The organism is Streptomyces kunmingensis (assembly GCF_039533535.1).
GTDB lineage: Bacteria > Actinomycetota > Actinomycetes > Streptomycetales > Streptomycetaceae > Streptomyces > Streptomyces kunmingensis.
On record NZ_BAAATS010000001.1, the window covers coordinates 216648 to 274318 of the forward strand.

General features: G+C 70.5%; 47 protein-coding genes and 1 pseudogene (2 of these 48 cut by a window edge). 21 read left to right on the top strand and 27 right to left on the bottom strand.

Features of this window, described 5'->3' with window-relative positions; all coding sequences use genetic code 11:
* Positions 1-1490: the 3' portion of a hypothetical protein gene (locus ABD366_RS00905; RefSeq protein ID WP_324775878.1), read on the top strand. It extends 724 nt beyond the left edge of the window; only the last 1490 of its 2214 coding nucleotides appear in the window; the start codon falls outside the window, past its left edge; the stop codon is at positions 1488-1490.
* Between the two features lie 33 nt (positions 1491-1523).
* Here ABD366_RS00905 and ABD366_RS00910 read toward each other — a convergent pair whose 3' ends face one another.
* The 4 genes from ABD366_RS00910 to ABD366_RS00925 all read right to left on the bottom strand — a co-directional run bounded on the left by ABD366_RS00910 (position 1524) and on the right by ABD366_RS00925 (position 4597).
* Positions 1524-2183, bottom strand: a complete 660-nt coding sequence (locus ABD366_RS00910) for a contact-dependent growth inhibition system immunity protein (RefSeq protein WP_324775880.1) — start codon at positions 2181-2183, stop codon at positions 1524-1526.
* A gap of 28 nt (positions 2184-2211) precedes the next feature.
* A complete protein-coding gene (locus ABD366_RS00915; protein WP_324775883.1) occupies positions 2212-3495 on the bottom strand; it encodes an RNase A-like domain-containing protein in 1284 nt (427 codons plus the stop codon).
* On the bottom strand, positions 3492-3860 hold the full coding sequence (locus ABD366_RS00920; protein WP_324775885.1) for a hypothetical protein: 369 nt from the start codon (positions 3858-3860) through the stop codon (positions 3492-3494). The genes ABD366_RS00915 and ABD366_RS00920 overlap by 4 nt, the downstream gene beginning before the upstream one ends.
* Before the next feature lie 242 nt (positions 3861-4102).
* Positions 4103-4597, bottom strand: a complete 495-nt coding sequence (locus ABD366_RS00925; RefSeq protein WP_411293877.1) for an ATP-binding protein — start codon at positions 4595-4597, stop codon at positions 4103-4105.
* Between the two features lie 312 nt (positions 4598-4909).
* Here ABD366_RS00925 and ABD366_RS00930 point away from each other — a divergent pair, with 312 nt between their 5' ends.
* Complete coding sequence (locus tag ABD366_RS00930) at positions 4910-5767, top strand: helix-turn-helix domain-containing protein (RefSeq protein ID WP_411293878.1); 858 nt, start codon at positions 4910-4912, stop codon at positions 5765-5767.
* Positions 5764-5970 (top strand): DUF397 domain-containing protein, encoded by a 207-nt coding sequence (locus tag ABD366_RS00935; protein ID WP_324775890.1) that lies wholly within the window; start codon positions 5764-5766, stop codon positions 5968-5970. Before ABD366_RS00930 ends, ABD366_RS00935 begins: the two co-directional genes overlap by 4 nt.
* A gap of 74 nt (positions 5971-6044) precedes the next feature.
* On the opposite strand, the gene ABD366_RS00940 is transcribed toward ABD366_RS00935, so the two are convergent.
* From ABD366_RS00940 to ABD366_RS00950, 3 genes are all read right to left on the bottom strand, one after another.
* Positions 6045-11093, bottom strand: coding sequence for a class I SAM-dependent DNA methyltransferase (locus ABD366_RS00940; RefSeq protein ID WP_324775892.1), 5049 nt, complete (start codon positions 11091-11093; stop codon positions 6045-6047).
* Between the two features lie 29 nt (positions 11094-11122).
* Complete coding sequence (locus ABD366_RS00945) at positions 11123-13966, bottom strand: DEAD/DEAH box helicase (RefSeq protein ID WP_324775894.1); 2844 nt, start codon at positions 13964-13966, stop codon at positions 11123-11125.
* 89 nt (positions 13967-14055) lie between these two features.
* Positions 14056-15231 (bottom strand): serine/threonine protein kinase, encoded by a 1176-nt coding sequence (locus tag ABD366_RS00950; protein WP_324775896.1) that lies wholly within the window; start codon positions 15229-15231, stop codon positions 14056-14058.
* 167 nt (positions 15232-15398) lie between these two features.
* On the opposite strand from ABD366_RS00950, the gene ABD366_RS00955 reads away from it, so the two are divergent.
* Positions 15399-16184, top strand: coding sequence for a nucleotidyltransferase domain-containing protein (locus ABD366_RS00955; RefSeq protein ID WP_324775898.1), 786 nt, complete (start codon positions 15399-15401; stop codon positions 16182-16184).
* Here the strand turns inward: ABD366_RS00955 and ABD366_RS00960 are convergent.
* Positions 16170-16694, bottom strand: a complete 525-nt coding sequence (locus ABD366_RS00960) for a 2'-5' RNA ligase family protein (protein WP_324775900.1) — start codon at positions 16692-16694, stop codon at positions 16170-16172. The genes ABD366_RS00955 and ABD366_RS00960 overlap by 15 nt on opposite strands.
* Positions 16695-16831: 137 nt before the next feature.
* Here ABD366_RS00960 and ABD366_RS00965 point away from each other — a divergent pair, with 137 nt between their 5' ends.
* Positions 16832-18607: an FUSC family protein gene (locus tag ABD366_RS00965; protein ID WP_344440863.1), complete on the top strand. Its 1776-nt coding sequence runs from the start codon at positions 16832-16834 to the stop codon at positions 18605-18607.
* 190 nt (positions 18608-18797) lie between these two features.
* On the opposite strand, the gene ABD366_RS00970 is transcribed toward ABD366_RS00965, so the two are convergent.
* Positions 18798-19640 (bottom strand): serine protease, encoded by an 843-nt coding sequence (locus ABD366_RS00970; RefSeq protein WP_324768980.1) that lies wholly within the window; start codon positions 19638-19640, stop codon positions 18798-18800.
* A gap of 134 nt (positions 19641-19774) precedes the next feature.
* Here ABD366_RS00970 and ABD366_RS00975 point away from each other — a divergent pair, with 134 nt between their 5' ends.
* Both ABD366_RS00975 and ABD366_RS00980 read left to right on the top strand, forming a co-directional pair.
* Positions 19775-21169 carry an amidohydrolase gene (locus ABD366_RS00975; RefSeq protein ID WP_324768981.1) on the top strand — a complete coding sequence of 465 codons (1395 nt, stop codon included), beginning with the start codon at positions 19775-19777 and terminating at the stop codon, positions 21167-21169.
* A 102-nt stretch (positions 21170-21271) separates the two neighbouring features.
* Positions 21272-21961: a DUF899 domain-containing protein gene (locus tag ABD366_RS00980; RefSeq protein ID WP_324768983.1), complete on the top strand. Its 690-nt coding sequence runs from the start codon at positions 21272-21274 to the stop codon at positions 21959-21961.
* Positions 21962-22238: 277 nt separating this feature from the next.
* Here ABD366_RS00980 and ABD366_RS00985 read toward each other — a convergent pair whose 3' ends face one another.
* The 3 genes from ABD366_RS00985 to ABD366_RS00995 form a co-directional block, all read right to left on the bottom strand.
* A complete protein-coding gene (locus tag ABD366_RS00985) occupies positions 22239-24401 on the bottom strand; it encodes an ABC transporter ATP-binding protein (RefSeq protein WP_324768984.1) in 2163 nt (720 codons plus the stop codon).
* Positions 24402-24514: 113 nt separating this feature from the next.
* Positions 24515-24955 carry a hypothetical protein gene (locus ABD366_RS00990; RefSeq protein ID WP_324768992.1) on the bottom strand — a complete coding sequence of 147 codons (441 nt, stop codon included), beginning with the start codon at positions 24953-24955 and terminating at the stop codon, positions 24515-24517.
* A 61-nt stretch (positions 24956-25016) separates the two neighbouring features.
* Positions 25017-25418, bottom strand: a complete 402-nt coding sequence (locus ABD366_RS00995; protein WP_411293702.1) for an ATP-binding protein — start codon at positions 25416-25418, stop codon at positions 25017-25019.
* A gap of 359 nt (positions 25419-25777) precedes the next feature.
* On the opposite strand from ABD366_RS00995, the gene ABD366_RS01000 reads away from it, so the two are divergent.
* The gene (locus tag ABD366_RS01000; protein ID WP_324768985.1) at positions 25778-26647 is read left to right on the top strand and encodes a helix-turn-helix domain-containing protein; all 870 of its coding nucleotides are present in this window, start codon (positions 25778-25780) and stop codon (positions 26645-26647) included.
* A gap of 2 nt (positions 26648-26649) precedes the next feature.
* A complete protein-coding gene (locus ABD366_RS01005; RefSeq protein WP_324768987.1) occupies positions 26650-26922 on the top strand; it encodes a DUF397 domain-containing protein in 273 nt (90 codons plus the stop codon).
* Between the two features lie 92 nt (positions 26923-27014).
* Here the strand turns inward: ABD366_RS01005 and ABD366_RS01010 are convergent, their stop codons facing one another.
* The 3 genes from ABD366_RS01010 to ABD366_RS01020 form a co-directional block, all read right to left on the bottom strand.
* Positions 27015-28505 (bottom strand): glutamate synthase subunit beta, encoded by a 1491-nt coding sequence (locus ABD366_RS01010; protein ID WP_324768988.1) that lies wholly within the window; start codon positions 28503-28505, stop codon positions 27015-27017.
* 142 nt (positions 28506-28647) lie between these two features.
* Complete coding sequence (locus tag ABD366_RS01015; protein WP_324768990.1) at positions 28648-29133, bottom strand: anthrone oxygenase family protein; 486 nt, start codon at positions 29131-29133, stop codon at positions 28648-28650.
* A gap of 112 nt (positions 29134-29245) precedes the next feature.
* Positions 29246-30058: a DUF2293 domain-containing protein gene (locus ABD366_RS01020; protein WP_425576940.1), complete on the bottom strand. Its 813-nt coding sequence runs from the start codon at positions 30056-30058 to the stop codon at positions 29246-29248.
* 57 nt (positions 30059-30115) lie between these two features.
* Here ABD366_RS01020 and ABD366_RS01025 point away from each other — a divergent pair, with 57 nt between their 5' ends.
* Positions 30116-30760, top strand: a complete 645-nt coding sequence (locus ABD366_RS01025; protein WP_324769019.1) for a nucleoside/nucleotide kinase family protein — start codon at positions 30116-30118, stop codon at positions 30758-30760.
* Positions 30761-30782: 22 nt separating this feature from the next.
* Here the strand turns inward: ABD366_RS01025 and ABD366_RS01030 are convergent, their stop codons facing one another.
* On the bottom strand, positions 30783-31910 hold the full coding sequence (locus tag ABD366_RS01030; RefSeq protein ID WP_324769020.1) for a magnesium and cobalt transport protein CorA: 1128 nt from the start codon (positions 31908-31910) through the stop codon (positions 30783-30785).
* A gap of 245 nt (positions 31911-32155) precedes the next feature.
* On the bottom strand, positions 32156-33382 hold the full coding sequence (gene fdhA, locus ABD366_RS01035) for a formaldehyde dehydrogenase, glutathione-independent (RefSeq protein WP_324769012.1): 1227 nt from the start codon (positions 33380-33382) through the stop codon (positions 32156-32158).
* 132 nt (positions 33383-33514) lie between these two features.
* Here fdhA and ABD366_RS01040 point away from each other — a divergent pair.
* Positions 33515-33727, top strand: a pseudogene (locus tag ABD366_RS01040) (cupin domain-containing protein); the annotation flags it as partial.
* Between the two features lie 89 nt (positions 33728-33816).
* Here ABD366_RS01040 and ABD366_RS01045 read toward each other — a convergent pair.
* The 3 genes from ABD366_RS01045 to ABD366_RS01055 form a co-directional block, all read right to left on the bottom strand.
* Entirely contained in the window at positions 33817-35028 is a 1212-nt protein-coding gene (locus tag ABD366_RS01045) for an MFS transporter (protein ID WP_324769021.1), read from the bottom strand.
* A gap of 206 nt (positions 35029-35234) precedes the next feature.
* Entirely contained in the window at positions 35235-35825 is a 591-nt protein-coding gene (locus ABD366_RS01050) for a methylated-DNA--[protein]-cysteine S-methyltransferase (RefSeq protein WP_324769013.1), read from the bottom strand.
* A gap of 45 nt (positions 35826-35870) precedes the next feature.
* On the bottom strand, positions 35871-36746 hold the full coding sequence (locus ABD366_RS01055) for a glycerophosphodiester phosphodiesterase (RefSeq protein ID WP_324769014.1): 876 nt from the start codon (positions 36744-36746) through the stop codon (positions 35871-35873).
* A gap of 272 nt (positions 36747-37018) precedes the next feature.
* Here ABD366_RS01055 and ABD366_RS01060 point away from each other — a divergent pair, with 272 nt between their 5' ends.
* The 7 genes from ABD366_RS01060 to aroQ all read left to right on the top strand — a co-directional run bounded on the left by ABD366_RS01060 (position 37019) and on the right by aroQ (position 45803).
* Positions 37019-37867: an MHYT domain-containing protein gene (locus tag ABD366_RS01060; protein ID WP_324769015.1), complete on the top strand. Its 849-nt coding sequence runs from the start codon at positions 37019-37021 to the stop codon at positions 37865-37867.
* Positions 37868-37930: 63 nt separating this feature from the next.
* The gene (gene uvrB / locus ABD366_RS01065; RefSeq protein WP_324769016.1) at positions 37931-40066 is read left to right on the top strand and encodes an excinuclease ABC subunit UvrB; all 2136 of its coding nucleotides are present in this window, start codon (positions 37931-37933) and stop codon (positions 40064-40066) included.
* Between the two features lie 195 nt (positions 40067-40261).
* Positions 40262-40837: a TerD family protein gene (locus tag ABD366_RS01070; protein WP_324769022.1), complete on the top strand. Its 576-nt coding sequence runs from the start codon at positions 40262-40264 to the stop codon at positions 40835-40837.
* Positions 40838-40848: 11 nt separating this feature from the next.
* Positions 40849-42771, top strand: a complete 1923-nt coding sequence (locus ABD366_RS01075) for a TerD family protein (RefSeq protein ID WP_344440872.1) — start codon at positions 40849-40851, stop codon at positions 42769-42771.
* Between the two features lie 243 nt (positions 42772-43014).
* On the top strand, positions 43015-43992 hold the full coding sequence (locus tag ABD366_RS01080) for a TerC family protein (RefSeq protein WP_324766269.1): 978 nt from the start codon (positions 43015-43017) through the stop codon (positions 43990-43992).
* Positions 43993-44119: 127 nt separating this feature from the next.
* Positions 44120-45220: a calcium:cation antiporter gene (locus tag ABD366_RS01085; RefSeq protein ID WP_324766268.1), complete on the top strand. Its 1101-nt coding sequence runs from the start codon at positions 44120-44122 to the stop codon at positions 45218-45220.
* A gap of 109 nt (positions 45221-45329) precedes the next feature.
* Positions 45330-45803 carry a type II 3-dehydroquinate dehydratase gene (aroQ, locus tag ABD366_RS01090; protein WP_324766267.1) on the top strand — a complete coding sequence of 158 codons (474 nt, stop codon included), beginning with the start codon at positions 45330-45332 and terminating at the stop codon, positions 45801-45803.
* Positions 45804-45811: 8 nt separating this feature from the next.
* Here aroQ and ABD366_RS01095 read toward each other — a convergent pair whose 3' ends face one another.
* The 5 genes from ABD366_RS01095 to ABD366_RS01115 all read right to left on the bottom strand — a co-directional run bounded on the left by ABD366_RS01095 (position 45812) and on the right by ABD366_RS01115 (position 49833).
* The gene (locus ABD366_RS01095) at positions 45812-46561 is read right to left on the bottom strand and encodes an amino acid ABC transporter ATP-binding protein (protein WP_324766266.1); all 750 of its coding nucleotides are present in this window, start codon (positions 46559-46561) and stop codon (positions 45812-45814) included.
* Positions 46558-47439: an amino acid ABC transporter permease gene (locus tag ABD366_RS01100; RefSeq protein ID WP_324766265.1), complete on the bottom strand. Its 882-nt coding sequence runs from the start codon at positions 47437-47439 to the stop codon at positions 46558-46560. The genes ABD366_RS01095 and ABD366_RS01100 overlap by 4 nt, the downstream gene beginning before the upstream one ends.
* Complete coding sequence (locus tag ABD366_RS01105; RefSeq protein WP_324766264.1) at positions 47436-48308, bottom strand: ABC transporter substrate-binding protein; 873 nt, start codon at positions 48306-48308, stop codon at positions 47436-47438. Before ABD366_RS01105 ends, ABD366_RS01100 begins: the two co-directional genes overlap by 4 nt.
* 130 nt (positions 48309-48438) lie before the next feature.
* The gene (locus tag ABD366_RS01110; protein ID WP_324766263.1) at positions 48439-49095 is read right to left on the bottom strand and encodes an MBL fold metallo-hydrolase; all 657 of its coding nucleotides are present in this window, start codon (positions 49093-49095) and stop codon (positions 48439-48441) included.
* Positions 49096-49104: 9 nt separating this feature from the next.
* Positions 49105-49833 carry a maleylpyruvate isomerase family mycothiol-dependent enzyme gene (locus ABD366_RS01115; protein WP_324766262.1) on the bottom strand — a complete coding sequence of 243 codons (729 nt, stop codon included), beginning with the start codon at positions 49831-49833 and terminating at the stop codon, positions 49105-49107.
* 243 nt (positions 49834-50076) lie between these two features.
* Here ABD366_RS01115 and uvrA point away from each other — a divergent pair, with 243 nt between their 5' ends.
* Positions 50077-53154: an excinuclease ABC subunit UvrA gene (gene uvrA / locus ABD366_RS01120; RefSeq protein WP_324766261.1), complete on the top strand. Its 3078-nt coding sequence runs from the start codon at positions 50077-50079 to the stop codon at positions 53152-53154.
* A gap of 139 nt (positions 53155-53293) precedes the next feature.
* On the opposite strand, the gene ABD366_RS01125 is transcribed toward uvrA, so the two are convergent.
* Positions 53294-54238, bottom strand: a complete 945-nt coding sequence (locus tag ABD366_RS01125; protein WP_324766260.1) for a carbohydrate kinase family protein — start codon at positions 54236-54238, stop codon at positions 53294-53296.
* A gap of 336 nt (positions 54239-54574) precedes the next feature.
* Here ABD366_RS01125 and ABD366_RS01130 point away from each other — a divergent pair, with 336 nt between their 5' ends.
* Positions 54575-55006, top strand: coding sequence for a Rieske (2Fe-2S) protein (locus ABD366_RS01130; RefSeq protein ID WP_324766259.1), 432 nt, complete (start codon positions 54575-54577; stop codon positions 55004-55006).
* Between the two features lie 20 nt (positions 55007-55026).
* Here the strand turns inward: ABD366_RS01130 and ABD366_RS01135 are convergent, their stop codons facing one another.
* Complete coding sequence (locus ABD366_RS01135) at positions 55027-56079, bottom strand: hypothetical protein (protein ID WP_324766258.1); 1053 nt, start codon at positions 56077-56079, stop codon at positions 55027-55029.
* A 202-nt stretch (positions 56080-56281) separates the two neighbouring features.
* Between ABD366_RS01135 and uvrC the strand changes: the two genes are divergently transcribed.
* Positions 56282-57671 carry the 5' portion of an excinuclease ABC subunit UvrC gene (gene uvrC, locus ABD366_RS01140; protein WP_324766257.1) on the top strand. Its footprint extends 689 nt past the window's final position, so the window shows 1390 of its 2079 coding nt (coding positions 1-1390); it begins with the start codon at positions 56282-56284; the stop codon falls past the right edge of the window.

The window sequence follows — 57671 nt, forward strand, 5'->3', positions numbered from 1 at the left end:
ACCTCTCCTTCACCACCGACCCGGACACCGACTACGACGTACGCGTGGCGGGCACCACGATCCGACTGCGCGGCACCACCGACGACGGCGCCTTCCGCGAGCCGCTCTGGCTCCCGAACGGGAAGCACAAGATCTCCGGCACCCTGCGGGACGAAGCCGGGAACGTGACCAAGCTCGACGAGACAGCCGTCGTACGGGTCGACGCGTTGACGCCGCTGCTCGAATCGAAGTCCCCTTCGCGCGACGGCGGCCACTTCACCGTCACCGGCCCCCGGGCGGCCCGCGGAACCCTCGAAGTCGGCACACAGAAGCGGGAGGTCATCCTCGACGACGACGGACACGCCACGATCTCGCTGGCCCTCGCCGACGGCTCGTACGTACCGAAAGTCGCCCTGACCGATCCCTTCGGTCGCGCCGCCACGGCCGAGGGTGCCAGGACCGTCGTGGACACCGAGGCGCCGAAGGCGACACTCACCTACGACAAGGAACGCGCACACCATCAGGAGCTCGTGCTCGTCATCACGGGCGAGCCCGGCGCGACGGCGCGGATCACGGCGCCGAAGGACCTCGCCGACGGTGAACTCACCCTGAACGGCGAGCACCGGCGCACGCTCCGGATGTCCGCCGCTCCCGGCGACGTCGCCGTCGCGATGACCGTGACCGACGAGGCGGGTAACAGCAGCACCCGCACGCTCACCGTCCACGTCTCCGACGACTGGACGACAGCACAGATCGTGGTGGCGCTGATTCTGTCGCTGCTGGTCCTGGTCGCCGTGGTCGTGCTCTGGGTCCGCCGGGAGCGCATCGCCACCTGGCGCGAGGCGCGGAGGCGGGCGCGCGTGGTCGCCGCGGCCCAACGCGAGAAGGAGCGCCGGGACGCGGAGCGGGCCGAGGAACGGGCCCGCAGAGAACAGGCGGCCCGGCGCGCCCAGGCAGCGTACGAGCGTGAACTGGCCACCTGGAAGGCGGAGCGCAAGCGGCTTGCCGCGCGCGTCTCCATGGCGCGGGACCTGGAGACCGGACAGCTCGGCTCCACCATCGCGTGGCGGTGGGGCAAGCGGCGCAAGGGCGAGGAAGTCCTGTCGGTCGCGGCCGGGGCGCTGGTCGAGGTTCGGCAGCGGCAGGGGGTTCAGTACAACGAGACGGTCGATCGGGGCGAGGTGGTGGTCACCGACCGCCGTGTCCTGTTCGTCGGTTCGTCCCGGAAGAGGGAGTGGGACTACGCGAAGTGGCTCGGGCACGACCACTTCGAGCCCGGCCTGACGATGATCCTCGTGTCGAACCGGCAGAAGAGTTCGGGCATCGACTGCGTGGGCCCGGACGCCGAGCGGCTGAGGCTCTCCATCGACGTCGGCCTCAGTCGGTACCAGGGAACGTGGTCGGCGCTGCTGGACCGTCTGCAAGAAGAGGTCGAGGCTCATGCGCGTCTTCGCCCGGACCGGCCGGGCGAGCGGCACGGTGGTGTGACGCTGGGCAAGCCGGTGGGGTGAGCGCGGCGGACGGATACTTGGCCCGAGGCAGGGTCAAGGAGCGACGTGGTGGGTGAGGATGCCCCGGACGTCGGAGAGCCACTGGCGCAGCGAAACGCCTTTCGGAGGCGCGACACGAAGGCCGAGTACGCGGATGGCCTCAGCCAGTTCGTCGTCGGTCCGGTTGATGGCGAGGAACGCGTCGATGTTCGCGGCGGTGGCCCGGTGATCCTGCGGTGATTCCAGGGCGAGGTAGTCATCGAGCGCTTCGGCGTGCGAGCCGTACTCCGCGGAGAAGTCCTGGTGGAAGTAGGACCCCATGAGGTGTGCGAGCGCGGGGAAGCGCTCGCGCCACTCCCAGACGGTCCCCGGACGCCGCGAGGGGATGTCGGCCGGAGGCTTGGTGAGGAAGCGCTCCAGGTGGTGGCGGACGACCCGCAGGCAGTCCTCGACGCCTACGCCGGACGGCGGTTCGATGTGCGGAAGCAGGTCCACTTCGTCGGCGATCTCGTCGCTGAACAGGCCGACGGCGAGCAGATCGTCGAGCTCACGCACCGCCGAGGCCGCGCGCTGCGGCGTGGCAGCGACCACGCGCAGGTAGGAGGCGAGCGCCTTGCCGGGCGCCTCCATCGTGTCGTCGAAGGTATGACCTGTCGCCTCGTACGCCTGCAGGAGGTCGTGCAGTTCCGTGAAGCGGTCGTGGGTGGACGTCATGGGCTGTGGGCCTGTCTGGTCGCGGTCTTTAGGAGGTGGCTTCGGGATAGGACGTCAGGACGCGGTAGCCCAGAGGGGCGGTGGGGTCCTTCTTGAGGACGACTTTCGCTCCTGTCACCCATTCTGCGGGAAGGCCGTTTCTGAAGTGGTGCCGGGACAGGCTCATTCCGGTGGGTTCTCCCAGGTCGACCGAGAAGTCCTTCTTTCCCGCGGGCTTGCCGTTGTTCAGCCAGTCCTCGATCTGCTTCTGCCGCCTGAGCACCACTTCCTGGGTGTGTTTCTGGGCCGAGGCGTGATCGATGTACCGGGAGGCGGCATCCAGTTCCGGGTCCCCGCGCAGACGGGCCCGGAGGTCCCGGGTGGTGACCTCGACGTGTCGGGCACCGGTGTGCGCGCCGTTCTTGCCTTCGTCCCCCGCGAGGTCCGTCGTGTACTTCGGCTTCTGTGATCCCTTGCGCTTGCTGCGCGGCCAGGCGTTGCGGTCGCCGTCGCGCAGGAGCGCGCCCATGTCGCCGAGATCGTCGACGCCGGCCCTCAGCCCTCCGGGCAGAGCGACCTGTGGTTCCAGTCCGGGAACGCGGACACCGCCAAGAAGCTCCGTCCAGCCGCCGGCGTTCCGTACCGCTCGGACGGTGGCGCCCGCGCCTCCGAGAGCACCGCCGGTCATGGCTCCGTAGAGCGCGGCCTGGCGTACTTCGTCGAGGCTGAGTCCCTTGCTCTCGCCGAGCGCGATGGACATCGGCTGGGTGAGGGCCAGGTCGACGGTGACCGACTCGATGCCCGCGAGGGCGGCGGTGGCGAGGGTGGTGCCGGCGATGGTGGCGATCTCGGTGGAGACGGTGACGCCGAGGGTCGCGGCAAGCTCGACGACGGTGGCCGTCGCGGCCGCGGCGGCGGCTTCGGAGATGCCGAGGGTGAAGACGGCCAGGGCGGTACCGGCGATGATCGTCGCGCCGACGATCTCCAGTTCGTGTTCCAGTTGCTTGACGGCCTTGTGGACGATGTCGGCGTACTTGTCGAGCGCCTTGGCCATGTCACGGGCACCGTCGATGATGTCTTGCAGCCACCCATGGCCGTCGTAGTAGTAACGACGCCAGTAGGGATCGTCAAAGGCGGCGATCGCCACGCCCTTGTTGTGCTCGATGATGCCGCGGGCCGACTTGTTCGCGGCGGCGGTGACCTTTTCGACGTCGTCGGCGAAGTCCCGCCACGCCTTGGCCGCGTCCCGCAGGCCGTCCTCGTCGGCGTCCGGCCACCACATGCCGGTGAAGTCCTGGATGATCTCCTTGGCCTTGTCGGCTGCACCGCTCACTGCTGGGTGCCGTTTCCGTCGTGCGGTGCGGCCTTGATCTTGCTGAACATCGAGCGGACGAGTTCCTCGTTGTCGATGTGCCCGTCCGCCATGTCCGTCATGGCCTCTTCGATGCTGGCCAGGCCCTGGGCGAGGATGTCGGTGGCGTGCTCGATCTTCTTCACGTTCGGGCCGTACGCCTTGTGGAAGGCCTGGCCCTGTTCGTCGTCGCCCCAGGGCGAGCCGGCGGCCGACAGTCCGAGCTTGAGCTTGGTCAGCGCTTTGGCGAGATCGGTGCTGTGCGTATGGAAATGCGGAGCCGTCGCCTTCAGATCGGCGATCTTGATGTCGAGTATCTCGCCGTCGCCACCGGTACCGCCGCCCATGCCGGTCCGCCTTCCCCCGTGATCGACCGTCCGCCTTCGGACCGGTCGACCGTTCCCCAGTCTTGTCGCCTGCCGTTCGACCCTATGCGCGAGGTGACGTTCACGAATGTAAGGGGAGCAAAGGGTGCGCAAAGATCGTTTCAAGTGGAGTGGCGGGGCTGTCGTTCGACGTCGTGCGGGGGTCTGACGCACGGAGGGCGGAGTGTCGTCGGGGGTGCCGGCGGGGTGGGTTCGGGGCAGGGTCACGCGGTCGGTGGCCGGTGTGGGGGCGAACCTGCTGTTGCCCAGACGGTTTTGCCGGGGCCGTCCGGTCGGGGCTCGCAGCCCCAGTCGTCCGCGAGTGCGGCTACGAGGAGGAGGCCGCGGCCGGTCTCGTCGTCCGGGTCGGCTTCGCTCAGGGCGGTCGTTTGGGGGAGGCGTTCGCCTCGGGTGTCGGTGACCTCTACGCGGTAGGTGCCCGGGGCGGTCCGGGTGAGGCTGAGGTGGAAGTCGCGGCCTGGGACGTGTCCGTGGTGGACGGCGTTCGCGGTGAGTTCGGCCGTGATGAGGGTCAGGGTTTCGTTCAGGGGGCTGGCGTAGGGGTGGCCCCACGCGTCCAGGCGGTGGGAGACGAGGCGGCGGGCGAGGCGGGCGCCGCGCGGGGTCGAGGTGAAGCGCATGGCGAAGTGGTGCGTAGGGGCCGTGGGTTGGGGGCCGCCTGTGGTGTGGGTCTGGGTGTGGGTGTGGGTGTGGTGCATGGGATGAGCGTGGTGGGGTGCGTGGGGCGGGGGCCAGGGGCTACGCGGATACGGGGTGCGGTTGTACGAGGTCGGGGCCGGGTTGTCGGTGAACTGCGGGTAGTTTGGGCGAACTCCCTTTCGGGTGGCGGGCGTTATCGAATATGCCCGTATTGGGGAGTTGGGTGATTGGTGAGGGCGGTTGGGGTGGGTGTGCGTAGCGTTGTGCGGGCTGACGGGCTGGTTTTGTACGCGTTGGGGGGTGTGTTGTACGTGGCTTGCGGCGTGACGGGGTTGTGGGGGAGGGGAGTTGTTCCGGGGAGGGCGACGACCATGAAAGGGGCCGGTGTGGATGTGGACGTGGGAGACGCCGACGAGGTTGGTGGCGGTGAGGATGCCAGCGGGGTGCTGGTGTCGTTCGGGCGGCAACTGAAACGCTTCCGGGAATGGCAGCAGCTGACTCGTGCCGAGTTCGGTGAGCGGACCGGGTACTCGGCGGCGACCATCGCGTCCTTCGAACAGGGGCGACGGATTCCTCCGGGCCGGTTCATCGAGCGGGCCGATGAGGTGCTTGGGGCGCATGGGGTGCTGCGGGAACGGGTGGAGGAGGTGGAGCGGGCGCAGTATCCGGGGTTCTTTCAGGGGGCGGCGAAGTTGGAGTCCAAGGCGGTTGCGCTGCATGTCTACGACAACCATGTGGTCAACGGGTTGTTGCAGACCGAGGAGTATGCAGAGGCTGTGTTCCGCATGCGGCGGCCCTTGCTGGACGAGGACACCGTTGCCCGGCGGGTTGCTGCCCGATTGAGGCGGCAGGAGATCTTCGCCCGTACGCCTATGCCGACCATCAGCTTTGTGATCGAGGAGGCCGTGTTCCGCCGCCCCATCGGTGGAGGGCTTGTCATGCGGGGGCAGCTTGAGCAGTTGCTGCTGCACGCACAGCGTCGCAACGTGGAGATCCAGGTGATGCCACTCTTGCGCGCCGAACACGCGGGCCTGTCCGGGCCGTTCACCTTGATCGAGACGAAGGAGGGGCGCAGGATCGCGTACGTGGAGGCACACAAGGAGAGCCGCCTTTTCACGGAGCGGAGTTCGGTCCGTGAGTTCGAGGAGCAGTATGGAATCCTCAGGGCTCAAGCGCTCACGCCGAGTGAGTCGCTGGCCTTCGTGGAGCGGTTGCTGGGAGAGACATGAACGTCGAGAAGTCGGTGCCGGGCGTGACTGAGCTGGCGTGGTTCAAGAGCAGCTACAGCAGCGGCGAAGGTGGGCAGTGCATCGAGGTTGCCGCAGGTGCCAGGGTGGTCCACGTGCGGGACACCAAGGACCGGGCCCGAGCCATGGTGGACGTGGCGCCCTCGGCTTGGATGGCGTTCGTGGGGTTCGCGGCGCGCGGCTGACGGCTGGCGGCTGGCGGGATAAGTCCAGTGCCCTGCGGCCCACTTGGAGTGGATCGCAGGGCACCGTTGCGTTGTCAGCTCTGCCGGGGCTCGGGCGGCGTCCAGCGGCCGAGTCGGATCTCCTCGTCCAGGCGGGCCTGGAACGTGGCATGCGCGGCCCGCATCTCGGCTTCGCGGTCGGCCTTGTAGAAGGGGGCCGTGTAGCCGGCGGGGGGCGGGGTTGTTTCGGGGTTTTCTAGGTGGTCGAGAAGGTCTAGGTAGTCCTGCTTGGTTTGGCCGTGGCCGAAGTAGTTGGGGTTGGCGGCGATCTTGCGGCCGTTGGCGTCGAAGTAGGTCTTGGCTTCGTAGTCGGCCAGGATGGGATAGCGAGACTTGAAGATCGCCGCTAGTTGGTCGGCTGTGATGCCGAGCCAGACGGCAACGAGTGAGTCCAACTCGACCATTGCAGCCCGGCGTTCGTGTTCTGTACGAAGTGGGGTGCCGTATGTCCAGGTCGCCCGCAGCTCGGATGCGAGGGGCTTCAGGGCGGGCCAGTCAGGGTTGGCCCAGCCCTCGTAGCCTGCCCAGCGGGGGTCGAAGAGTTCTTCCCAGAGGGAGGTGTAGTGGTTGGTCAGGGCGTTGAGGCGGAGGGTTCGGAGGAGGAGGGCTGGAGCCAGAGGGTGGTCCTCGTCCGGTGCGGGCATCTTGCGCGCATCAGTCACGTCGAGGTGGCCGCGGCCGGTAATACGGAGCAGATAGTCCAGTACCAGTGCCGTCCAGAAACCCGCGTTTAGGGTGGTGAGTCGGTCGGTTGCCAGTGCCATGGTGCGCACGGCGTGAATGTGAGCAGGGCCCGGCGGGATCAATGCGGCATGCAGGCAGCGGCTGCTGTCGAATGGGATCATCTCCCGCCACATCAAGCGGAAGTATGCGGTGGACGGTCTGTTGCGCCAGTTGTCCTGCGCCTCGACATAGGTGGCGTCGTCCGAGGCTCGTACCAGGTTGGTCACTGGCACGTATTCCTCGGGCAGCCGCGTCGGCGTGCGCTGATCCCAGTCCCTGTTGCTCCGGCAGGGGATGCGAGGTTCCTTGGAAAAGGGAAGTGCTGCCGCGAAGTGTGGGCCCTGAATGATGACATCCGAGAGGGATGGCACGGCCTTATTGCCCCAGCGGATTAGTCCAACTTTCTTCGCGTTGGCCTCGTCGTATCCACGTGTAATCAGCGGCTGGTAATCCGCCAGTACGCTCCCATGAGCGGCCAGCGCCTCGATAGCCCCTTGCTCACTGCGCAACACTGGGTACAGCAGCGGAGCCTGAATCGTCGGCCCCTCCGACCCGGTGAGCGCTTGCCAGCTGGACAGCAACTCCATGTCCACGTGCACGACACGTTCGCAGTGCGGGCGGATGTCCCATGACCCGTTGTGTTTAATGCCAGGGAATTGCCCCGCCCCGTCATGTATCAGAGAGGCTGGCAGGACTTCCGCGTCTCGTAGCTCGCTGAGGTGCAGGAACTCGGGCTCTTGCGACGTTCCGTAAATGTGCATCCCGAATTCCTGCGACCAGTTCAAGTCTTCGAACGCCCAGCGGGACGAGTTCACAAAGTGCGCGTGAACCCGCAGGTGCCGATATGCCGCAGCCCGAACCACGCCTTCCCGAACGCCCCCGAAGTGTGTATCCGGATGGATCAGTCCCGCGCTGCCCTGCCGTGCCAAGTGCTGCCACACCCGTGCCATGAAAGCCCGGTACAGATCCCCTTGCGTCCCCACGAGTAGCGGATACGTAGCCGAACTGCCCAGCGCCGCAACGGACGCTGCATGAACGCGCAACTCGCCGAGTACGTAATCCCGGTTGTTCGGCGCGGCCGCCAGCACTTCCTCCTTCCGCAACCGCCACTCCGCCGCCCCCGGCTTCTCAGCCAGCACAAACCACGGCTCCAGCTCAGCCAGAACCAAATCCTCCTGCCACCGAGGCCGCACCCAAGGAGGATTCCCCACCTGCAAATCAAACCCACCTCGCCCCGCAAACACCTGGGCGAACTCCAACTCCCAATGGAAGAACCCCTGCTGTACGGCCACATCGACGGCAACGGCAACCCATGGGAACCGCTCCTCCAGCCAGTGCCACCGGTCCATGCCCATCCAGTCGGGCAGCTCCTCCTCGTACCGCTCAAGCGCATCCAGCGAATCGAACGACGAAACCAACGACTCCGCCGGCACATCATGCGTACCGAGCAACGCCTCCGCGAAGTCGAGCCAGTCGCCCAGATCCGCCAGCGGGATCACATTCCGGCGCTGCTCGGCGAAAGCCCCCTCGCCCTTCCGGGCCCCCTTGCGACGCTTGTCGATATCGCCGCGCCGCACCTCGCGCACGGTCACATTGCCAAGGAGGTCGACCTCCTCATACGTACGGACAACCTCAGACGCGGCACCCAACTCAACGCCGCCGACCGGCACATCAGCCAAGGCCGCCCGCCCATACCGCTCATCCGACCCATCCAGCAGCCCAGCACTCTGCACAGGCCAGAACCACAGCGCACACCAAGCGTTCATCACAGTCTTCAAGCGCCAATACGGAGTATCCGGCGCCTCAAGGTCCGCCAGCACCTTCTCCCTCGGCACGGCGTTCTCCGGGGCCCGAACCCACCCTTCCTCCGCCCCCCACACATCAATCTTCCGCGAAATCTCCTGCTCCGAGATCTCCAGGCGCCGCGTGACGAGCCCCCACAAGTACTCGGCCCGCCGAGCCAGCCCCTGCAACCGCTCCGTCTGCCGCTTCGACGGCGACTTCGTGACCGCCTTACGCCAAGCACCCAGCGCCTTCGCCGCCTCCGGGGCCAGCGCCTTGGCCTCCTTCTCGGCGGCGACCGCGCCCCACTCCTTCGCGGGAAGCAGGAAATGATGAACGGCGCCCTCCGGCAGCGCGCCCTCCGCCAGCGGCACACGCTCCGGGGTCGAACCCAGCCAGCCCCCCTTAACCAGCCGCTCAGCCGCGTACACCTCCCGCCGCCCACCAATGAGCGAGTTACCCCGCCTCAAATGCAGCCCGAACCACGGCGCCTCCATCCCGGGATGCATCGTGTTCAGCCACAACGACACCTCCGCCAACTCCACGGCGGTCGAATTAAGGTCCACGCCATAGGAGTTGTGCAGCGCGACGTACGCCTTCGCCTTCTGCAGCTCGACCGCGTACCGCTCCGTATCGATCGGCGAACCCAGCTCATCCTGGCGCCGCCGCAGATACTCCGCCGCCACCTGATTGATGGCCTCGTTCAAGAACGCACCGGAACCAAGCGCAGGCTCGCAGATCTTCCAGTCCAGAAGCTCGCGCGCCTTCGTCACTGAGCCGTCCTGGTCCAGCCGGTGCTGCAACGCCAGCTGCACCGTCACCTTGGTCAGCGACTCCGGCGTGTAGTACGACGCCGACGTCTGCCGGTCGCGCCCCGACAGGCGGTAGACGAACGACCCCGGCCGATACCGGACCCGTACCTCCTCGGCCGTCTCCTCGTCTTTCCTGCGCACGAAGACGGAGTCCGGATACTCGTCCGCCTTCGACGCGGGGACCAGCCAGGAGCCGTCCTTCGGGTCGCCGCCCTTCGCGACCTCGTACAACTCCTCACTCGCCACGAAACCCGAGTACGACATCAATCCCTCGTACACCGCGCCGAGTTGGTTGATGCCGAGCTGCGCGTACGAGATGAAGCCGCCGCGCTCGCCCTTCTTGCCGCGCGTGAGCATGAGCAGGCGCAGCACGCGGTACAGGGTGGCGTTGCGAAGCCGCGTATCCACATACTTCGCCCCGCCGAACTCCTCCTCGTCGAAGCGCGGGTCCGCCACCGACGCCTTTCCGATGAGCCGGATCGACTCCGGTTCGAATAGCTGGGAGTGCAGCGCCTCGAAACGCAGGCCGACATCCTCGGACCGCTTCGCGCTCTCCTCGGCGCCGGCCGTACCGTGCGTGCGACGCGGCCGGTAGCCCTGCTGCACCTTGCGGAACAGCAGGTCCAGCGACTCGTAGAGGTAGAAGCCCTCCCTGGCCTTCTCGCCCACCAGATCGCGCTCCGCCACCAGCTCACCGAGGCGCCCGAGCCCGTACCCCTGGTGGTACTCGGGATAGTCCGACGGCACGATGCCCAGCTCCGGCCGCGCCTCCGCGTACAACAGGAACAGGACCCGGTACAGGTAGCGCAGGGATTCCCTCGTCAACTGAGCTGACAAGTCCGGGAGTTCGGCCACGTCGTCCGGCGCCAGGCCCGCCCCCCTCAGCCGCTCCAGAACCTCGTTCGCGATCAGCTCCACCGAGAGGCGCAGACCGTCCCGCAGCTCCGACGAGACACCCACCGCATGCTTCGTCGACTTGTCGACCAGCGTGGCGAGAGGGTTCTCGCCGCCCTCCTCCGGCGTGCGCAGCGAGTCCGCACCGAACAACGCCGCCACCGTGTCGAGCTCGCCACCCGCCCGGACGTCGTTGCGTTCCAGGGCCGCGTCCAGCGACACCGCCAGGTAGCGGCCCTCGCCCCACACCGCCCGGTCCGCTAGGACGAGAACCCCGCCGATCAGCAGCAGTACGTACCGAGGCGGCTCCTCGCCCGCGAACAGGAACGACGCCAGCTTCGAGCCCGTCGTCACCGACGACGAGCCGTCGAGGACCAGCTCTTGCAGCAGCCGTCCCGCACCCTCCGGATCCAGCGCCGCGTCCGGCTCCGCGGCCCAGCCGCAGTCCAGGGCCACGAGACCCGGCTCCGCGTGCGCCACGTCGACCTCGTACGTACGGTCCGCGCGCTGCACCGTCACCGGCTGCGGCTTCGCGTCGTAGCCGAAGGCGCGCAGCACCGACGCGTTGAGCGCCGTCACTCGCTCCCGCCACTCCGGGGCGTCGTACGTCGTCGCGTCGTCCCCGCCGAGCGCCGCGTCCGCGAAGAACGAGCGCGCCCTGAAATACTCGCGGCGCAGCGCCCGCAGCCCCGCGCGCGGCGTGACCGGCAGCGCGTCCGGGTCCTCGGGCGCGTCCTCGTCCGCGCCCTTCGCCGCCTCCTCCCGCTCCTTCCACGCCGCGAGCAGACCCGACTTCAGGTCCTTGGGGAGCACCTCCGCCAGATAGTGCGCGGAGAAATAGTCGCCCTGGTTGACGAGGGAGTCATACGTCATGGCTGTCTCAGAACCTCAGGTCTCAAGGGTTACGCGGTGGCGGAATCGAGGACGGCGAGGACCCGGAGCATCGGGCGGCCGGTGGTGAGGAGCGAGTCGGCGAGGTCCGCGAGCGCGGCCTTGGTGTGCTCGCCGGCGAGTGTCGGCTGCTCCCAGTTGCCGAGGCGTGCCTTGTACTTCTCGATGGGGCCGTGCAGCGCCTTGTCCCACTCCGCGCTGTGGCGGCGCAGGAAGTCCTCCGCCGCCTCCAGGGCGCCGGGGATCCCGGATGCCAGTAGGTCCAGGTCGTGGCTGTGCAGCGGGTTCGCCATCGTCGGTCCCACGCCTGCCTCGCGCAGTATGCCGACCATGTCGTCCCTCACCTCCGGGCCGGCCTCGCCAGCCCGGACCGCCATCCACTTCACCACCGTCGGGCGGCCCAACGCGTTCGAGAAGATGCCCTGGATCAGATACGTGGGAGCCGGCACGTCCGCCGTGATCACCGGGGCCTCCTGGCGTCCCAGGCGGACGAGGACCTTGTCCGTCAGCCACTCCACCACCGGGTGCAGGTCGGTGAGGAGGGAGATCTCCGGCCAGGACGACGTCGACGACTCCCGCGCCCGGACCAGCGAGAGATCCGCCAGCTTGCGGTTCAGCGTCACCAACAGGCGCTCGTGCAGGCGCTGTTCACGCCGGTAATCCGGAGGCAGCGCCTTCATGCGGTGCAGCAGATCCTTCGGCGGCTTGAACGAGATCAGGCCGGTGTCCGGGTCCTGGTCCAGGTCCAGTTGGGTCTGCGGGTCCGGGTAGACCTCGCGCACCGCCTCGTCGATGAACTCGCGCGTGCCCGTGAACAGGCGCGGTACGTCGGCGGGGGCGGGCGGCGCGTCACCGTCGAGGAGCTCCGCCGGGTCGTCGCCGACCGCGCCGAAGAAGTCCGCGAGGAAGTCGCCGCCGTCCTCGTCGTCGGCCGCCGCCGCTGCCGTCGCGTCGAGGGACTCGTCGACCGTGCGGCCGCGCAGCAGGTCCTGGATGAGGGACTTCTCCTCGGCCTCCGCCCGGTACAGGCCCGACACCGCCTCCGCCGTACCGAGGCTGCGGTGCGCCTCGTCCTCGCGCTCCAGAAGACGCTCGGCGACCGTACGGTCGTCCTTCGCGCCCTCCGTTTCGCTGGTGAGGATCAGCGCGCGGAACTCGGGCTGGTGCGCCTGGCCATAGCGGTCGATGCGGCCGTTGCGCTGCTCGATACGGATCAGCGACCACGGCACGTCGTAGTGGACGAGCTGATGGCACTGGCGGTGGAGGTTGACGCCCTCGGAGGCGACATCGCCCGTGAACAGGATGCGTACGGGGGCGTCGGCGAGGCCGAAGTCCTCCACGCACTGCATCTGCTGCTCGTCGGAGAGGCCGCCGTGCATCACGCGCGCCGCCTCCGTCAGGGCCCTGCCCTTGAAGCCGAGCGCCGCCGGGACCGTTCTGCGCAGCCACTCCAGCGTCTGCACCCGCTCGGAGAAGACCACGACACGCGTCTCGCTGCGCGGGCCCACCCCCATGGCCTTCAACTGCGCGACCAAGGACCGGAACTTGGCCGAGTCCTGCTCCGCCATGTCCGCCGTCAGCTCGTCCAAACGGTGCAGTGCCTGGAGTTCGGCGGCCGTCGACGCGGCGTCCTCCTTCTTCTCCAGCGTCTTCACGCGGGCCGCGACCGTCGCCCGTAGCGCGATGTGCGAGGACAGGAACGACTTGAGGAGCGTGTACGGGAAGAGCGGGACGTCGCTGACCGACGTGCCGCCGCCGGTCGGCAGCCACACCCGGGCCAGCTCATCGAAGACCTGCTCCTCGGCGTCCGTCGCCGCACAGTGCACCGACTCGCTCGGGCCCCGGTCCGCCCACTGGCCCTTCATCTGCTCGCGGACCTCGGGGCTGACCTTCGTACGGCGGATGAAGAGATGCTTGATGTCGTCCGCGTCATAGCGCTCAGGGTCGCGGATCGCCGCCGGGTCGAGAAGGGAGATCAGCTCGGCGAAGGAACGGGCGTCGCCGTTGTGCGGGGTCGCCGAGGCGAGGATCAACGCGTCCGTGCGAGGCGCGAGAAGCTGAGCGAGCTGATTGCGCAGGGAGCCGCGGTTGATGAGGTTGTGGGACTCGTCGATCACGACGGCGTCCCAGGCGATGCGCTCCAGGTGATGCTTGTACTGGTCCGTGTTCTTGAGCGTGTCGACGGAGACGATGACGCGCTTGAAGTACGTGAAGGGGTTGCGGCCCGCCGGGATCTCACGCTGCACCTTCTCGATGCCCGCCGAGTCGAGACGGATCAGCGGGATCGCGAAACGCGTCCACAGCTCGTGCTGGAACTGTTCGAGGACGTGCTGCGGTGTCACGACGAGAATGCGCTCGCCGCGCCCGCGACGGATCAGCTCCGCCAGCGTCAGGCCGATCTCGAGCGTCTTGCCGAGACCGACCACGTCCGCGATGAGCAGACGCGGCCGCAAGTTCTCGCCGGAGAGCGCGAGTTGAGCCGGACGGTGCTGGTACGCGAGCGGGTCGAGCAGAAAACTGTCCGCGAGCGCCAGGCCGCGCTCCGACTGGGGCAGCGGGGTCTTACGGAGGATCGCTTCGAGGAACAAGCGGCTGCGGCGGAAGGTCGGCGAGTCGTCGCACGTCAGCTTCGTCCTGCGCGGGTCCATCAGCTCGACGTCGTCGAGCTCGGTGAAGAAGACCGCCTCCTGGTCGCGGACGAACTCCGAGACGCCGACCGCCTCGATGCGTTCTCCGTCATGTTCGGTGCGCGACACGTTCCGTACGAGCCACTCCTCGTCACGGACCTCGATCTGCGAGCCCGGCGGGTACTTCGCCGCCTCCGGTGCGAGACCGGTGGCCTGGTCGACGGTCACGTGCGGTGCCTCCTGCGGTGCTGGACCTGTCCTGCGTGAACTGGGAAACGCTGTGTACGTGGGGGGAGGGGAGAGAATGGGCGCCGGTTTCAGAACTTCGCGTGCTGGGCGTACGCCTCACGCAACTGTTGGGCGACCTGCCTGGCCTGCGCCGAACGCAGGACCGGTTTCGCGCGGCCGGGCGCAGTGCGCGCCAAGGGCTCCTTGCGACGGACCGGTGCGGGGGGCGTGTCAGCGGTGACCTTGACCGTCGGGGTGTGGCCGAGCTGAGGTGGCGCGTCCTCGGCGGCGAGCGGAACGGTGGGGGCCGTCGGCTGCGGTGCGGTGACCGTCGGGAGACCGGCGAAGTCCGTGGGGGCGGGCTCGGCCGGCGTGTCCTGGAGCTTGGTCTCCGTGATGTGCGTGGTGAGGCGACGACGCGCCTGGGCGATCTTCATGCCTTGGCCCTCGATCACGGCCCGGCACTGCTGGACGACCTCGGGAAGCGCCGGACGGTCCGCTGCCTTGTGGGCGAGCATCGCCGTCAGCAGCGGGATCAGCTCGGCCGGCAGACCATCCAGGTCCGGCGTGCTGTCCGCCCGGATGATCAAGTTGAAGAGTGCGTGGATGTTGTCCGCCTGGAACGGGTAGTGCCCGCCCGCCGCATACAGCAGGGCCGCCCCGAGGGCGTACACGTCCACCGCGGGGCTGAGTGGTTTCTCGCCCATCGCCTGCTCGGGTGCCATGCACGCGGGTGTGCCGAGCACGGTGTTGGGAGCGGTGAGCGAGGCGCTGGACTCGGTGAAGACCGCCAGGCCGAAATCGATGATCTTGGGTCCGTTCTGGCCCAGGAGAATGTTCGCCGGCTTCAGATCGCGGTGCAGCAGACCCTGCTTGTGCACCCCGTGCAGGGCCTCGGCCAGCGTGGCGCACAGGGACGCGGCCAGAACCAGGGGCAGCGGGCCGTGCGTGTGGATGTGGCCCCGCAGGTCGGGGCCGTCGACGTACTCCGTCGCGAGCCAGGGCTGCTCGGCGTCGGCGTCGGCGTCCAGGAACGCGGCGATCCGCGGGCCCCAGACCGTCTTCAAGATCTCGATCTCCTGCGCGAAACGCAGCCGCGTCTCCGAGTCGACCACGGACGGCTTGATGACCTTGACGGCCGCGGGCTCGCCGCCCGGCGACTCGCCCAGGTACACCTGCCCCATGCCACCGTGCCCGATCCGGCCGAGCAGCTCGAAGCCCCCGAGCTCGGTCGGGTCCTCAGGGCTCAGCGCGGCCGCGTTCACGTGGGTCGTCCTTCCACCCTGATCAGCATGTGAGTGCCAGTAACGGTAGACCAACGCGTAGTAGGACGTACCCCCTCTCGCCACATCTGCCAGCGACATAGTCCCGGCTCGGAGCTTCGGGGAAAAATGCCAGGTGCGGGTGGCGGGCGCCTCGTTACCGTGGCCACATGCCCGAACCCACCGACGACGCCTTCCTCGACCACCTCGCCGACCGCCTCGCCGCCCTCCCCGGCGTGCGCGCCGTCAGCCTCGGTGGGTCGCGGGCGCAGGGGACGCACAGCGACGCGAGCGACTGGGACACCGCTGTCTACTACCGGGGGAGCGAGGGCGTCTTCGAGCCGCGGCACCTGCGCGAGGTCGGCTGGGAGGGCGAGGTCTCCGCGATCGGGGAGTGGGGCGGGGGCGTGTTCAACGGCGGGGCGTGGCTGGATGTCGACGGGCGGCGCGTCGATGTGCACTACCGGGATCTCGACGTCGTCGAGCACGAGGTGGCGCAGGCCGCGGCCGGGCGGTTCCACTGGGAGCCGCTGATGTTCCACCTCGCGGGAATCCCGTCGTACCTCGTCGTCGCCGAGCTCGCCGTGAACCGTGTGCTGCGCGGCGAGACCCCGCACGTCGGCGAATATCCCGCCGCGTTGCGCAAGGCGGCGCCCGAAGCGTGGTGGGGGCGCGCCGCCATGACGCTGCACTACGCCCGTGCGGGGAACGTGCCGCTCGGCGGGCGGACCGAGGTCGTGGGCGCCGTCGCCGTCGCCGCACTGCAGGCCGGGCACGCCGTGCTCGCCGCGCGCGGGGAGTGGGTGACCAACGAGAAGCGGTTGCTGACGCGGGCCGGGCTGCGGGAGATCGACGCGCTGCTCGCCGACGGTTCGCTGAACCTTGGCGAACTCGTCGATGGAGCACGGGAGTTGTTGGCAGATGCCGTGCGCGCCGCCCGTTCAGTCGCCCCGTAGCGGATAGTCCACTACGTCGCGCCAGCCCGTGCCCGGGCCGTCCGTCACGATCAGGCGGACCGAGCGGATCTCCGCGCGCAGGGGAAGGTGCCGCTCGAACGCGGCCGAGGGCAGGGCGTCCGTGCCCGCGCCGCTCGCCAGCGTCAGATGCGGGTCCAGGCCCTCGTCGCCGAAGATGCCCCGGTACGGGACCGCCTCCGGCCGGAGCTCCCGCAGCGACTTCGTCAGGGCGCGGAACGGGTCCGCCGGGGACGGATGCAGGTAGACGACCCCCGGCCAGCGGCGGACCTCGGAGAAGGTGCAGGTGAAAGGCGGCGCCGCCGTGAAGAGGGCCCGGAGTTCCGCGTCCGTCCCCGCGTCTGTGAGAGACAGCGGCAGGAACGGATAGAGCACGGTCACGTGGGCACGCGAACCGGTGCGGACCAGTGGGTCCGCCTCGGGGACGTGGATCGTCAGGGCAGTGTCGCCCGGCGCGTCCGGCCAACCGTCTGTCACAGGCGTCGTAGGCACAGCCAAGTGTCACATTGCGGAAATACGCCCGTTCCCGCACCTTCAGCACCGTCCATTACTGTGGAGGAACCAGTTCAGGCTGGCCGATGTCGTCCGGCGCCACCGCGTCCTCGTACGACAGGAGCCTGCGCATTCTCATGATCCGCCCGCACTCCCTTCCGCCCTGGCTCGGCCACGCCCTGCGCGCCCAGCGCGCCCCCGTGCCGTGGCCGGCCGTCGTGCGCGGGGCGCTCGCCGCCGGACCGCTGCTGCTGTTCGCCGTGGTTTCCGGCCGTCCCTCCAGCGGTGTGCTGCTCGCCCTCGGCGCCATGCTCGCCGGGGTCAACGACCGGCCGGGCACCCGGCGCGCCGCCCTGTCACGGCTCGGCGGGCCCGCCCTCGCGGGGGCCCTCGGGATGGTCCTCGGCAGCTTCCTCGCCGGAAGCGGGTCCGTGATCGTCGGGGTCTTCGCCGGGCTGGGGCTGCTGGGCGGGGCGCTGAGCGCCGTCGGGCCCGTCGCCTCCGCCGCCGGGACCCAGTTGCTCGTGACGGTGGCCATCGGGGCCGGGATGCCGTTGCCGGAGACGGGCTGGCAGCGGGCCCTGCTGTTCGCGGGCGGTGCCGCGTGGCTGATCGTGCTGCGGGTGGTGCTGCCCTCGCCCGTGCGGGGGCAGCGGATCGGTCACCCCCACGGCTACCTCTACGACGGGGAGCGGGCCGCCGTCGCTGCGGTGTACGACGCCGTCGCCGCGCTGCTCGACGCCGCGGGCGGGCCGGACGCCAGGGCGCGCCGCGCCGGCCTCACCGCCGCTCTCGACCAGGCGCAGGACGCCCTGCGCGGCCGGCCGGCGGGGACGCGGCGGCTGCGGGCCCAGCTCGGTGCCGCGCTGCCGCTCGCCGAGGCGGCCACCGCGCTCGCCTGGGCCGGAGAGTCCGTGCCGGGGCGGGCCGCGGAGGGGCCGCGGCGGCTCGCGGCCGCCGTGCGGTCCGGGGCGCCGGTCGGGGCGCTGCCCGCGCCGGCCCGCTCCGGCGCGGGGCTGCGGGCGCTGGACGAGGCGCTGCTGCGGGCCGCCGAGGCCTTCGACCGGGGGAGCGGCGGAGAGAGCGCGGTCCGTCGCCGGAAGTCGCCCTCCGCTGTCGTGCGCAAGATGGCCGGTCCCGCCGGGCGCGAGTACGGGGTGCGCGTCGGGCTCTCCTTCGGGGCGAGCGCCGCCGTCGCACAGGCCCTGCAACCCGTGCACTGGTACTGGCTGCCCGCCACCGCCGTCTTTCTCGTCAAGCCCGATCTCGGGCCGCTGGCCTCGCGCGTCCTGTGCCGGGCCGCCGGGACGGTCGCCGGAGCGCTGCTCTTCGCCGGGCTCGCCGCGCTGCTGCCCCGGCCGCTCGGGCTTGTCGCCCTGGTGGCCGTGTGCGGGGCGCTGATCCCCGTCGCCACGCGGCACTTCGCCGCGCAGACCGCCGTCATCACCGTGCTCGTACTGTCCCTGGTGATGGTCGGCGGGGAGCCCGGGGCCTCGTGGAGCCGCATCACCGAGACGCTGCTCGCCTGCGCGCTCGTGCTCGTCGCCGGGCATCTGCCGTGGCCCGGCGGGCACCGGGGCGGCGGGGTGCGGGTGCGGATCGCTGCCGCGCGGGAGGCGGCCCAGGTGTATGTGCGGCATGTACTGAGCGAGGACGACGACCGGGCCGGGCGGTGGGCCCTGCGGCGGGAGGCGTACCGGACGCTGGCGGAGGCGCGGGCCGCGGTGGAGCTGGCCGCGGCGGAGCTTCCTGTGCTGGCGCGGCATTCCGACGGGTCGCGGCGGGTCACTGTCGTGCTGGAGCGGCTGGTCGATGCGGCTACCGCTTGCGCGGTGCAGGTTGATGACACCGGGCGGGTTCCCGTGCGGGATGCTGAGCGGATCGGGGGGTTGTTGGCTGAGCTTGCGGCATAGCGCCGGGGGCGGGTCTGGGGTCCCGGGTTCGTTGTCGGCTGCGGCGCCGTCGTGGCTGGTTGCGCAGTTCCCCGCGCCCCTGGTGAGGTGCGGTTCGCTGTCGGTCTCTGCGCCGTCGTGGCTGGTCGCGCAGTTCCCCGCGCCCCTGGTGGGGCGCGGTTCGCTGTCGGTCTCTGCGCCCCTGGCGGGGCTACGGCTTCGGCAGGGTGCAGCCCTGGGCCGTGAGGTCGAGCTTGTTGCCTATTCCGATGCACGGGACTATCCCGTAGGTCTGCTGCGCGTAGTTGATGCCCTTGCGCACCGTCACCGTGCCGTTCTGGTCGACCTCGCACGGATTGTTGTCCGTGCACCGCCCGCCGCTCTCGTTACCGGTGTTGTTGACCGCGACGACCTTCTTGGTCGCCTGGTCGAGTACCGGGGAGCCGGACGTGCCGCCGATGGTCTGGCAGGCGGAGGTGTAGCGGACCGAGTCCTTCCAGGTCCACTCGCCCTCCTTCAGGCGGTACGCGAATCCGTCGACGGAGCAGTTGTAGATCCGCTTCCAGTAGCCGGAGACGACGCTGATCGCCGTACCCTGCGCCGGGCGGGCCGCCGACAGTTCCAGGGCCTTGATGCCGTACGAGCTCTCGATCTTCTGGTAGGTGCTGGTCAGTTCGTAGAGCGAGACGTCGGTGTCGGTCATCGTCCCGTACGCGACCTTGCTCGCCCGCAGTGTCGCCACCTTGCTGCCCGCCGAGTTGAGCAGGCCGAAGGTACGGGTGGAGGGCTGGTCGACGACGACCTCGCCGGGGCCGGGGAACCCGGACTCCAGGCAGTGGCCGTTGGACATGACGAGGGCGGGGTCGGTCGGCTGGGAGTTCGGGACGCGGACGACGGAGCCGGAACAGTTGCTGAGCGAGACCGTGCCGGCGAAGTCCACGGCCTTGGCTCTGACCGAGGCCGACGAGTCCGCGCCGTCGAGCGCCGCGGCGGGGACCGCCGTCGCTCCACAGAGCAGGACGCCGAGGAGCGTGCCGACGAGAGACTTCTTCATGTGGGGGGTTCCTCTCCCGTGCTGGGGGTGGTGCACCGGGTGGGGCGTACGCCATGTTTGGCATGAGCATTGTGATGGCGTACGCCTCAGCGGACAACAGGGCCTTCTCAGCGAACGGGCGCTACGGTGCCCTTATGGACGCCCCCACGGCCGGTCCCGCCATCCCCGCCGATCTCGTCATCAGTGGGTGTACCGCCCTGCTGCACGCCGACCCGGACGAAGCCGATCCTCAACTGGCCGCAGAAAGCGTCGAGTTCAGGGAGGACGTCGCCCTCGTCATCCGGGACGGCGTCATCGTCGACGTCACCGACAGTGCCGGCGCGGCGCGTCTGGAGAGCGCCGAGCGGATCGACGGGCGGGGTCTCATCGCCCTGCCGGGGCTCATCAACTGCCATACCCACAGCCCCATGGTCGCGCTGCGCGGGCTCGTCGAGGATCTGCCCGAACAGGAGTGGTTCAACGACTGGATCTGGCCGATCGAGTCGAACCTGACCCCGCGCCTGATCGAGCTGGGCGCGACGCTGGCCTGCGCCGAGATGATCCGCGGCGGCGTCACCTGCTTCGCCGACCACTACTTCGCCATGGACGTCGTCGCCCGGGTCGTCGACGGGACCGGGCTGCGGGCCGATCTCGGCGAGGCCTTCTTCTCCTCCCAGGGGCCCGAGGGGCGGGAGCGGTCCCTCGACTTCGCGCTGCGGCGCCGCGACAGCGCCGGCGGCCGCATCACCACCTCCCTCGCACCCCACGCCCCCTACACCGTCACCGACGACGACCTCGCCGCCACCGCCGAACTCGCCGACCGACACGGCCTGTTGGTGCACCTGCACGCCGCCGAGAACCGCGCCCAGACCGACACCGCCCTCGCCCGCAACGGCCGCACCCCCATAGAGACCCTGCGCCGCACCGGCCTGCTCGACGTCGACGTCCTCATCGCCCACGGCACCGGCATCCTCGACCGCGACCTGCCCGCCCTGCGCGCCGCCACCGGCCGCACCGGCGTGGCGACCGCACCCCGCGGCTATCTGAAATTCGGCTGGGACACGACACCCGTCCGAGCCCTCGTCGACGCCGGCGTGCACGTCGGGCTCGCCACCGACGGCGCCGCCTCCAACAACACCCTCGACGTGTGGGAGGCGATGACCCTCACCGCCCTGGTGCAGAAGCAGGCCGAACGGGACCCGCGCTGGCTGACCGCCCGGCAGGCGCTGCGCCACGCGACCCTGGACAGCGCACGCGCCGTCGGCCTCGGCGCGAGCATCGGCAGCCTCAGCCCCGGCCGCCGCGCCGACCTCGTCCTCGTCGACCTGAGCGGCCCGCACACCCAGCCTGTGCACGACCTCGCCGCGACACTCGTGCACAGCGCCCGTTCCGGCGACGTCCGCACCACCGTCGTCGACGGCCGCGTCCTGATGCGCGACAGGCGGCTGACCACGATCGACGTACCGTCCGTCGCGGGGGAGTTGAGCGAACTGCTGCCCGCACTCGTCGACCGTGGACACGGCAAGCGGATCCAGGAGTACGACATGTAGGCCCCGCCCGAAAAAACTCGTCCCGAAATTTTTCGCGGGGAGCGATGAGTTCCGCGACAGCCCCCGGTCACCCCTCCGAGAGACCCGATCCGAGGAGGAACCATGGGGCTGCCGAATGCGGTCACGCGCGAACAATGGCGCGCCGCCCGCGAGGAACTGCTGGTCCTGGAGAAAGCGGCGACCCGGGCCCGGGACGCGCTCAACACCAGGCGGCGCGAGCTGCCCATGGTCGAGATCGACGCCCTGTACGTCTTCGAAGGCCCGGACGGCAAGGCCGAGTTGCTCGACCTGTTCGAGGGGCGGTCGCAGCTCGTCGTCTACCACTTCATGTTCGCGCCCGACTGGGACGCGGGCTGCCGCAGCTGCTCGGGGTTCCTCGACCAGATCGGGCACCTGGCGCATCTGCGTGCCCGGGGTACGGCGTTCGCGGCGGTCTCCCGCGCGCCGTTCACCAAGATCCTGCCGTTCAAGGCCCGGATGGGGTGGACGGTGCCCTGGTACTCGTCGCATCTCAGCGAATTCAACGAGGACTTCGGCGCCACGGTCGAGAGCGACGAAGGCCCGCAGGAACGCCCGGCGCTCAGCTGCTTCGTACGGGACGGGGAACGCGTCTTCCACACCTATTCGGCGTTCGACCGCGGCCTCGACAACATCGGGTTCACCTCGAACCTCCTCGACCTCACCGCCCTCGGCAGGCAGGAGGAGTGGGAGAAGCCGGAGGGCCGGGCCTCGTCACTCGGCGCGCCCGCGGGCAGCGCGCGGCTCCGGTATCACGACGAGTACGACGACTGAACCGGCCACCGGATCGTCCCGACCGGCGCGAGCTCGTCTCAACTAGGTGTCATTCTCGTCACGTTGCGAGTCCGCACCCGCCCTGTCAGCGTTCTCCCTCATATGGCGCCGGAACGTACCGGCACCGGCACACCGGCACGATCACGGGGGCAGGGAAGAACGATGATCAACGGACGAGTGGTACTGCAACGATTCCCGGCCGGCGGACCCCGCGGTTCCTGGCCCGCCGAGGAGTTCGCACGCCTGCGCCGCCTGGAGGGCGAACCGGCCGAGGTCGTCATGGACTTGGCGACGGATGCGTTTCTGGTGATCGTGCGGGAGGCGGTCCAGGCGGTCCCGGCGGCTCCGGTGGTTCCTGCGGCTCACGCGGCCTCTGGGGCCCCTGCGGCCCCGGTGGTACCTGCGGCCCCGGTTGTTTCTGCGGCTCCGGTGGTTCCTGCGGTTCCGCAGCCCGTCGGGTGAACTGGTCCGCCTGGAGCCCGTACAGCTCGGCGTAGACACCGCCCGCGGCCAGCAGATCCTCGGGCGAACCCGATTCGACCAGGCGGCCCTGCTCCAGGACGTGCACGAGGTCGGCGTGGCGCACGGACGCGAGGCGGTGCGTGATCAGGATGACCGTCTGGCCCGTGCCCGCGAGCGCCCGGATCTTCTCGAAGACCTCGAGCTCGGCCCGCGCGTCCAGGGCCGCCGTCGGCTCGTCCACGATCAGGATGCTGCCCCGGCGGTACGCGGCCCGCGCGATCCCGAGCCGCTGCCACTGCCCGCCCGACAGCTCGTGCCCGCCGCTGAACGCGCGCGCGAGCAGCGTGTCGATCCCGCGCGGCAGATCCCGTACGACATCACCCGCGCCCGCCTGGGACACGGCGTCGCCGATCCGCTCCTCGGTCGGCTCGTAGGCCGCGCGGCCGATGCCGACGTTGACGCGCGCGGTGAACGGCCAGCGTTTGAAGTCCTGCGCCACCATCGCGACCCGCTCGGCGAGCTGCACCCGGTCGGCGCCTGCCGCGTCCACTCCGTCCCACAGGATGCGGCCGCTCTGCGGGGCGTACAGCCCGGCGAGGAGCTTCACCAGGGTCGTCTTGCCGGAGCCGTTCTCGCCGACCAGAGCGACGATGCGGCCCGTCGGCACGGAGAGCGTCACGTCGTCGACCGCGGGCCGGGCGGCGCTGCCCGGATAGGCGAACGTGACGTGCTCGAACCTGATCTCCCCGGGCTCGTCCGGGAGCCGCGCCCCGCCCGTCGGGACCGCGCGCCGCGCCGCCTCCACGTACAGCCGCTCCAGATCGCCGACGAACAGGGCGTCCTCGTGCAGGGAGTTGACCTCCAGGACGAGGGTGTCCAGGCTCTGCGAACCCGTGCGGATCGCGATCACCGCCGTACCCGCCACCGACAGGGCCATCGCCCCGGTCAGCAGGAGCAGACCGAGCGTCGCGTACGTCGCCGTCGTCGCGAGCCCGGTCCAGGCCGCCGCGACCAGACCGGTGCGCGCCGCAAGCCCGGCGAGCCGCTCCTGCTCCGACTCCTGCGCCTCCGACATCGAGCGGAAGTGGCGCAGCAGGAACGGGCCCACCCCGTGCACCCGGATCTCCGGAGCCGCCGCCGTGTCGATGAGCAGGCTGCTGATCAGCCGGCCCGCCCGCGCGTGCTGCACCCACACGTGGAACGAGCGGTAGCGGCGCCGCGCGATCGTCAGCGCGCTCCACGCGCTCGGCAGCGTCATGGTGACGAGGAGCGGCAGCAGCGCCGGATGCAGCACGGTCAGTACGCTCGCCGCCGCGATCAGCGAGATCAGCGCGTTCACCACGCGGGTCGAGGTGGCGATCATCCGGCGCGCCGACGACGCCCCGTACTGCGCGGTGTCGAGCAGCTTGTGGAACGCGTCGTCCTCGATCGCCGCCAGCTCCACGGCCGCCGCGCGCTCCAAGTACCGTTCGGTGGCGAGGCGTTCGACCTTCGGCTCGAGGCGGCCCGTCGCGTAGGTCGACGCCGCGCGCAGCAGCGCCGCCACCGTCAGTACGGCGGCCATGGCGATCAGTGCGGGTGCGGCGCCGCGCAGCCGGTCCGCCATCGAACCGCCCGCGACGAGGCGGGCCAGCACGCTGTTGACGGCGAGCAGACTCACGGCCTGTGCGACGCCCCGGCCCGATTCGGCCGCCAGCACGATGCCGGCCGCGCGCCGGTCCGCGTCCCGCGCCAGCCGGAAACTGGACGCGAGCAGGGCGGGCAGCCGCGTCAGCATCGCCCGGAAGTTCAGCTGGAGGAAGGCGTCCTCGTGCGCCGACCAGCCGATGTCGTAGCGCAGCGGGCCCCCGAAGAGCAGCTCCTCCGACTCCGACGTCGCCGGTTCGTCCGGTTCGGCTTCGGTGCCCGGTTCGGCTCCGGTGTCCGCCTCCGGCCCTGTGCCCGGCTCCGTCCCGGCGTCCGGCTTCTTCCTGGCCATCCGACCACCCCGTCCCCGTTGTCCCCGGCTTTGTGCCTCTCTACGCCGAAACGGCGCCCGGGGACAGGCGGATGAACGCCGATGAGCCGGCGGGGTGGCGCGGGGGAGTGGTGTCAGGAGGCGCCGATGGTGCGGGACCAGGCCGGGGTCGTCCCGGTCACCCGGCACAGCGCCAGGTAGAGGGGGATCGGCGGGGTGTACGGCACCGAGCTGTCCGGGCAGTGGATCAGGTCGGGGGCGCGCCCGGCGTCCCGCACCAGGGCTCCGGCCGTGTAGCGCGCGGGCGCGGGCCACTCCAGGGCCACATCGGATTCCGAGGGGACGAGCCACCACCAGTGCGCCCCGTCCGCGTACACGCACCCCATCCGCGGCAGGCGCCGCGTCATCGCGCGGGCGAAGGCCTCGGGCACGGCCACCGCGTCACAGCCCAGCGGCGCGGTCATTCCGTCCGGGACGCTGAGGCGCACGGGGTCCGCGGGGGCCGGGGTGCGTCGTCGTCGGGCGAGCCCGACCAGCGAGTCCAGCTGCATCGTCCGCGTCGTCACCACGCCCATCCGTTCCCCACTCAGCACGATCGTCGTCGTTCTCAGCCCGCCTGGTCGGGGCGGGCGTCGCTCACCAGGTCCAGCCGGGGGCGGTGGCGGCGTCCGGCACAGGGCCGGGAATCGCCAACTCCTGTGCGTCCCGCGGCAGTTCCGCCCAGACGAGCAGGCCGGGACCGGTCTCCTGGGCGCCCCACGCGGTGGAGACGGCCGCCACGAGGAGGAGCCCCCTGCCGTGCTCCTCCTCGGGCGCGATCCGTCCCGCGGCACGGGCGTCACCGGGTATGCAGCCCTCGTCGCGCACCGCTATCCGCACGCGCTCGCCGGCGTCGTCGCACAGTTCGTGCAGTTCGCAGTGGATGCGTCTGCTGGCCGTGTGCACGATCGCGTTCGTGACCAGCTCGGAGACGACCAGGGCCGCCGCGTCGCAGGTGTCCTCGCACGCTCCCCAGCCGGTGAGATGGGCACGTGTCATGCGCCGGGCCTGTGCGGCGGAGCCCGGGTGGGGAGCCAGCTCGAAGCTGCTGCGCCGTGCCGCGGACCCCGATGGGGTGCCCGAACGGTCACTCAGCGTAGCTTCGTCGGCTTCTGTTCCTAAAGGCGCGGACGGAGTCACGTCTGCCACTATCGCCCCGTCGTGAACACTTGGCAAGAGCCACTCTGAAAAGTGCAGAGTGCAGTGTGCCGCGCGGAGTGGACATGGCACACTGCTCGCAACAGCTCGTCGCGCGGTGCCCTCCGGGGGCGAACCGCGGGAAACGGCCGGTGAACGACCTCGCCGGACCTTGATCCGCGGCTGCATCTCAAACATTTGACTACTGGGAGGTAAGGGGCGTGAGCGAACCGCGGTCCGCGCCGACGGTCGGCCAGGTCGTTCTGGGCCGACGCCTCCAGGACCTGCGCGAGAGTGCCGGACTCAAGCGCGAGGACGCCGCGAAAGTACTGAGAGTGACCGCCGCGACCGTGCGCCGCATGGAGACCGCGGAGGTCGGACTCAAGATCCCCTACCTCCAGCTCCTCCTGAAGTCCTACGGCGTCGCCGAGGACGAGGCCGACGCGTTCGTGCAGCTCGCGGAGGACGCGAACAAGCCGGGCTGGTGGCAGCGGTTCCACGACATCCTGCCCGGCTGGTTCTCGATGTACGTGAGCCTGGAGGGCGCCGCCGCCCTCATCAGGTCCTACGAACCGCACTTCGTGCCCGGCCTGCTGCAGACCGAGGAGTACGCGCGCGGCGTGCTCAGATCCGGGGCCATAGGGCGGGCGCTCGCCGAGGACCCCGAGCTCGTCGAACGGCACGTCGCCCTGCGCATGCAGCGGCAGACCCTGCTCACCCGGGAGGACGCGCCCCGCCTCTGGGTGGTCATGGACGAGACCGCGCTGCGCCGCCCCGTCGGCGGCGCGGACGTGATGCGCGGTCAGATCGACCGGCTGCTCGAGGTGATGGAGCGGTCGAACGTGACGCTCCAGGTCGCCGAGTTCGCCACGGGCCCGCACCCGGGCACGTACGGGCCCTTCGTCCTGTTCCGATTTGCCATGTCAGAACTGCCGGACATGGTCTACAGCGAGTACCTGACCGGCGCCGTCTACCTCGACGCGCGACCCGAGGTGTCCACGCACCTGGAGGTCATGGACCGCATGGCGGCGCAGGCCGCGACGGCACAACGCACAAAGGAGATCCTCCGGGATCTCCGCAAGGAGCTGTGAGAATGGACCGGATCAAGGACCGGGCACTGGGCGTCGACGGGGAGCCGGTCTACAACGGCATGCCCGCGCGCGACCTCGGCACCGACGGCTGGCACAAGCCGTGGAGCGGTGGCAACGGGGGCAACTGCCTCGAGGCCATGAAGCTGGCCGACGGCCGGGTCGCGGTCCGCCAGTCCTCGGACCCGGACGGGCCCGCCCTGATATACACGCCCGGCGAGATCAACGCGTTCATCGAGGGAGCGAAGTCGGGGGCGGCGGACTTTCTCCTGTCGTGACCGTCGGCGCCGCACAGCCGTGCTCCAGCCGCACGGTCGTGTTCTGAAGGGGCAGCGGCGCGGTCACGCGGTCTGAAGGTGCCGCGGCGTGGTCACGCGGTCATCGGCCGGTCGTGCGCCCCGATCGGCGCCGGAAGCCGCGTCGTCCCCGTCAGCCACCGGTCCACGGCCGCGGCGGCTGCCCGCCCCTCCGCGATCGCCCACACCACGAGCGACTGCCCCCGCCCGGCGTCCCCGGCGACGAACACCCCCGGCACCCCGGTGCCGAAGGCCTCGTTCCGGGCGAGGCCGCCCCGCGCCGTGACCTCGAGCCCCAGCTGGTCGACGAGTCCGCCGGCCGGGCGCTCGGGTCCCGTGAAGCCGAGCGCCAGCAGCACCAGATCGGCCGGGAGCGCCCGGTCCGAGCCCGGGCGCGGCTGCCGCGCCGCGTCCACCTCCACCACATGCAGTTCCCGTACGCGCCCCAGGGCGTCCCCGGTGAACCGCAGCGTCGACGCCGCGAAGAGCCGCGCGTCCGCGTCGGCGGCCGGCGCCGTCCTCAGCTCGCCCGCCTCCTCGTGCGCGGCGGAGAGCCGGTACAGCTTCGGGTACGTCGGCCAGGGCTCGGCCTCCTCGTCGCGTATGTCGCCGGGTCTGCCGTAGATGTCCAACTGCGTGACGGACAGTGCGCCTTCACGTACCGCCGTGCCCAGACAGTCGGCCCCGGTGTCGCCGCCACCGACGATGACGACGTGCCGGCCCGCCGCGCTCAGCGGGGACACGTCGAGGTCGCCGTCGCACACGCGGTTGGCCGGCGGCAGATACTCCATCGCCTGATGGATGCCGGTCAGCTCCCGCCCCGGCACGTCCAGGTCGCGCCACGCGGTCGCCCCCTGGGCGAGCACCACGGCGTCGTACCGCGTCCGCAGCTCGGCGGCGGTGATGTCCCACCCGACCTCCACCGACGTACGAAAGCGCACGCCCTCGTCCGCCAACTGGTCGACCCTGCGCTCCAGTTGCCGCTTCTCCATCTTGAACGCGGGGATCCCGTAGCGCAGCAGGCCGCCCGGCCGGTCGTCCCGCTCGTACACCGCCACGGTGTGCCCGGCCCGGGCCAGCTGCTGCGCCGCGGCGAGTCCGGCGGGCCCCGACCCGACGACGGCGACCGTCCACCCGCTCAGCCGGTCCGGCGGCCGCGGGGCCACGAGCCCGTCCTGCCAGGCCCGGTCGGCGATGGCGACCTCGACGTTCTTGATGGTGACCGCGGGCTGGTTGATCGCGAGGACGCAGCCCGCCTCGCACGGGGCGGGACAGAGCCGGCCGGTGAACTCGGGGAAGTTGTTCGTGGCGTGCAGCCGCTCGCTCGCGGCCCGCCAGTCGTCCCGCGTCACCAGCTCGTTCCACTCGGGGATCAGGTTCCCCAGCGGACACGCCTCGTGGCAGAACGGGATCCCGCAGTCCATGCACCGGTCGGCCTGCGCCTCGACGATCGGCAGCAGACCGCCGGGGACGTACACCTCGTCCCAGTCGCGGATCCGCTCCTCGACGGGGCGGCGGGGCGCCTCCTGCCGGGGCGTGGTGAGAAAGCCCTTGGGGTCGGCCATGGCCGTCTCCCTACGCTGTGCTCCTACGCCGTGGTTCTACGGGTCTGCGCGTACTCCTACATCGTGAACCTATTTGTCACGATACGTCCGGTGGGTGGCGTGGTGCGCGTTCAGCGTGCGGGCGGCCGGTGTCCCCGGTCTCCTAGGTGAGGGCCAGCACGAACGACGCCGACGCGGCGAGGGCGGCGCCGCCCCGGATGTGGTTCCACATCCCCCACTCGCGCAGATACGTACGCCAGTACGCGCCGCTGCTCTCCGCTTCCTCGGCACCGGCCAGCTTGGCGAGGGCTTCGTTGCGCGGGATGTTCGCGATGATCGTCACCCCGAACGAGCCCGCGAGGTACAGGACGCAGCCGAGCAGCAGCTCCACGGTGCCCTCGTCGGGCCAGAGCACGAACGTGACGACGGCGATCACCGCGCACAGCAGGGCGGCGCCGAGAAAGACGACCAGGAAGGCCGGGTTCAGCGCCGCGGCATTGATGGCGTTTATCGCGGCGATCCCGCGCTCCGCGGGCAGCGCTCCGAGGCCGCGCATCACGAACGTGGAGAACGCGACGAACACGCCCGCGGTCAGCCCGCACCACAGCGCGCCGAACACGACGAGCACGAAATAGGGTCCCTCGATCATTTCCATCCCCCCAGAACCTCCGCGGTCCGTGCGGTCCGTGCGGTCCGTGCGGTCCGTGCGGGGATCATCCCGCAGAACTCCGGCGATGGCAGCGCTTTCTCATGCCGCGCTGCTACGGAGTGCCTCGCTCCTGGCGGGTGCCTCGTTCCTGCCGTATGCCTTGCTCCTGGCGGGTGTCCGTCCGCCAGGCGTCCAGGACGGCCTCGACCGTCCCCGCCACCCGCGCCCGCGCCTCTCTCCAGCCCACCCCCTCCATCAGCCACCGGTCGTAGGGCGTGTCGAGGTGCCGCACCGCCGCCCGCACCGCAGCGGTGACCGCGCCCTCCGTCAGCGCCCGCCCCGCCGCACTGCGCCCCACCCGCCCGCTGCCCCGCGCCCCCGCGTGCCCGGCTACGGCCGCCGCCCGCTCCGTGGGACACCCCGGGAACAGCCGGAGGATCTCCGCCGCGAACGTCGCGACGAACCGCACGTCCTGCGCCGCCCGCCGCGCCGCGTCCCGCTCCCGGCGCCGGGCCCGCGCCTCGGCGTCCGCGAGACAGCGCGCCTCGGCCCGCGCGAGGGCCGCCTCCTCGACCAGCACGCCCTGCCGCTCGTACCGCCCGCGCCGCCGGTGGAACCGGACCACGACCGCCGACAGCGCACTCTCCTGACGGGACCGCAGGGTCAACGCGGTGTCGCCGCGCGGCAGATACACCAGATGCCCGAGGTCGACGCAGTCCAGACAGCGCGGCTCCCCGTCGGCCAGGACCAGCAGGGTGAGCGGCCCCACGCGGCAGGCACCGCACCGCCTGCGCTTGACCGACCGGAAGACGACCGGTCCGCGCACCGGGACGGCGGTCGGGGGAGGTGCGGGAGACGGCGTAGGTGCGGAGGACGGGGGAATTGCGGGGGACGTGGACGGCTGGGGAGCCGCGGACGGCGGCATCGCGCTGCTCATAGAGGTGTCATGCCCGCCCGGGCGACCGCGCCACCGCCCGGCATCATGGACGGTGTGCGACTCGAAGCGATCACCTGGGACCGGCTCGGCGACGCCCTCGCCGAGCGCCTGCTCGACCTGAAACCGTCCGACGGCAGCCCCTGGCCGAAGGTCGCCTTCGACGGCGCCCCGGCCGCCCGCCCCGGCGACCTCGCCGCCCGCGTGGCCGAAGCCCTGCGCGTCCGCGGGCGCACCTGTCTGCCCGTCGGCACGGAGGGCTTCCTGCGCCCGGCCTCGCTGCGCTACGAGTTCGGGCACGAGGACGAGGAGTCGTACTACAGCGGCTGGTTCGACACGGGAGCGCTGTGGCGCGAGGTGTTCGGCCCCCTCGAACCGGACGGCACGGGCCGCGTCCTGCCCGACCTGTGGGACCCCGTCACGGACCGCGCCACCCGCAGCCCTTACGTCCAACTCCCTCCCGGCGGCGCCCTGTTGCTGCACGGGCCCTTTCTGCTGAACCACTGGTTCCCGTTCGACCTGACGGTCCATGTGAGCCTGACCCCGGGCGCGCTGCGGCGCCGTACGCCCGAAGCGGACCGGTGGACGCTGCCGGCCTTCGCCCGCTACGAGAGCGAGACCGGCCCGGGCGAGCGGGCCGACATCGTCGTCCGCGCCGACGATCCGCGGCATCCTGCCTGGTCGCAGGGGTGAGCTGCGGCGGCCTCCGGGCGGCTCACAGCCAGCCGTTGCGCTTGAATCCGCGGTAGACGCCGACACAGATCACGGCGATGACGGACAGCATGAGCGGGTAGCCGAACCGCCAGTGCAGCTCCGGCATGTGGTCGAAGTTCATGCCGTAGATCCCGCAGCCCATCGTCGGTACGGCGACGATCGCGGCCCATGCCGTGATCTTGCGCATGTCCTCGTTCTGCGCGACCGTCACCTGTGCGAGGTGGGCCTGCAGGATCGAGTTCAGCAGTTCGTCGAAGGCCGCTATCTGCTCGGCCGCCCGCAGCAGATGGTCCGACACGTCACGGAAGTACGCCTGTATCTCGGGCGGCACGACGGGGAACGGGCGCCCGGCGAGCTCCTGCACCGGGCGGGCCAGCGGGGCCACCGCCCGCTTCAGCTCCAGGAGTTCACGCTTGAGCTGGTAGATGCGGCCCGGGTCGGTCCGGGACCCGTCCGGCGCGAACACCTCGGCCTCGACCGCGTCGATGTCCGCCTGGACCGCGTCGATCACCGTCAGATAGTCGTCCACCACGCCGTCCGCGATCGCGTGCAGCACCGCGGCCGGCCCCTTGGCCAACTGCTCCGGAGCCGCCTCCAGACCCTCCCGCACGGGCCCGAGCGAGCCGTGCCGGCCGTGCCGCACGGTGATCACGAAGTCCCGGCCGACGAACACCATGATCTCGCCGGTGTCGACGACCTCGCTGGTCGCGGTGAGCTCCGTGTGCTCGACGTAGCAGACTGTCTTGAGCACCGCGAACAGCGTCTGCCCGTACCGCTCGACCTTCGGCCGCTGGTGCGCGTGGACCGCGTCCTCGACGGCCAGCGGATGCAGGTCGAACAGCTCGGCGATGTCCGCGAACTCCAGCTCGGAGGGCTCGTGCAGACCGAGCCAGACGAACCCGTCGTCCGCTTTGCGTACCGCACGCACCGCCTCGACGAGATCGCGGCCGCCGCGCTCGCGCACCCCGTCGCGGTACGTCACGCAGTTCACCACCGCCGTGCCCAGCGGGGAGCGCGACGGGTGGCTCAGATCGACCCGGGGCCGGCGCCGCGCCAGCCGCGCGACCTTCCGCAGTCCGCCCACCCCGCGCAGGCCACCGACCTTTCGCAGGTTGCCCGCCATCGACATGCTCGGCTCCTTGCGTCCGTTCCCGTACTCGTACGTGGCTGTATCCGGCCGCCGCCCTGCCTCGAGGGCGACTTGATCGGCCAGTCTGCCAGCCACCACCGACAGCCGGACCGCCCGCGCGCGGGCACCGAACGGGACCAACCGGTGGTATCGGGATACAAGGATGCTGGGAAGTCGGCGCCGGGGATCTCGGCGTGGGAAAGGAAGGCGTAGGGGCCCGGACCTGCGCCCGGGCCCCTTCCCGCTCACACAGGCCGCGCCCCGCCCAGCGCGCCGTGCGGATCGAGGACGTACTTCCTGCTCGCCCCCTGGTCGAACTCGGCGTAGCCGCGCGGCGCGTCGTCGAGGCCGATCACCGTCGCGTTGACGGCCTTGGCGATGTGGACGCGCTCGTGCAGGATCGCCATCATCAGACCCCGGTGGTACCGCATGACGGGGCACTGCCCGGTCGTGAGCCGGTGGCTCTTCGCCCAGCCGAGCCCGAGCCGCACCTTGAGCGTCCCGGTGCGCGCGTCCTGGTCGACGCCGCCCGGGTCGTCGGTGACGTACAGGCCGGGGATGCCGAGGGCGCCGCCGGCCGTCGTGAGGCCCATCAGCGAGTTGAGGACGGTCGCGGGTGCCTCGGCGGAGTCCGGGCCGTGCGCCCGCGCCTCGAACCCGACCGCGTCCACGGCCGCGTCCACCTCGGGCACACCGAGGATCTCGGCGACCTGGTCCTCGACCGTGCCGCGGGTCAGATCGACCGTCTCGCAGCCGAAGCTGCGGGCCTGCGCGAGCCGCTCGGAGTTCAGGTCACCGACGATCACCACGGCCGCGCCGAGGAGCTGCGCGGAAGCGGCCGCCGCCAGCCCGACGGGCCCGGCCCCGGCGACGTACACCGTCGAACCGACCTGCGTGCCGGCGCTCAGCGCGCCGTGGAAGCCGGTCGGGAAGATGTCCGACAGCATCGTCAGATCGAGCAGCTTCTCGAGCGCCTGCTCCGGGTCGGGGAACCGCAGCGCGTTGAAGTCCGCGTACGGAACCATGACGAACTCGGCCTGCCCGCCGACCCAGCCGCCCATGTCGACATAGCCATAAGCCGCTCCGGGACGTGCCGGGTTGACGTTCAGGCAGATGCCGGTCTTGCGCTCCTTGCAGTTGCGGCAGCGCCCGCACGCGATGTTGAACGGCACCGAGACGATGTCCCCGATGTCCAGGAACTCGACGTCGGGCCCCTTCTCGACGATCTCGCCGGTGATCTCGTGGCCGAGGACCAGGCCCTCGGGCGCGGTGGTGCGGCCGCGCACCATGTGCTGGTCGCTGCCGCAGATGTTGGTGGCAAGGACCTTGAGGATGACGCCGTGCCGGCACGTCCGGCCGACGTTCGCCGGTGCCACCCCCGGGCCGTCCTGCAGTTCGAGCGTCGGGTGGTCGATGGTCCTGACCTCGACCGCACCCGGTTTCAGATACGCGACTGCCCTGTTCCCGCTCATCCCTGTTCGCCGTCCCTTCGGCTCCGTGACTCGTCGTACGGCGGATGTTCCGGCTGTGCGCACGGCGGAGTCTGCTACCGAAACGGCACTCTGAGGAGACCCGGCGGGGGAGTCGTTGAAGAAGGAACGGGGCGCGGCATCCGGCAGATCACGCCGGGAGTCGTCACCGACACCGAGGCCGACGAACTGTTCGTGGTCGTCGGCGGCCGGGCCACCGTGGGGGTCGAGGGCGGCGCCGTCCTGGAACTCGCCCCCGGCACGGCTGCCGTGCTCCGCGCGGGCGATCGCACGACGTGGACGGTCCACGAGGCGCTGCGCAGGGCCTACCACCTGAGGCTGGACTGAACTCCCGCTCGTGGCATGCCGGTCGGGCCCGCTGCCTACGTCGCTGCCTCCGTCGGTCGGATCCGGCCGCCGGCCGCCGGGTCCTGTGCCTACGCGGGCCGGGTTCTTCGCGTGAACAGGGCGAACGCGCCGAGTGGCAGCAGCAGGCACGTCGCCGCCAGGTTCAGCCACGCGTAGCTCGCCGTCGCCACCACCAGGCCCGCCGCGGCGCCGCCGATGCCCGCCGACAGGCTCGTCGTCAGATCGGACAGACCCTGCGCGGCGGCCCGCGCCGCCCCGGGCACGGAGTCGGTGAGCAGCGCGGAGCCCGCGACGAGCCCCGCCGACCAGCCGAGCCCCAGTACGAACAGGCCCGCGGCGCTCTGCGCGTGGCTGCCGCCCGCGGTCCCGGCGAGCAGCGTCGCGCAGGCGAGCAGCCCCACCCCGAGCCCGATCACCGTCAGCCGCCCGAACCGGTCCGCGAGCCGCCCCATCACCGGCGAGAACGCGTACATCCCGGCGATGTGCCCGCTGATGACGAGCCCGATCAACTCGATACCGGCGCCGTGGTGTTCGAGGTCCACCGGTGTCATCGACATGACCGACACCATCGCGGTGTGCGACACGGCGACCGTCACCAGCGCGAGCCGGGCGCGCGGCGACGCGGACACGGCGGCGAACCCCGCGCGCAACGAGCGGGCCTCGCGCGTCTGCTCCTCCGCGGGGGCCAGCGCCCGCGCGGTCAGCAGCGGATCGGGGCGCAGCAGCAGGTGCACGACGGCCGCGGCGATCAGGAACACCCCGGCCGCCCAGACGAAGGGGCCCGACTCCTCGGGTATGCCGAGCCCGGCGACGCTGCGGCCCGCCGGTGCGGCTATGTTCGGCCCCAGGACCGCCCCGATGGTGGTGGCCCACACGACGGTCGAGATGGAGCGGGCCCGCCGGTCGGGAGCGGCCAGGTCGGCTGCCGCGTACCGGGCCTGCAGATTGGCGGACGACGCGGCGCCGAAACCGGCGAGCCCGGCGAGCAGCAGCGGAAAGTTCCCCGCGTCGGCGGCGATCACGGTCAGGGCGGCACCGAGCGCGCCGACCAGATAGGCGAGGACGAGTCCGGCCCGTCGCCCCCGCGCGTTCATGAGCGCGGCGAGCGGCATCGAGAGGATCGCGGTCCCGGCGACGCTCGCCGTGGACGCGAGCCCGGAGAGCGCCTCGTCCCCGCTGACCTTCTTGGCGAGCACGGCGGCCAGCGCGATCCCGGTGGCGGTTCCGAGCCCGCCGAGTATCTGCGAGGCGACGAGCACCCGCTGCGTACGCCGCTGCAGACCCTCCGGCCCCGCGTCCGCGTCGCTCTGCGAGCCCCCTACGGCGTCCGAGGACGCGCCCTTGAGGCGACCGAACAGACCCCCACCTGCACCCAACGAACGACCCCCACCTCAACCATGCGCCCGGTCAGGCGCGCCCCGCCCCAGGACCCTCGCGGAACCCGCAACCCCGGGACCTGCGCGGAACCCCCAACTCCGGGACCTTCTCAGAACAACGGCTCGGGCAACACCCCTTCCAGCGCGAGCAGCTTCCGCTTGGTCTCGAGACCGCCTCCGAACCCCCCGATCCCTCCGTCGCGCTCCACCACCCGATGGCACGGCACCACGACCGGCAGCGGGTTCGCCCCCATCGCCGCGCCCACGGCCTGCGCGGCCCGGGGCTGGCCGACGCGGGCGGCCAGCTCCCCGTACCCCACGACCGCCCCGTACGGCACCCCGGCGGCGAGCTCGCGCAGCACCTCCCGGTTGAACCCGGTGATCAGCGACCAGTCGAGCGGCAGCTCGAAGCCGCGCCGCCGCCCGGTGAAGTACTCCGCGAGCTGGCGTCTCGCCTCGGCGAGCAGCGGCGCGTCCGGCGCCTCGGCCGGCTCGGTCCCGAACCGGGTACCGAGCCGGCCGAGCATCTCGTCCCGCACCGCGTCGGTGGCGTGGAAGACCACGCTCACCAGCCCCTCGTCCGTCGAGGCGAGCAGCAGCGGCCCGATGTCACTGGCCACGACGGCCCACACGACGCGCCGCGGCGCGACCGGCCCGGCCGGTGCCTCGGGTGCGCTCTCGTTCTGCCCGGTGACGTCCATGGCGACCACGGTAGAGCCGGGCACTGACAACGCCCCGACGAACGGTCAGTCGTCGACGGCCTCGCTCACCACGTCCGGGTTGTTGGTGATGATGCCGTCGACGCCGAACCCGGCGACCCGCTGGGCGGTCACCGCGTCGTTGACCGTCCAGGTGTAGACCTCGAGCTGCTTGCGGTGCGGGCCCTTGAGGGCATGGACCGCGCTCACGTAGTCGGCGGAGACCGTCGTGTGGCTGGGGTTGATCTGGTCGACGAACTTCGCGTATGCGGGCAGATCGGCGACGGCGGGGGTGCCCAAAAACCCGGTCTTGATCTGCGGTCGCCGTTCGTGCATGGTCCGCATGCTGTCCGCGCTGAAGCTCTGCACGACCAGCCGGTGCTTGACGTGCTCGTACCGCAGCCAGCCGTCCTTGCGGAGCTGGCTCAGGATCTGGTCCTCGATGCCCGGGTACAGCTCGGGCGACTTGATCTCCATGAGCAGCTTCTGGTGGTTGCGGTCGACCCGCTTCAGGTACTGGTGCAGGGTCGGAACCCGCTCACCTGCGAATTCGGCGCCCTTCCAGCTGCCGGCGTCCAGCTTGGCGATCTCCGCGGCCGTGAAGTCCCGCACGTTCCACGGGGCGCGGTCGGGGAAGAGCTCCTCGACGTTCGTGGTCCGGTTCAGGGTCGTGTCGTGGATGATGACGAGCGCGCCGTCCTTGGTGCGCTGCACGTCGTTCTCGACCCAGGTGGTGCCCAGGTCGTCGGCCTCGTCGACGGCCTCCAGGGTGTTCTCCGGGGCGTAGGCGGAGGCGCCGCGGTGGGCGACGACCACAGGTCTGTCGTGCCATGAGGCGGCCTGTGCGGCGGTGGGCAGGACCAGGACACCGATGACGACGGAGCCGGTCACCGAGGCGAGTGCGGCTGCTGCGCGTACGTACAAGATCTGCTCCTCGTGCGTCGTGAGATCGCGGACGGCACGACACTGACAGGCGATGGCCAACAGAACACAGGCGAAGGATGGTCATAGGTTGAACGGAGTTGTCCAACCGCGGCCGACCCCGCGTTCAACGTCGGGGTTTCTTTGCCGGAAAATCGGTCGGACCTTGTCGTGTGCGCTTTAATCTCAGCTTCAACCTCGGCCGCCCCAGTGGTCGTTGACAGGGGAACGAGCAAGACATCTCGGGCAGGAAACAGGCGGAAGGGCTGCGGCGCATGCGAGGGACGGTCGACGGCTTCAGTTATGGGCTGGTTACGCCATTGGTGGCGTACTTCATGGCCTGCCTCGGAGGTGCTCTCGGTCTCCGGTGCACCACCCGCTCGCTCCTGGTGGCCAACACCTGGCGCGGCGGCTGGCTCGCGCTCGGCTCCGCGGCGATCGGCTCGGGCATCTGGACGATGCACTTCATCGCGATGATGGGCTTCAGCGTCGAGGGCGTGCCGGTCCACTACGACAAGGCACTCACCTTCGCGAGCCTCGGTGTGGCCATCGTCATGGTCGGCGTCGGCGTCTTCATCGTCGGCTACAAGGGGGCGACCGGTCCCGCCCTGTTCACCGGGGGCACCATCACCGGCCTGGGGGTCGCGTCGATGCACTACCTGGGAATGGCCGGAATGCGGCTTCACGGGACGATCGAGTACAACACCTTCCTCGTGGGCGCCTCCGTGGTGATCGCCATGGTGGCCGCCACCGCCGCACTGTGGGCCGCCGTGCAGGTCCGCGGCATCCTGTGGAGCCTCGGCGCGAGTCTGGTCATGGGGCTCGCCGTCTCCGGCATGCACTACATGGGGATGGCCGCCGTCAGCGTCCAGACGCACAGCGCCGCCACCGGTTCTCCCGGAGGGGACTCCGCCGCCGGGATCCTCGCCCCCATGATGATCGGCCCCCTGTGCTTCCTGCTCCTGGCCGGCGTGGTCGTCATGTTCGACCCGCTGATGGTCATGGGCCGCCCCGACTGGCGCGACGCCCAGGAGGCGGCGGAGCTGGAAGGCCGCTCACGCGCGGGCGTGCCGCGGCCGCGCCACATCACCGAGAGGCAGACGCGCACCCCTCAGGGCTGGTGACGCGGCGGCCGTCCGGAGGCCGATCGAGCCCCGTTGTCAGTGGTGGGTCGTACGGTTGAATCCATGCGGCCCGTATCCAAGATCGAACGCACGGTGGCACCCTTCGAGGTTGTCAGTCCGTACCAGCCCAGCGGTGACCAGCCCGCGGCCATCGCCGAGCTGGACAAGCGCGTCCGCGCAGGCGAGAAGGATGTCGTCCTGCTCGGCGCGACCGGCACCGGCAAGTCCGCCACCACGGCGTGGATGATCGAGAAGCTCCAGCGCCCCACCCTGGTGATGGCACCGAACAAGACGCTGGCCGCCCAGCTGGCGAACGAGTTCCGCGAGCTGCTGCCGAACAACGCGGTCGAGTACTTCGTCTCGTACTACGACTACTACCAGCCCGAGGCGTACGTCCCGCAGTCGGACACGTACATCGAGAAGGACTCCTCGGTGAACGAGGAGGTGGAGCGCCTGCGCCACTCCGCGACGAATTCGCTACTGACCCGCCGCGACGTTGTGGTGGTCGCCTCCGTCTCCTGCATCTACGGCCTCGGCACGCCGCAGGAGTACGTCGACCGCATGGTCCCCCTGAAGGTCGGCGCCGAGTTCGACCGGGACGAGCTGCTGCGCCGCTTCGTCGACATCCAGTACACGCGCAACGACCTGGCGTTCCAGCGCGGCACCTTCCGAGTGCGCGGCGACACCATCGAGATCTTCCCCGTCTACGAAGAGCTCGCGGTCCGCATCGAGATGTTCGGCGACGAGATCGAGCGGCTGTCCACGCTGCATCCGCTCACCGGCGAGGTCATCAGCGACGACGACTTGCTGTACATCTTCCCCGCGTCGCACTACGTGGCGGGCCCCGAGCGCCTGGAGCGCGCGGTGAACGACATCGAGAAGGAGCTCGCCGAGACCCTCTCCACCATGGAGAAGCAGGGCAAGATGCTGGAGGCGCAGCGGCTGCGCATGCGCACCACGTACGACATCGAGATGCTCCGCCAGATCGGCTCGTGCTCCGGCGTGGAGAACTACTCGATGCACTTCGACGGCCGCGAGCCCGGCTCCCCGCCGAACACCCTGCTCGACTACTTCCCGGAAGACTTCCTGCTGGTCATCGACGAGTCGCACGTCACCGTGCCGCAGATCGGTGCCATGTACGAGGGCGACGCCTCCCGTAAGCGCACGCTCGTCGACCACGGTTTCCGGCTGCCGTCCGCGCTCGACAACCGCCCGCTGAAGTGGGAGGAGTTCCAGGAGCGCGTCGGCCAGACCGTCTACCTGTCGGCGACGCCCGGGAACTACGAGCTGGCGCGCGGTGACGGCTACGTCGAGCAGATCATCCGCCCCACCGGCCTCATCGACCCGGAGGTCGTGGTCAAGCCCACCGAGGGCCAGATCGACGACCTGGTGCACGAGATCCGTACGCGCACCGAGAAGGACGAGCGGGTCCTGGTCACCACGCTCACCAAGAAGATGGCCGAGGACCTCACGGACTACTTCCTGGAGCTCGGCATCCAGGTGCGCTATCTGCACAGCGACGTCGACACCCTGCGCCGCGTCGAGCTCCTGCGCGAGCTGCGCGCCGGCGAGTACGACGTCCTGGTCGGCATCAACCTGCTGCGCGAGGGGCTCGACCTGCCCGAGGTCTCCCTGGTGGCGATCCTCGACGCGGACAAGGAAGGCTTCCTGCGCTCCGGCACGTCCCTGATCCAGACCATCGGCCGTGCGGCTCGTAACGTGTCGGGCCAGGTCCACATGTACGCCGACAAGATCACCCCGGCGATGGAGAAGGCCATCGACGAGACGAATCGCCGCCGCGAGAAGCAGGTCGCGTACAACAAGGCGAACGGCATCGACCCGCAGCCGCTCCGCAAGAAGATCAACGACATCGTGGCGTCCATCGCGCGTGAGGACGTCGACACGGAGGAACTGCTCGGTACCGGCTACCGCAAGGGTGGCAAGGACGGAAAGGGCGCCAAGGCTCCCGTCCCCTCGCTCGGCAAGGCGGACACCGGCAAGAAGAAGCGCGGCAAGGCGGCGGAGACCACCCCCACCGACCGTCCCGCGGCCGAGCTCTCCACGGAGATCGAGGAGCTGACTGAGCGGATGCGCACGGCCGCCGCGAACCTCCAGTTCGAGATCGCCGCACGGCTGCGTGACGAGGTCTCCGAGATGAAGAAGGAGCTGCGGCAGATGCGGGAGGCGGGCATCGCCTGACCTGCCACGGCGGGCGGGGCCCGAGCGGTGTGTTGCAAGAACGACACAAAACCCCGCCCGCGGTGGCGGCGATGTCAGTGCCGCCCCATAGGGTTTGCCCCACCGCGCGATTCGCGGCAACAGGGGACGCTCGAGAGGGGACAGCGCGTGACGGCCGATTCCGCCGGTTCTGCCGGTTTTTCAAAAGGGCCCGGCATCAGCCTGACCAAGGGCCAGGCCATCAGTCTGGAGAAGCAGGGCGGAGGCGCCCTCACCGCCGTGCGCATGGGCCTCGGCTGGCAGGCCGCCCCACGGCGCGGCCTGTTCGGTACCCGTACGCGCGAGATCGACCTGGACGCGTCCGCGGTCCTCTTCGCAGACAAACAGCCCGTGGACGTGGTCTTCTTCCGCCACCTCGTCAGCGACGACGGCTCGGTGCGGCACACCGGTGACAATCTGGTCGGCGGCGTCGGCCAGGGCGGCGACGACGAGGCGATCCTCGTCGACCTGTCGCGTGTCCCGGTCCACATCGACCAGATCGTCTTCACGGTGAACTCCTTCACCGGACAGACCTTCCAAGAAGTGCAGAACGCGTTCTGCAGGCTGGTCGACGAGACGACCGGCCAGGAGCTCGCCCGCTACACGCTGGACGGCGGCGGCCAGTACACGGCGCAGATCATGGCGAAGGTGCACCGCGACAACGCGGGCGGCTGGAAGATGACGGCCCTGGGCACGGCGGCCAACGGCCGGACGTTCCAGGACCTCATGCCCGCGATCCTGCCCGGTCTGTAGCGGCGCGCACGATGGCGGCCGAACTGGTGAGGGGGCAGAACCACCCCCTCGCCCAGACCCGTCTGGAGATCCGGGTGTCGGCCGGCCGCCCGGTCGTCGCGGGCGCCACGCTCGCCGACGACCGGGGCACCGTCCGCGGTCCCGAGCACGTCGCCCACCCCGGCGCGCCCGCGCTGCCCGGCCTCGAAGTCCCGCGCCAGGCCGCGGCCGACCACAGGCTCGCCGTCGACCTGGACGCGATGCCGCCGGACGTGCACCGGGTGACCGTGCTGCTCGCCCTGCCGGCCGGGACCGGCGGGCCGACCCGCTTCGGCGCGGTGGCCGCCCCGTTCGTCGCGGTCACCGGACTCGACGGCACCGAAGTGGCCAGCTACACCATCACCGACCTCGACACGGAGTCGGCCGTCACCGCCCTGGAGCTGTACCGCAGACAGGGCGCGTGGAAGGTCCGCGCCATCGGCCAGGGGTACGCCGAAGGGCTCGCGGCCCTCTTCGCCGACCAGGGTCTGCCCGACGCCCGCGCGCTGGCGGGCGCCGTCCAGGACGCCGTCGCCCAGGGCCTGGCCCGCACGGTGGCGTCCCCGCCGCGTCCGGCCGACGAGGCCCAGGTCCGCGCGGCGGCCACGGCAGGACACGCCTCGGGCGCCCTGCCGCCCACCGCCCCCGCCGCTCCCTCCACCGCCCAGGCAAGCGGCCCGGAGGCGCCCGGCGGCCCGGCGGAGCCCATCGACTACACCCATCCGGGCCGCCAGGCGCCCCCGCCGCCCGTCACGGCGCCACCCGCCGAGCCGGGCCGGCCCGCCGCCCCCGTAGCGGGCGACGCGACGGGCTGGAGCATGGAGGAGCGGCTCTACAACCAGGTGTGGGGCATGTTCGAGGACCTGGCCCGCACGACGGCCGCCTACCGCAGCGCCGTCGACTTCGCCGACTCCCGCATGGAGCAGGAGCTCGATCGCGTGCTGTCCGACCCGCGCAGCCGCATCGGCGGCCAGGCGGATGCCGCACGCGACGCAGCGGCCGCCAAGCACGCCGCCCTGGTGGACCGCGCGCGCGAGGCCCTCGACCGGGACGTGGCCCAGCTGGTCGCCGAGTCCGAGGTCGTCGAACCGGCGCTCCCTGCGGCGTACGCGGGCTGGGACAACCCCTGCTGGCACGCCTACCGCAGCCCCATGGAGATCCCCATGGCCGTCCGCCTGGGCGATCTGCGGCTGCCCGAGAGCGAGAGCGCCGGGCTGCACATCCCGATGCTGGTGAGGCTGCCGCTGGAGCGCGGCCTGTGGATCGACGCGGGCACCACCGACGCGGACGCCCTCGTGGACGCCGACGAGCTGAGAGCCCGCGCCGCGCACACCGCCACCGAGCTCGCGGCGCGGCTGCTCGCGGCCTATCCGGCGGGCGAGTTCAGCGTGCACGTCCTCGACCCGGCGGGCACGGCGTCGGGCGCGCTCGCCCCGCTCGTCGACGCCGGGGTGCTCGCAGGGCCGGTGGCCCGGGGCGCCGCGGGTGTCGCCGAGACGCTCACCCGGCTGACCGACCGGGTCGACCTCGTCCAGATGGCGGTGCGCAGCGGGGCGGCCGACGCCCTGCCGGCCGATCTGGACGTCGCCGAGCAGCTGTTGATCGTGCATGACTTCCCGCACGGCTTCGACGACCGCGCGGTGACCCGGCTGCGCTATCTCGCGGACGAGGGGCCGCAGGTCGGAGTGCATCTGCTGCTCGTGGCCGACCGGGAGGACGCCGCCGAGTACGGGCCGCTCCTCGACCCCCTGTGGCGGGCGCTGCTGCGCCTGACGCCGCTGCCCGACGACCATCTGGCCGACCCCTGGGTCGGACATGCGTGGACGTACGACCCGCCGGCGATCCCGTACGGCAGCGGGGTCCTGCGCCAGGTCCTAGCGGAAGTGGCCAAAGCCCGCCGGGAGAAACGCCTCTGACCTGCGAACTTGGAACTGTCTTTACCTAACCCTTTACGTTCCATGGGTGTTTCCAGTACGCTCCTTTACGCGGAGGGGAGTACTCCCGTACGCGGCGTTCCCGTCAATACGGACGATCGGCCTGATGGCCGACGATCCCGGGGCGTCGGCCCGAGGCGCAGCGGCGCCCGGGTGGAAGAGACCTCCGGCAGCGACGACGCTGATCAGTAGCCGTACGACGCCGGAGGCGCAGTGGACGTATCAATGACCTTGTGGGTACTGACCATTCTTGGTCTGGGTGCCCTGATCGCGGTCGACTTCTTCATCGGGCGCAAGCCCCACGACGTATCCATCAAGGAAGCCGGGATCTGGACCGTCGTCTGGATCGTGCTCGCCGCGCTCTTCGGCGTCGGCGTGACCATCTGGGGCAGCGGCCAGGCCGGCGGTGAGTTCTTCGCGGGCTTCATCACCGAGAAGTCGCTCAGCGTCGACAACCTCTTCGTCTTCATCCTGATCATGGCGAAGTTCTCGGTGCCGACCCATCTGCAGCAGCGCGTGCTGCTGTTCGGTGTGCTCATAGCTCTCGTACTGCGGGCGATCTTCATCGCGGCGGGCGCCGCCGTCATCGCCAACTTCTCGTGGGTCTTCTACATCTTCGGCGCGTTCCTCATCTACACCGCCTGGAAGCTCGTCCAGGAAGCGATGTCGGACGACGAGGAGGAGGACTTCGAGGAGAACCGCCTCCTGAAGTCCATCGAGAAGAAGTTCGGCGTCGCCGACCGGTACCACGGCACGAAGCTGTTCGTCCGTGAGCACGGCAAGAAGATCATGACGCCGCTGCTCGTCGTCATGCTCGCCATCGGCATGACCGACGTGCTGTTCGCGATGGACTCGATCCCCGCGATCTTCGGCCTGACCCAGGACCCGTACATCGTCTTCACGGCCAACGCGTTCGCGCTGATGGGCCTGCGCCAGCTGTACTTCCTCATCGGCGGTCTGCTCAAGAAGCTGGTCCACCTCAGCTACGGCCTCTCCGTGATCCTCGGATTCATCGGCGTGAAGCTGGTCCTGCACGCACTGCACGAGAACGGCGTGCACGTGCCGGAGATCTCCATCCCGGTCTCGCTCGCCGTGATCTGCGGTGTCCTGATCGTCACCACGATCACCAGCCTCATCGCCTCCAAGAAGCAGGCCGAGCGGGAAGCGGCCGAGGCGGCCCGCAAGGACAGCATCGACGTCTGACACCGTCAGGCGTAGCAATCACCAGCGCCGGGAGGCGTGCGCGGCCGGTCGCCGCGCGCGTCGCCCGGCGCTGGTCGTTGCCGTGCCTGGGTCGCGGCCCCGCCCCGCCCCGGGCACCATCGGAGACATGATCACCAGACTCCGGGCACTGGCCTCACGCTGGACCGTTATCGTCCCGGTGCTGGCGGTCGTGCTGCTCGCCTGCACGTGGGGGCGCGACCTGCCGGGCGTACTGGTCGCCGTCGTCTCCGTCGTCCTCGCCGGATCCGTCCTCGCGGCCGTGCACCACGCGGAGGTCATCGCCCACCGCGTCGGCGAACCCTTCGGTTCGCTGGTGCTCGCCGTCGCCGTCACGATCATCGAGGTCGCGCTCATCGTCACCCTGATGGCCGACGGCGGCGCCAAGAGCTCCACGCTCGCCCGGGACACGGTGTTCGCCGCCGTGATGATCACCTGCAACGGCATCGTCGGCATCAGCCTGCTCTCGGCCGCGTTCCGCCACCGCGTGGCGATCTTCCAGTCCGAGGGCACCGGCGGCGCCCTCGCCACGGTCGCCACCCTCGCGACCCTCTGCCTGGTCCTGCCGACCTTCACGACCAGCAAGCCAGGACCGGAGTTCTCCACCTCCCAACTGCTCTTCTCGGCCATCGCCGCGCTCGTCCTGTACGGGCTCTTCGTGGCCACGCAGACGGTGCGCCACCGCGACTACTTCCTGCCGATCACCAAGCACGGCGACGTCATCGACGCCGACGACCACGCGGACTCGCCCACCACCCGCACCGCCCTGATCAGCCTCGGAATGCTCGCTCTCGCGCTCATCGCCGTCGTCGGCCTCGCCAAGGGCGTGTCGAAGACGATCGAGCACGGCGTGGACGCCGCGGGCATGCCGCAGGCCGTCGTCGGCGTGATCATCGCGCTGCTCGTGCTGCTCCCGGAGACCATCGCGGCGCTGCGCGCGGCCCGCCGCGACCGTGTGCAGACCAGCCTCAACCTCGCGCTCGGCTCCGCGATGGCGAGCATCGGTCTGACGGTGCCGGCGGTCGCCATCGCCTCGTTCTGGCTGTCGGGACCGCTCGTCCTCGGGCTCGGCGCCACGCACATGGTGCTGCTCGCGCTGACCCTGGTCGTCAGCACCCTGACCGTCGTCCCCGGCCGTGCCACACCCCTACAGGGCGGCGTGCATCTGGTGATTCTCGCCGCATACGTAGAGCTCGCTGTCACGCCGTGACGGGCGCGGGGCGGGCGAGACGGCCGCCGGCAGCCGAGACGGGCCCCGGCCGCGCGAAGCCTCCGTGATAGACCCTCAAGGAGCATTCGCCCGTCGTACGGAGGTCCTTGTGCCGCACACCCTCGCCACCGCGCCGATCCTGGTCCTGAACGGCCCGAACCTGAACCTCCTCGGCAAGCGCCAGCCGGAGATCTACGGGCGCGACACCCTCGCCGACGTCGAGGCCCTGTGCGTGAAGGCGGCCGCCGGCCACGGCGCCACGGTGGACTTCCGGCAGTCCAACCACGAGGGCGAACTGGTCGACTGGATCCACGAAGCCCGTGAGAACCACGTCGGCATCGTGATCAACCCGGCCGCCTACTCGCACACGTCCGTGGCGATCCTGGACGCGCTCAACACCTGCGACGGCCTGCCCGTGGTCGAGGTCCACATCTCCAACATCCACCAGCGCGAGGAGTTCCGGCACCACTCCTACATGTCCCTGCGCGCCGACGGCGTGATCGCCGGGTGCGGTGTACAGGGCTACGCGTTCGGGGTGGAGCGGGTCGCGTCCTTGGCGGCGCCGGGCACCGCGGCGGCGTAACGCACCACCTACAGGCGCCCGGCGTCCACGATCCGTCGCAGGAACTGTCGCGTACGTTCCTGCCGCGGATCCCCGAACACGGCTTCCGGGGCCCCGCGTTCGAGCACCACCCCGCCCTCCAGGAAGCACACCTGGTCGGCGACCTCGCGGGCGAAGCTCATCTCGTGCGTGGCCAGCACCATGGTCATGCCCTCCTCCTTCAAGCCGCGTACGACGTCGAGGACCTCTCCCACCAGCTCCGGGTCGAGGGCAGCGGTGATCTCGTCGAGGAGCAGCAGCCGGGGACGTACGGCGAGAGCCCGCACGATGGCCGCACGCTGCTGCTGGCCGCCGCTGAGCCGGTCCGGGTACTCCCGCGCCTTCGCTTCGAGCCCGAGGCGCTTCAGCAGCCCCCTGGCCCGCTCCTCGGCCTCCTCCCGCGCGACGCCGTGCACCCGGCGCGGCGCGAGCGTGATGTTCTCCAGGACGGTCATGTGCGGGAACAGGTTGTAGGCCTGGAAGACGACGCCGATCCGCCGCCGCACGGCGTCCGCGTCCGTGCGCGGGTCGGTGATCTCCTCGCCGTCCAGCCAGATCGCCCCGTCGTCGATCTCCTCCAGGAGGTTGGCGCAGCGCAGCAGGGTCGACTTGCCCGAACCGGACGCGCCGATCAGCGCGGTCACCGTGTGCGGCGCGACTTCCAGGCCGACGTCGCGCAGGACCACCGTGTCGCCGAAGGTCTTGCGGACGGACTCCATCCGCAGCACGGGCCCGGTCATACGAGACCTCCTTGTGCCCGGCGCCGGTCCATCCGGGCCGTCACCCAGTCGGTGAAGCGGGTCATGGGGATGGTGAGGGCGACGAAGAGAAGACCCGCGACTACATAAGGCGTGTAGTTGAAGTCCTTCCCGGCGATGATCTGCGCCGCGTACACGGCGTCCACCGCACCGCCGATCGACACGAGACCGGTGTCCTTCTGGAGCGACACCATGTCGTTCAGCAGAGGCGGCACCACACGGCGTACCGCCTGAGGCAGCACTACGTAGCGCAGTGTCTGGCGGCTGTTCAGCCCGAGGGAGCGCGCGGCGGCCCGCTGCGACGGGTGGACCGACTCGATCCCCGCGCGGAACACCTCCGCCACGTAGGCCGCATACGTAAGGACGAGGGCGGCTCCGCCCAGGACGACCGGGTCGGTGGTCACCCCCTGGAGGCGCAGCGCGGGCACCCCGAAGATGACCATCAACAGGCAGATGATGAGCGGCAGTCCACGGAAGAAGTCCGTGTAGGCCGTGGCCAGGGCGCGCAGCGGGAAGAACACGGGCCCGCGCAGGGTCCGCGCGAGAGCGAGCAGCATTCCGAGGACGAGCACGCACGCCCCGCACACGAACAGGAGCCGGACGTTGAGCCAGAGCCCCTCCAGGACCTGCGGCAACGCCACGCGCGCGTAGTGCGCACTGAAGAAGGTCTCCTTGGTGCGCGCCCAGCCGGGGGAGTTGACGACGACGACGAACAGGACGGCGCCCGTCACCAGGGTGCTGAGCGCCGCGAGGCCGGTCGCGCGGCGCGCACGGCTCCGCTTGTAGCGCTCGCGCTCCCTGCGCCGCTCGGAGGGTACGTAAGCGTCCTCGGCGGCGGACGGCTGTTTCGCGACGGTCACTTGAGCACCGGGGCGTCGACGGCATCCGACAGCCACTTCTTCTCCAGGGAAGCGAGCGTGCCGTCCTTGCGGAGGGCGTCCACCGCGCCCGTCACGCACGACGTCAGCGCGCTCTCCTTGTCGAGGACGAGGCCGAACTGCTCGGGCGTGCCCGCCGAGTTCTCGAACTGCCCCACGACCTCGGCGTCCGTCACCTCGGCGCCGGTGATGTAGAACGCGGTGGGCAGGTCGACGACGATGGCGTCCACCTGGCCGTTCTTCAGGGCGGACTTGGCGAAGTCGTTCTTCTGGTAGACGGCCGGCTTCTGGGCCGGCCGCACGAGATCGTCGATGTAGTCGAGGCTGGTGGTGCCCACCTGGGCGCCCAGCTTCACGTCCTTGAGGTCGGCGACGCTCGTGGCCTTCGCGGCCTCGGACGACTTCAGGGCGACGACGGCCTGACGCACGTCGTAGTAGCCGGACGAGAACGCCACGGCCTTCTTGCGGGCGTCACTGATCGACACCTGGTTGATGTCGAAGTCGAACTTCTTCGCACCCGGGGCGAAGGAACTGTTGAACGGCACGGTCTGCCACGCCACCCGGTCCGGGCCGTAGCCGAGCCGCTTCGCCACGGCGTACGCGACGGCCGACTCGAAGCCCTTGCCGTTGGCCGGGTCGTCGTCCTGGAACCAGGGCGCGTAGGCGGGCTTGTCGGTACCCACGGTGAGCTTCCCCGAGGCCACGGTGGCCAGCTTGCCGGGAGCGCAGGAGGCGGCCGTGGCGGGCTTCGAGGCGGCCTTCTCCTCGGGCTCGGGGGCGCAGGCCGCGGCGGCGAGGAGAACGACGGCGGAGCAGACGGCAAGACGCGCGGCGCGGTGGGCGAGAGGCATGGCGGGAGACTGACAGCGCGGGGCCCGGTCTGTCGAGGTCGGCCCGACAACTTTCCGCATACTGGGAACGGGTGTTGCAATCTTGTGAACAGCCGTCCGCGCAACCGGCGTTGGCCTGCGGGCCTTCGGGTCACCAGCCCCGCGCGCGCCACTCCTGGAGGTGCGGCCGCTCGGCCCCCAGCGACGTGTCGTTCCCGTGCCCCGGGTAGACCCAGGTCTCGTCCGGGAGCGGCGCGAAGATCTTGGTCTCCACGTCGTCGATGAGGCTCGCGAAGGCCTTCGGGTCCTTCCGCGTGTTGCCGACACCGCCCGGGAAGAGGCAGTCGCCGGTGAAGACGTGGGGGTGGCCGTGCGGGTCGTCGTAGACCAGGGCGATGGAGCCGGGGGTGTGACCGACCAGATGGCGGGCCGTGAGCGTGATCCGGCCGAACTCGATGGTGTCCCCGTCGGCGACCGGGACCTGCGTCGGTACAGGGATGCCCTCGGCGTCCTCGCGCCCCGCGTACGTGCGCGCGCCCGTGGCGGCCACGACCTCCGCGAGCGCCTGCCAGTGGTCGCCGTGCTGGTGGGTGGTGACGACGGCCGCGATGCCGTCGCCGCCGATGAGGCGCAGCAGCGTCGCCGCCTCGTTCGCCGCGTCGATCAGCAGCTGCTGGTCGGTGGCGCGGCACCGCAGCAGATAGGCGTTGTTGTCCATCGGCCCGACCGCGACCTTGGAGATCATCAGGTCCTGCAGCTCGTGCACGTCCGCCGGGCCGCCGACCTTCACCGCTCCGCTGTACGTCATGCGCTCAGCCTATAGCGGGGGCAGCGGAGGCAGGGAGCCGCGGTCGACGGTCAGACGGGCGCCGTCCCTGCGGCCCGACAGCCACCCCAGGAGGTCCGCTTGGCGCCCCTCGACGACGAACGCGCCCGGCTGCGGGTCCACGCCGTCCTCGATCTCCTCCAGGGACAGGCCCCGCACCTCGCCGGTCGGGATCATGCGGCCGTCGTCCTGCTTGATCAGCAGCGGTGGCAGGTCCGGGTGGTTGCGGAAGCGCCGCGTGAGGAAGTTGATCTCCCGCTGCGTGAACTCCTCCGAGAGGTCCTCGAGCTCGTAACCGATGCCCAGGTCCACGTGGTGCAGCTCGACCTCGATCCAGCGCCGGAACGGTACTTGGGAGGCGACGTCCTTGACGCCGTTGCGCAGCTCCACCGTGCGCGACCAGTCCGCGTCCTCGGCCCCGACGTCCTGGAAGCGCTCCGTGCTCGCTCGTACGTCGTCGATCTGGGAGCGCAGCTCCCGCGGGGCGTCCCGCTCGATGTCGGCGTCGCGCGCCTCGGCGCTCTCGTACATGGGCCGGCCGGCGAGGACGTTGACGAGCGCGTCCGCGTTCCGGGCGAGGTGGGCGAGCACATGACCACGGCTCCAGCCCGGAAGCCGTGACGGCTCGGTCACACTCGCGTTGTCCAGAGTGCCGACCGCGGTGAGCAGCCGTTCGGTCGCTTCACGTACAGACACCAGGTCACGCTCGTGATGGTTCATGGCCCAGACGGTAGCCGTGCCACACGTTCGGGTGAAGGTGGCCGACATCATGCTGGAATCGAATGTACGTGCTATAAGGTCGAAGGCGGCATCGGGCATTCTTGAACGTCCGGGTTTGTTACCGAACACGGGAAGCCGACCGCGTTGTCAGTGGCTCCCCCTAGTCTGCAAAAGACAGGCTTCTCAAGGCTTCCTGTCACTCAGGGCTTCCTGTCATTTCTCCCAAGAAAGGTACGGACCGGCGTGGCCGACCGTCTCATCGTCCGTGGCGCGCGCGAGCACAATCTCCGGAATGTCTCGCTCGACCTCCCGCGCGACTCCCTCATCGTCTTCACCGGTCTGTCCGGCTCCGGCAAGTCCTCGCTCGCGTTCGACACGATCTTCGCCGAGGGGCAGCGGCGCTACGTCGAATCGCTGTCCTCGTACGCCCGCCAGTTCCTCGGCCAGATGGACAAGCCGGACGTCGACTTCATCGAGGGCCTCTCCCCGGCCGTCTCGATCGACCAGAAGTCGACCTCGCGCAACCCGCGCTCCACGGTCGGCACCATCACCGAGGTCTACGACTACCTGCGTCTGCTCTTCGCGCGCATCGGCAAGCCGCACTGTCCCGAGTGCGGCCGCCCCATCGCGCGCCAGTCGCCGCAGGCCATCGTCGACAAGGTCCTGGAGCTGCCCGAGGGCAGCCGCTTCCAGGTCCTGTCGCCGCTGGTGCGTGAGCGCAAGGGCGAGTTCGTCGACCTCTTCAGCGACCTGCAGACCAAGGGCTACTCCCGGGCGCGCGTGGACGGCGAGACGATCCAGCTCTCCGAGCCGCCGACGCTGAAGAAGCAGGAGAAGCACACCATCGAGGTGGTCATCGACCGCCTCACGGTGAAGGACTCCGCCAAGCGCCGCCTGACCGACTCCGTGGAGACCGCGCTCGGCCTCGCCGGCGGCATGGTCGTGCTCGACTTCGTCGACCTCCCCGAGGACGACCCCGAGCGCGAGCGCATGTACTCGGAGCACCTGTACTGCCCGCACGACGACCTGTCCTTCGAAGAGCTGGAGCCCCGCTCCTTCTCCTTCAACTCGCCCTTCGGCGCCTGCCCCGACTGCTCGGGCATCGGCACGCGCATGGAGGTCGACCCCGACCTGATCGTCCCCGACGAGGACAAGTCGCTCGACGAGGGCGCCATCCACCCGTGGTCGCACGGCCACACCAAGGACTACTTCGCCCGGCTCATCGGGGCGCTCGCCGACGCGCTCGGTTTCCGTACGGACATCCCGTTCGCGGGGCTGCCGCAGCGCGCGAAGAAGGCGCTCCTCAACGGCCACAAGACGCAGATCGAGGTGCGCTACCGCAACCGGTACGGGCGGGAGCGCAGGTACACGACGCCGTTCGAGGGCGCCGTGCCGTTCGTGAAGCGCCGCCACAGCGAGGCCGAGTCGGACTCGAGCCGTGAGCGCTTCGAGGGCTACATGCGCGAGGTGCCCTGCCCCACCTGTGCGGGCACGCGCCTCAAGCCGATCGTCCTCGCCGTCACGGTCATGGAGAAGTCCATCGCCGAGGTCTCGGCCATGTCCATCAGCGACTGCGCCGACTTCCTGGCCAAGCTCCGGCTGAACGCGCGCGACAAGAAGATCGCCGAGCGCGTCCTGAAGGAGGTCAACGAGCGGCTCCGCTTCCTCGTCGACGTAGGCCTCGACTACCTCTCGCTGAACCGGGCGGCGGGCACGCTCTCCGGCGGCGAGGCCCAGCGCATCCGGCTCGCCACCCAGATCGGCTCCGGCCTCGTCGGCGTCCTGTACGTGCTCGACGAGCCGTCCATCGGCCTCCACCAGCGCGACAACCACCGCCTGATCGAGACCCTCGTCCGCCTCCGAGACATGGGCAACACGCTCATCGTGGTCGAGCACGACGAGGACACCATCAAGGTCGCCGACTGGGTCGTCGACATCGGCCCCGGCGCGGGCGAGCACGGCGGCAAGGTCGTGCACAGCGGTCCCTTGAAGGGGCTGCTGAGCAACGCCGAGTCGATGACGGGCCAGTACCTGTTGGGCAAGAAGTCCATCCCGGTCCCGGACGTCCGGCGGCCCGTGGACCCGGCGCGCCACCTCACGGTGCACGGCGCCAAGGAGAACAACCTGCGGGACATCGACGTGTCCTTCCCGCTCGGTGTCCTCACGGCCGTCACCGGCGTCTCCGGCTCCGGCAAGTCCACGCTGGTCAACGACATCCTGTACACGCACCTGGCGCGGGAGCTGAACGGGGCGCGGTCCGTCCCCGGCCGCCACACGCGCGTGGAGGGCGACGACCTCGTCGACAAGGTCGTGCACGTCGACCAGTCGCCCATCGGCCGTACCCCCCGGTCGAACCCGGCGACGTACACCGGCGTCTTCGACCACGTCCGCAGGCTCTTCGCCGAGACCACCGAGGCGAAGGTCCGCGGCTACCTGCCGGGCCGCTTCTCCTTCAACGTCAAGGGCGGCCGCTGCGAGAACTGCTCGGGTGACGGCACGATCAAGATCGAGATGAACTTCCTGCCGGACGTGTACGTCCCGTGCGAGGTCTGCCACGGTGCGCGCTACAACCGGGAGACCCTGGAGGTCCACTACAAGGGCAAGTCCATCGCCGAGGTCCTGGACATGCCGATCGAGGAGGGCCTCGCCTTCTTCGAGGCCGTCCCCGCGATCGCCCGTCACCTCAGGACCCTGAACGACGTGGGTCTCGGCTACGTCCGCCTCGGGCAGTCCGCGCCGACTCTCTCCGGTGGTGAGGCCCAGCGCGTGAAGCTGGCGAGCGAGCTGCAGAGGCGGTCCACGGGACGCACGGTGTACGTGCTCGACGAGCCGACCACCGGTCTGCACTTCGAGGACATCAGCAAGCTGATCACGGTCCTTTCCGGCCTGGTCGACAAGGGCAACTCGGTCATCGTCATCGAGCACAACCTGGACGTCATCAAGACCGCGGACTGGGTCGTCGACATGGGCCCCGAGGGGGGTAACGGAGGCGGCATCGTCGTCGCCGAGGGCACCCCGGAGCAGGTCGCGTCCGAACCGGCCAGCCACACCGGCAAGTTCCTGCGTGACGTTCTCGGTGCCGACCGGGTCAGTGACGCTTCGGCGCCCGCGGCCCGGACGCGCAAGAGCGCGGCGAAGAAGACCGTGGCCGCCACCAAGGCTCCGGCCAGGAAGACGGCCACGGCGAAGACACCCGCCACCAAGCCGGCCGCGAAGTCGGGCGCGGGCAAGACCACGGGCAAGACCGCCACCAAGGCGGCCAAGTCCGCGGCGGCGAAGCCCACCGCCAAGAAGACGGCCACGCGGGCCCGGAAGGCCTGACGGGTCGGAACGGACCGGTCGTACTCCGTGCAAAACGCTGCGCCCCGCGGGAACCCCCCGCGGGGCGCAGCGCGTTCAATGACCGGATGGGGCGCGCCACCCCGAAGGCTCGGCGCCCACCCCGCGGCGACGCGTACCGCTACAGCCCCCCGAACTCACTCGCGTACGGCGGCTCCGCGCCCGGGCGGGAGCAGGTGATCGCCGCCGCGCGGGCCGCGAACCCCAGCAGCCGGGCCCAGCCGTCGCCGCCCAGGCTCCCGACCGCCGCGGGGGACAGGGCGTCCTGCTGGGACAGGCCGTGCAGCAGCGCCGCGTTGACGGTGTCGCCGGCACCGATCGTGTCGACGACGTCGACCCGCTCGCCCGGTACGGACAGCTCGTCGCCGTCCCGCGTGAAGACGGTGAGCCCCTCACCGCCGCGGGTGACCACCACGGCCGCAGGCCCGGCGGCCAGCCATTCCTGGGGCGTGCCCCCGAGCCATTGCGCGTCCTCCTCGGAGAGCTTGAGGAGCGTGGTGGACGGCAGCCAGCTCTTGAAGCGGGCCCGGTAGGCGTCCGCGTCGGGGATCAGCCCCGCGCGGATGTTCGGGTCGAGGGCGGTGCACACGCCCTGCGCGGCGGCCGAGCGCATCAGTTCCTCGTAGGCGCTCGCCCCGGGCTCCAGGACGAGGGAGCAGGTGCCGAACGACACCGCGCGCGTGCCCGCCACAAGCGCGTCCGGCACCGCGAAGAGCCGGTCGGCGGTTCCCTCCACGTAGAAGGAGTAGCCGGCGGAACCGTCCGCGCCGATGGACGCGACAGCCAGCGTCGTCGGCTCGTCACCCCGCTGTACGGGGGAGACGTCCACGCCGGCCGCCCGCAACCCGCCGAGCAGGGCCTCTCCGAAGGCGTCCCGGGACACGCGCGAGCAGAAGGCCACGGGGGAGCCGAGCCGGCCGAGCGCCACCGCCGTGTTGTACGGCCCGCCGCCGAGCCGGGGCGCGAGCGCGGGCAGCGTCGCGGCCGGGCCGGCGGCCGGGCCGTCGTCGGTGCCCGCTCCCAGCGGGACGAGGTCGATCAGGGCCTCTCCGGCGACGACGATCACGATGGTTCCTCTCGGACGGGACGAGCGGTGCCGATGTGCGCACCAGTGCCGACGGCAGGCTAGAGCCTCACGCCCCGCGGGTCAGCAGGCGTCCCCGATACGGGCACGTCAGGGGCCGATACGGGCACGACGAGGGCGGGAGCGGGCAGCGCACCCGGGGGAGCTGCAGGGGCCGCGGGAGGTGCCCGTCCGCTCGTCGGTATCGTCTGATCTGTCACCCCTGCCTCACGCCAACCTCGCCCCTGTCTCAGGCCGACCTCACCCCTACCCCACGCCCACCCCACCCCGTCCCGCTCCTGTTCCGTTCCGCGGGACAGCGCTTCTTGTGGAGTCCAGATGTCCGGCACGGCCCCTTCCCGCATCTCCCGTCGCACCGCCCTGCGCGGCGCCGCCGTCGCGGGGACGGCCGGCCTCGGCCTGACCGCCTGTTCCACCGGGTCCGGCGGCGGCGCGGCGGCGGCGCCCACAGCGCCGGTCGACTTGGGCAAGGCCGACGAGGTGCCCGCGGGCGGGGCGAAGCTCTACAAGGACGAGCACGTCGTCGTCAGCCGTACCGAGGACGGCGCGTACAAGGCGTTCAGCACGATCTGCACGCACGCGGGCTGCCCGATCGGGATGCTGAAGGGCACGGAGCTGACCTGTAACTGCCACGGCAGCAAGTTCGACGCCACGACCGGCAAGGTGCTGCACGCCCCGGCGACCACGCCGCTGGAGGAACTCGCGGTGAAGGTGGAGGGCGGCAAGATCGTCGCCGGTCCCCAGAAGTAACCCACAGCCCCCGGACCGGATCACTCCCAGTCCCAGCCGATCCCCAGCAACCCCGCCCGCACCTGTGGTTCCACCAGATGCACCGACCGGTGGTGACCGCTGAGCGCCAGTTCCTGACGGCCGGCGCGCGGCGCCGCCGTCGACTGCTGGGCGAAGCGGTGGCAGCGCACGGGCAGCGCGTCATCGGTGAACCGGACCTGGAGCGCGTACTGCCCGCCCGCGAAGTCGAAACCGCGGACGTACTCGGTCGAGGCGCCGGCCGTGCCGTCCTCGAAGCCGTAGCGGAACAGATGGGTGTCACCGGTCCGCAGCCGCGCGTCGAAGAGCAGCTCCGCCACCAGGACCCCCGTCCCGCCGTCCCACCGCACACGCCCCGTACGGCAGTTCTCCAGGGCATGTACAGCGACGTCCCCGGGCGCACACCCGGGATCGCCGTGGTGCACGGCCACATACCGGTCCACCCCGTCGCGGTGCGCCCGCACGATGTGCTGGGAGTCCCGGCCGAGCAGCTCCCTGCGCGGCCCGATCCGTACGCGCTCGTGCTGTCCGACCGTGTGCAGGCCGCCGTCCAGCGGTGACTCCAGCTCCCCGAGCAGGCGCGCGAGAACCCCGGACGCCTCGACGAGCGAGCGGTAGGAGCGGGCCGGCCGTTGCCGCGCGGCCGTGTTCGCGGTGGGGCCGAGCAGCCGGATGAGGGACTCCTCGGGCAGTTCGAGAATCTCCTCGAGCGCGCGTACGGCCCGCATCGACTCCGGGCGCTGTGGCCGCCGCGCGCCCTGCTGCCAGTAGCTCAGGCTCGTCACGCCGACCTTGATGCCCTGGCGCGACAGATGGTGCTGGACCCGGTGCAGCGGCAGCCGCCGTGCGGCGATCGCGGCCCGAAGGGCGAGGTGGAACGGGCCGGTGCGCAGGGCCGCGTCCAGGGTGGAGGACTTGGCCGCTTCCAGGGTGGGGGACTGCGCCGCGTCCGGGGTGGGGAACTGTGCCGCTTCCTTGTGCCGTTCGCCGAGCCGCATCCAGGCCTCCTGCTTCTCCGCGCTGCGGCGGCTGGTCGGTGTACAGAAGTTGTTCACATCCGTACGAAGTCATTCACCGTCCCAAGTCACCCGGCATTGAAGCGTGTTGACCTGCACTCGACAAGGTTGGCTGCTCACCGCGTCCGGATCTGCCCCCTGCCCCTCGGAGAGGGCGCGGCCGACGGCCGCGGCAGCCCTCCGCCCGGGCGTCGGCGCCGGGCGCCCCGCACTGTCACACCCCGCCAGTAGGGTGTCTGACATGGCCGACCCCTCCAGCTACCGCCCCAAGCCGGGACAGATTCCCGACACCCCGGGGGTGTACAGGTTCCGAGACGAGCACCGCCGGGTGATCTACGTCGGAAAGGCGAAGAGCCTGCGCCAGCGCCTGGCGAGCTACTTCCAGGACCTGGCGAACCTGCACCCCCGTACGCGCACCATGGTCACCACGGCCGCCTCCGTGGAATGGACAGTGGTGGGCACGGAGGTCGAGGCGCTCCAGCTGGAGTACTCCTGGATCAAGGAGTACGACCCGCGGTTCAACGTCAAGTACCGCGACGACAAGAGCTATCCGTACCTGGCCGTGACGATGAACGAGCAGTTCCCGCGCGTCCAGGTGATGCGCGGGCAGAAGAAGAAGGGCGTGCGCTACTTCGGGCCCTACGGGCACGCGTGGGCGATCCGCGACACCGTCGACCTCCTGCTGCGCGTCTTCCCGGTCCGCACCTGCTCCGCGGGCGTGTTCAAGAACGCGACGCGTACCGGCCGCCCCTGTCTCCTCGGCTACATCGGCAAGTGCTCGGCCCCCTGTGTGGGCCGCGTCACCCCCGACGAACACCGCGAGCTGGCCGAGGAGTTCAGCGACTTCATGGCGGGCCGCACGGGCACGTACATCCGCCGCCTGGAGAAGGACATGGCGGTCGCCGCCGAGGATATGGAGTACGAGCGCGCGGCCCGCCTCCGTGACGACATCGAGGCGCTGCGCAAGGCCATGGAGAAGAGCGCGGTCGTCCTCGCCGACGCCACCGACGCCGACCTCATCGCCCTCGCGGAGGACGAGCTGGAAGCAGCCGTCCAGATCTTCCACGTACGGGGCGGACGCGTCCGCGGTCAGCGCGGCTGGGTCACGGACAAGGTCGAGGCGGTCACCAGCGGCGACCTGGTCGAGCACGCGTTGCAGCAGCTCTACGGGGAGGAGACCGGGGACTCCGTCCCCAAGGAGGTCCTCGTCCCGGCGCTGCCGGACCCCCTGGAGCCCGTCCAGGCCTGGCTCACCGAGCGCCGCGGATCGGGCGTGTCGCTGCGTATCCCGCAGCGCGGTGACAAGAAGGCGCTCATGGAGACGGTGCACAGGAACGCGCTGCATGCGCTCGCCCTGCACAAGACGAAGCGCGCCTCCGACCTCACCACGCGCTCCCGGGCCCTGGAGGAGATCGCCGAGGCCCTAGGCCTGGACAGCGCCCCGCTGCGGATCGAGTGCTACGACATCTCGCACCTCCAGGGTGACGACGTCGTGGCGTCCATGGTGGTCCTGGAGGACGGCCTCGCTCGTAAGAGCGAATACCGCCGCTTCCAGATCAAGGGATTCGAGGGGCAGGACGACGTCCGCTCCATGCACGAGGTGATCACCCGCCGCTTCAAGCGCTACCTCG

Coding starts and splice junctions, on each gene's coding strand:
- ABD366_RS00910 (WP_324775880.1), bottom strand. CDS start 2,183: ATGACGTCCACCCACGACCGCTTCACGGAACTGCACGACCTCCTGCAG.
- ABD366_RS00920 (WP_324775885.1), bottom strand. CDS start 3,860: ATGGGCGGCGGTACCGGTGGCGACGGCGAGATACTCGACATCAAGATC.
- ABD366_RS00925 (WP_411293877.1), bottom strand. CDS start 4,597: ATGCACCACACCCACACCCACACCCAGACCCACACCACAGGCGGCCCC.
- ABD366_RS00930 (WP_411293878.1), top strand. CDS start 4,910: ATGAAAGGGGCCGGTGTGGATGTGGACGTGGGAGACGCCGACGAGGTT.
- ABD366_RS00935 (WP_324775890.1), top strand. CDS start 5,764: ATGAACGTCGAGAAGTCGGTGCCGGGCGTGACTGAGCTGGCGTGGTTC.
- ABD366_RS00940 (WP_324775892.1), bottom strand. CDS start 11,093: ATGACGTATGACTCCCTCGTCAACCAGGGCGACTATTTCTCCGCGCAC.
- ABD366_RS00955 (WP_324775898.1), top strand. CDS start 15,399: ATGCCCGAACCCACCGACGACGCCTTCCTCGACCACCTCGCCGACCGC.
- ABD366_RS00965 (WP_344440863.1), top strand. CDS start 16,832: ATGATCCGCCCGCACTCCCTTCCGCCCTGGCTCGGCCACGCCCTGCGC.
- ABD366_RS00970 (WP_324768980.1), bottom strand. CDS start 19,640: ATGAAGAAGTCTCTCGTCGGCACGCTCCTCGGCGTCCTGCTCTGTGGA.
- ABD366_RS00975 (WP_324768981.1), top strand. CDS start 19,775: ATGGACGCCCCCACGGCCGGTCCCGCCATCCCCGCCGATCTCGTCATC.
- ABD366_RS00980 (WP_324768983.1), top strand. CDS start 21,272: ATGGGGCTGCCGAATGCGGTCACGCGCGAACAATGGCGCGCCGCCCGC.
- ABD366_RS00985 (WP_324768984.1), bottom strand. CDS start 24,401: ATGGCCAGGAAGAAGCCGGACGCCGGGACGGAGCCGGGCACAGGGCCG.
- ABD366_RS00990 (WP_324768992.1), bottom strand. CDS start 24,955: ATGGGCGTGGTGACGACGCGGACGATGCAGCTGGACTCGCTGGTCGGG.
- ABD366_RS00995 (WP_411293702.1), bottom strand. CDS start 25,418: ATGACACGTGCCCATCTCACCGGCTGGGGAGCGTGCGAGGACACCTGC.
- ABD366_RS01005 (WP_324768987.1), top strand. CDS start 26,650: ATGGACCGGATCAAGGACCGGGCACTGGGCGTCGACGGGGAGCCGGTC.
- ABD366_RS01010 (WP_324768988.1), bottom strand. CDS start 28,505: ATGGCCGACCCCAAGGGCTTTCTCACCACGCCCCGGCAGGAGGCGCCC.
- ABD366_RS01015 (WP_324768990.1), bottom strand. CDS start 29,133: ATGATCGAGGGACCCTATTTCGTGCTCGTCGTGTTCGGCGCGCTGTGG.
- ABD366_RS01020 (WP_425576940.1), bottom strand. CDS start 30,058: ATGCCGCCGTCCGCGGCTCCCCAGCCGTCCACGTCCCCCGCAATTCCC.
- ABD366_RS01025 (WP_324769019.1), top strand. CDS start 30,116: ATGGACGGTGTGCGACTCGAAGCGATCACCTGGGACCGGCTCGGCGAC.
- ABD366_RS01030 (WP_324769020.1), bottom strand. CDS start 31,910: ATGTCGATGGCGGGCAACCTGCGAAAGGTCGGTGGCCTGCGCGGGGTG.
- fdhA (WP_324769012.1), bottom strand. CDS start 33,382: ATGAGCGGGAACAGGGCAGTCGCGTATCTGAAACCGGGTGCGGTCGAG.
- ABD366_RS01050 (WP_324769013.1), bottom strand. CDS start 35,825: ATGGACGTCACCGGGCAGAACGAGAGCGCACCCGAGGCACCGGCCGGG.
- ABD366_RS01060 (WP_324769015.1), top strand. CDS start 37,019: ATGCGAGGGACGGTCGACGGCTTCAGTTATGGGCTGGTTACGCCATTG.
- uvrB (WP_324769016.1), top strand. CDS start 37,931: ATGCGGCCCGTATCCAAGATCGAACGCACGGTGGCACCCTTCGAGGTT.
- ABD366_RS01075 (WP_344440872.1), top strand. CDS start 40,849: ATGGCGGCCGAACTGGTGAGGGGGCAGAACCACCCCCTCGCCCAGACC.
- ABD366_RS01080 (WP_324766269.1), top strand. CDS start 43,015: ATGACCTTGTGGGTACTGACCATTCTTGGTCTGGGTGCCCTGATCGCG.
- ABD366_RS01085 (WP_324766268.1), top strand. CDS start 44,120: ATGATCACCAGACTCCGGGCACTGGCCTCACGCTGGACCGTTATCGTC.
- ABD366_RS01095 (WP_324766266.1), bottom strand. CDS start 46,561: ATGACCGGGCCCGTGCTGCGGATGGAGTCCGTCCGCAAGACCTTCGGC.
- ABD366_RS01105 (WP_324766264.1), bottom strand. CDS start 48,308: ATGCCTCTCGCCCACCGCGCCGCGCGTCTTGCCGTCTGCTCCGCCGTC.
- ABD366_RS01110 (WP_324766263.1), bottom strand. CDS start 49,095: ATGACGTACAGCGGAGCGGTGAAGGTCGGCGGCCCGGCGGACGTGCAC.
- ABD366_RS01115 (WP_324766262.1), bottom strand. CDS start 49,833: ATGAACCATCACGAGCGTGACCTGGTGTCTGTACGTGAAGCGACCGAA.
- ABD366_RS01130 (WP_324766259.1), top strand. CDS start 54,575: ATGTCCGGCACGGCCCCTTCCCGCATCTCCCGTCGCACCGCCCTGCGC.